This window comes from Dyadobacter sp. 22481 (genome assembly GCF_052044875.1).
Classification (GTDB): domain Bacteria; phylum Bacteroidota; class Bacteroidia; order Cytophagales; family Spirosomataceae; genus Dyadobacter; species Dyadobacter endophyticus.
In genome coordinates, this window is record NZ_JBQENV010000001.1 from 2,477,154 (window position 1) to 2,534,824 (window position 57,671).

Genomic DNA, 57,671 nt, shown 5'->3' on the forward strand with positions numbered 1-57,671 from the left:
AATCATTGGTCCGTGTGGCATTTCAAAGCGTCAACCGGAATATCAGGAAATTGGATCCCGAAACACGGCAAGCGGCTGAGGAGGTAATACAGTCCCGGGAAGAAATCCTGACAGAACTTAAAAAAGTGTATAGGCATAAGATCGACACTGCTAAAATCCGCATTCACGGCGACTACCACCTCGGACAGGTGCTGTTTACCGGGAAGGACTTCGTCCTTCTTGATTTTGAAGGTGAACCTGCGCGCAGTTATAGTGAACGAAGGTTGAAGCGATCCGCCTTGCGGGACGTGGCCGGCATGCTCCGGTCTTTCCATTATGCAGCGCACGGCAGTCTGTATCTGGACAACCAGATCAGGCCCGAGGATGTGAACAAACTACTACCCTTTGTGGAGCAATGGTATCACTACATGAGCGGTTTTTTTATGAAGGCATATTTGGAGACGGTCGGTAACAGTCCCATCATTCCGCATCAGAAAGGCGACCTGGAAACACTTTTAAGAACATACCTGCTTCAAAAAGCCATTTACGAGCTCAACTATGAAGTAAACAACAGACCATCGTGGGTACTGGTGCCTTTAAGGGGCATCCGAGCCATTCTTAACGACAAAGAGGCGGGGGTAATCGTTTAACTGATCGTATTATGATGCTACAACAGCAGAACAAACCGCAACTTACCGTCCACGACGTTGAGCTGTTCGGATCCGGCAAACACTATCATATTTACAATAAGCTCGGCGCACATATTCAGCACCAAACAGAAGGCCAAGCAACACATTTCGCTGTGTGGGCGCCCAATGCTGCCGAAGTTTCTGTGATCGGTAACTTCAACGGTTGGGACAGGGCAGCTCACTTACTTTTGGCCCGTGCAGATGGCTCTGGTATCTGGGAAGGTACTGTTCCAGACGTTGGGCAGGGAGCGCTCTACAAGTACTTCATACGCTCCAATAATGGCTATGAAGTCGAAAAAGGTGATCCTTATGCGGTTTATTGGGAAGTTCCGCCGCGCACCGCTTCGGTGGTGTGGGGGCTGGAATTTGAATGGAGTGATCAAGCCTGGCTCGAAGAACGGAAATCTCCGGCGCTGAACAAACCAATTTCAATTTACGAAGTGCATCTGGGCTCATGGCGTCGGGTGAACGACCAGGACGGACGCGAGATGACGTACCGTGAACTAGCGGCCGAGCTTCCGGAATACTGCCTGTTTTTGGGATTCACCCATGTAGAGTTTCTGCCCGTAATGGAGCACCCCTTCTATGGATCGTGGGGTTACCAGGTAGTCGGTTACTATGCACCAACAAGTCGCTACGGAACGCCTCAGGATTTTATGTTTCTTGTCAATGCGTTGCATCAGGCTGGCATTGGCGTAATTCTTGACTGGGTGCCTTCTCATTTCCCAACCGACGAGCACGGGCTGAGCTATTTTGATGGATCGCATCTATACGAGCACGCCGACCCACGGCAGGGTTTGCATCCCGATTGGAAAAGCGCCATTTTCAACCCGGGGCGTCATGAGGTTAAAAGTTTTCTAATTTCCAATGCACTTTACTGGCTGGACAAATTCCACATCGACGGCCTGCGAGTGGACGCGGTAGCCTCTATGCTTTATCTTGACTACTCACGGAAAGAAGGCGAATGGATTCCAAACCGTTATGGCGGCAGGGAGAATCTGGAAGCAATAGAATTCTTGCGGGAATTCAATGGGGCCGTTCACCAGTCTTTCCCGGATGTGATCACGATCGCTGAGGAATCCACAGCCTGGCCCGGCGTTACCCATGCGGTCAGCAGTGGTGGGCTTGGTTTCGATCTTAAATGGATGATGGGCTGGATGCATGATTCTCTCGCTTATTTAAAAAAAGACGCCGTTTACCGCAGCTATCACCACGAGCAACTTTCGTTCAGCTTGCATTACGCCTTTTCTGAACGTTTTGTGCTGCCCCTTTCGCATGATGAGGTAGTCCATGGGAAGCGTTCATTGCTTCAAAAAATGCCCGGGGACGATTGGCAACGCTTTGCCGGGCTGCGTTTGCTGTATACATACATGTACGCGCACCCGGGTGCAAAGTTGCTCTTTATGGGAGGGGAATTCGGACAGCACCACGAATGGCGGCATGATTACAGCCTCGACTGGAATGAAAACCTGCATCCGCCGCATGAAGGCATCCAAAAGCTGATTAAGGATCTTAATTCGCTTTATCGCAACGAGCCGGCGCTGTATGAAAGAAATTTCTCAGCAGAAGGATTCGAATGGATCGACCACCAGGATGCTACCAATAGTGTACTTGCATGGATCAGGAAAGGAGCCTCCTTATCAGATCAACTGCTATTTGTTGCCAATTTTACACCGGTGGTGCGGAATAATTATCGAATTGGTGTCTCGAAGCCGGGCTATTATCAAGAAGTATTCAATAGTGACAACCTGCGCTATGGTGGTGCCGATGTTATGAATTTTGAAAAAATTGAAACCTACCCTATTCCAAAACATGGACATATGCATTCCCTACCGTTGACATTGCCTCCACTCGGTGTAATAGTATTGAAATACGAAAAAGTCTTTGACTGGCTTTAACGGCATTGATAGTTTCCAGACCACTAACCACTCGAAACAAAAAATTTGGGGCCCTCAATTTGGTGCTCGGAATACGCAATAACACGCACTAATTGTCGAATTGACAAGCTACTAGGAGTACTTAATCTTGTTTTTGAGAACGATTAGATGCAACAGGTCAGTTCCTGCTGACCCGCAAAAACCGCCTACGACATTGTATTTGCAACGGCCTTCAATCAATATGTCATTCAGGCGATCCGGTTCAGCGCATTAGATTATCTGCTGAAACCGGTCGACCCGGAAGAGTTGCAAACCGCCATCAATCGCCATGTCTATAAGGTAAAGGAAAAGCCGCAACAGCAGACCCAGCAATTGTACGACAACCTGGTCCACAACATCGAAAAGAAGAACATCAGGGAATTCCGACTTGCAGTGTCTTCAAGTGAGGGCGTGTTCTTTTTCACGCTCGACGAAATTCTCCGGGTGGAAGCCGACAAACACTATACGGGTATTCACCTGATCGGCAAGCGGCCGTTTCTGGCCAGTAAAACCCTAGAATAGTTCGATGAGATGCTGGGCGAGTTCAATTTCATCCGGACACACAAATCACACCTCGTCAATCCGAAGTATATTAAGCAGGTAACGCACAATAAACATTTTTTGCTGTTGTCCGATGGTTCAAGAATCGAGATTTCACGCCGCAACAAGGAGCTTGTGCAGCAATACCTTAAACTGAAATGGCTGACTATTTTACTTGCTGCACAAAAAGCCTTTCCAATGTTTCTGCCGGGTCGGCAGAAAAACCGGGATGGACTTTGGATGTCTGCAAAACCGTGCTGCGGGTAGCTGTAAGCCACCGGAAGCGAGATGCAGCGGGCAATGCAGCAATAGGGCTTCCGCACTGCCGGTTACCTTCGCAAATTTGCCTGAATGCATGAAGATATCTTTCAACCTCGATCAGATCTATGCCACTAGCGAAAGCTGTCAGGCGATCTGGCTCGACTTCGGAAACACAAGCAAGAAATCCTCTCGCAGGACAATACAATACGACACCCACGTTCAAGAATTCTTCCCGCTCAACCCGCGGGACGATGCGCAACACCGCATATTCGTATAAAAATCTATCTGGCATCCTGGGCTCCTTTCACAAAAATTTCAGACGCTGAGAGGCGGGCCTGCAAATATGAAATGTAGGCCTGCCGGTGCTCATCGGCAGATTCAAATGGAGAATCCACCGACAACCAGTCGTTGGGAATAAGGGATACAACCGCTGGAATAACGCCATTGGCCAGCCGCTCGCGAAATTCAGCATTTACTTCTGTTAGTAGCGACGCGTTTGGCAATAAAACATGATCCTTTATCTGTATGAATGGCCGCCGAGCCTGCTCCTGCCAGTTCTGCCATGAATGATGAAAATAAAGTGCTGCCCCGTGGTCGATCAGCCACAGCTCTTTATGCCACATGAGCATGTTGGTATTGCGGGCGGTGCGGTCGACGTTGGTTAGAAAACTATCAAGCCACACGATCTCGGATGCCAGTCGAGGCCCCACCTTTGTTACAGCCGGATCAAATGTAATAGCCCCTGAGAGGTAATGCATTGCCAGGTTCAGGCCGGTGCTGGCTTTCAGTAAATCCTGGATTTCCTCATCGGGCTCCGTTCTGCCAAAACCTTCGTCGAGGTTCGCAAAGACTATCTCGGGAACCTTGAGTCCCAGAATACGGGCTAGTTCCCCTCCTATCATTTCTGAAATCAGAGCTTTTGTACCTTGCCCCGCTCCTCTGAATTTCAGCACGTAAAGAAAATCATCGTTGGCCTCGGCAATGGCCGGCAGCGAACCGCCTTCCCTAAGCGGGGTCAGGTAACGAAGCACATTGACAGTTCGCAGGCTAAAAAGTTGGTTGTCCACTTGAAACAGCTAGATCGGTTTAACAGGCCGAAGTTAGTCATTTTCATCTTTGCCGAGTAGGATTAATTGCCAAACGGAGCCTGGGAGGCACTTTGTAAAATTTCGTATAAATTATTGAAGAAAATTTGCATGTCACCCTTCCGCTCCTTACTTTGTAGAAGTAATTTTAAATGTAAACCTTCTTCTTCATTTGATAAAATTTTACCTGAAACTACTTCTGGCTTTGGCCGGCAGTGGGGGATTTGTGCAATTTTCCTTTGCTCAGCCTGCAAATGCAGTATATCCCGATAAGCAAACCAACGGTGGTAGTGCGGCGGGCGGTGGCCTCACCGGAAGCTATTCGGTGGCCAACGCCGACAATGCCAGAAACGCTACCGGGAATATCAAGCCAAACAATAACTTTGCAGTGCTTACTGCCAGCAGCACGTTGGGAACTTCCACGGCTTGGATACAGCTCGAATTTCCCGCAGAGGTAACCAGCGGTGCAGCGGCTCCGGTGACTGTGTATGTGCGTACCAACAACAACACAAATGCCTTGCTGGGTGGAGGGGTAGAGCTAACCGCGCACGACAAAAATGGGGTTCAGGTAACTGTTCAGTCTGCTAATTATAAAACCTACTACACTCCGGACGGGTCGGTATTTCTGGCCGTTACACCCACCGCCACATTTAAGTACATTAGGACTAAACTCTCGTCGCCGGTCGCATTGGGGACCAATACTTTACAGGTTTATTATGCATTTTACGGGCCAGGAGCAACGAATACGTCTAACCCCTATCCTTTCAATGTCGCCGATTGCGGCAGCCCCAACGTTTCAACCAAAGACTATTCGGGTCTGACGCTTGGAAATTTTGATGTGCTGAATGCAGGAAATGCTGTTGATAATGATTTGAATTCAAAGTCGTCCTTCGTCTCGACGGGCGTTGCTTTGCTAAGCGGACATATTAAGCAGACGTTCTTCTTCAATGGGGTTTCCAACAATGCCGATGCGGTGCGGGTCATCCTGTCGCAAAGCGGGTCGTTCCTGGCAGTGAATCTCGCATCGAGCATTACATTGCAGAGCTACAACGGCAGCACACCGATTGGTACTTCGACACTCGTCAATGCACTGCTGGACACAGACTTACTAGGGCTTTTAGCTGGGAACAATAATCAAGTGGCCTTCTATTTTGCACCAAAAGATGCCAGCGGCAACTCCGTGATATTCGATCGCATAGAGCTTGATCTGAATATTGGCCTGCTCGGTGTGGGGCTTGGCAGTAACGGTCTGAATATTCATGACGTGCGGCGCTCGCCCGATATCCCTGCTGCAACCGGCCCCAAAGCTTGCAGCAACATAGGCACTGCCGCATTATCGGCGCTAGCCCAGCAATTGGGCATCTCCGGGATTGGTAGCTTTTCCTATGCATGGTACACTACTGCGCATGGTAGCAGTGCTGTTTCAAGCGCGCAAAGCTGGACTGCGAGTGGACTTAGCACACCCGGCACGGCATCCTATTATGTTGAGACAACCAAGTCGGGTTCCGGTTGCATTGCTTCCCCCCGCAAGAAAGTGGATATCATCGTGTCAAGCCCGCCCGTATCGCCGGGCGTCGCACTGAACCCCTGATCAGTTTGAATTTAAACCGTCCTTTATAATTGTTCATCTTTATCATTTCAATCATGAAAACACTGTTTACCACCCTCCTCGCAGTTTTGTTTTTCTCTTGCCTGGCACCAGTATCGAAGGCCGCCACTTACTATGTCGTGAACGGGCAATCGTTTTCGCTATCGCCCGCCGCCGGTTCCAATTTCTTCCAGTACCTTTGGACACTAGACCCTGGTGTCGGCCAAACAATCGAAATCCTCGACCAAGCCAGCGGCGGTGTTCTCAGCCACACCTTCTCGGATGCCATCACTTCTCCGAGCATACACAAAATAACACTCGGTGTGATTGAAGTATTCGAAGGCTGTTTGTCTAATGTCGTTGAACACACCATTATTGTGCTTCCCAAGCTGACGATAAGTCTTACCGCCGATAAGGAGAATTTCTGTACTGATAAAACGGTAGCCGCAACCCTTTCAGCAACAGTTTCGGCCACAACCGGCCTCGACACATATGGTGTAACTATTTCCCCGTTCGCTTGGAGCAAGGGAGGTTCCGTGATTAGTGGACAGACCGGTTCGACCCTGAACGTGACCGAAGCCGGCACATACAGTGCCCTGGTGAATTACATACTCCCTACCGTCGGTGATTTTATTCCGACCGCTTCCAAACTGACTGGTTCAGTAATAGGCGGAACCAAAGAAATCCTGCATAACCTGCCGGTGCCAACTGTTCCGGCCATCACACTTAACTAATTTGGGTAACCCAAAAGAGCGAAATCTCACAGTTATGCGCTACTACCTGTTAATATGGATGCTTCTGGTATCGGGCTGGGCCTGTGCGCAAAGCCAGATCAGGGAAGTATTCATGTGTAAAGATGCCACATTGCGGATCAAAGCCGAATCCACCGGTGCGGTGCGTTATGAATGGTTTCTGGATAATCAGGTGATCACGGGCAGATCGGCGCCCGAATTACTCGTGAACGAAGAGGGCACCTACAAAGCATTAGGCGTGAATGCCGATGGCTGCGAATCCGGGGAGTCGGTTTACATCGTGGTTAAACACTATAAGCCATCGGCAGTTGATGACTTTATAGCGGGAAAAACAAATGCAACGGTGGTGATCGACGTGTTGAAAAACGACTTGTCCGAATGCGCCAGCCTTAACGCTGCGTCGCTCGCCGTCGTGCAAGGCCCTGTCTCAGGCAATGCGACAACTACAAATGGGAAGATAACGTATACCCCTGAACGTGATTTCCTCGGCCAGGTGACGATCAGCTACACTGTTAGCGACCAGACCGGACAGCTTTCCAACGTCGCACAGGTCAAAATCGATATCCTCACCGACCCGTTGCCGGTAGCACTAGCTTATTTCGATGTTCAGAAAACCGAGGACTTGGCATTGCTCGAATGGCGCACTACAGGGGAGACCAATAGTGCTCATTTCGATGTGCAACGACGCGATGATACCCGCGACTGGCGCCAGCTGGGTACGGTTGAGGCGGCCTTTGAAAGTAATACGGTACGCAACTACACCTTCATAGACAGCATTCCAGGGCAGGGATTGAATTACTACCGGCTGAAAATGGTAGACGCTGACGGTAGCTTCACTTATAGCCAGGTGCGTTCGATAAATTTTCCCGATTTTTCGTGGGCCGAAGTTTATCCAAACCCGGTTGAGGATCAGCTACGCATTGTGATACGTAACAAAAAAGTGAGCAACGTTAGAGTGATCAGCCATTCAGGGATTGTAAGGCTGTCACAGGCGGTCACCTCGCCCTCATTTACAATCAGTTTGAAACAATATCCAACCGGCATGTATTATATCCATTTTGAGCAGGCCGACGGAGCCGTCAAGATTTTCAAGTTGATGCATAATTAAATCAGGCCCCGGTTTGTGCCGGGGCTATGATTTTACAATGCATTGAAAACTGACTTTCCGCCAGATTGCAGGCTTACTTTCCGCACAGAGCCGGTCCCGCGGAAGCCAAATGCAATGCCGAGTATCTTAATCTGGCGGTCGGGGACCGGAAATTCAAATGCCTGTTCGTTGTTGATAGCATACCGGATTTTCCCCGCAGATGCTGTGCAAGACACACTAGCCCAGTCCAAGAAATCTACCCCAAATGCCGACAAGTCCGCCTTTTTGCCTGACACGTAATTGTCGACGCTCATCAAATTAAGCTCCGAAACACATCCTTTTGCGGACAATGGTATGACAATGGGCATATCGTCGGTGATAAGTGAAATATAAGTTAACTGGCAAGCTGCTGAACCTTCGCTATATTCATTTTTAATTTGAGTTGAAAAGGAAAAATCACCAAGCGGTACCGGTTCGAAGTTGCCGACATTAAAGAACTTGATCATAGGTGGATCAGGCTGCATTGCAATATTTTTCTTTTCAATAGTCCCGGTATTGATTTCAATGGCACCAGCGCGTAAAAATTCTTCCTTTCTTAGATAAACCGGCATTTTCGGCCGATCGATTAGCCCTGACCAACCATCAGTTCCAACAAGTAGTTTATGCTCCTGCACGATCTGATCGCCGACTAATAGTTTGGCCTGATACGTACCGGGTTCATAATACACCGAGGTATGCTTGTGCAAATTTTTGTCGACCAAAACCCTTCTGGAATCGTCCCAGGACTGCTGAATAAATACCGAATCGGTAGGTGAAGCCGATGCGTCGTAAGTAAAAATGACGGAGTTTGGAATACCCCGCGTAACCGAGCGGCTTTCGAAGGAATAGGCACTCTTTTCCAATTGCGGCTCTCCTTTATCAAATGCGAGCATACTTGCCAGAATAACAATCAAAGCGGCAGTCGCAGCCCACGCCAACTGCCTCCAGCTCCGTGGTTTTTGGGCAACGGCATCCTTCGGTGTTTCCTCGTTGTGTTCCGTTACGGCAGTTTGGTTTTGCTTTACAAACGCACGCCAGTCGCTCGAACCGGCAAACCGTGCCAGAGTATTGAGCGTAGTTCCGCTTGGCAAATGGTTGTATTCGGCCCTTCCCCAAATTCGGCGGAGCGTGCTTGTGCTGAGCGACACACCAGTTTCGTTCAGGACCAGTTCGCTCAGGTTTTCGAAATCGACCGTTTGCCAACCATCCCCCGGCCCCCAGCCTAGTTTATCCTCGATGACAGCCTTGCAACGCTGCAATTCATTTATTTCAGAAACCATTGTAAATGAGCGTGATAAAACTTGACAAAACTTGATCCGAACTTGAAAACGACATTACAGACGGCCTGATTATGTTTGAACAGACAAAGGAACCAGCCGACCGGCCGTGTAACCGAAACGACCAACAAATATTTAAAAGATGTACAAATTAAGCTATTTATTGTCCATTATCTTACTGCTCGTCGTCTGCCGGATGCAGGCGCAGACGCTTCACGTAAATGCATCCACAGGCAGCGACACAGCCAATGGCAAGGTCGAAACGCCGATAGCGACGTTGCAGCGAGCCGTTGAGCTGGCCAAGACATTTAAAACCGGCGAAAGCGTTACGATCAAAGTCGCACCGGGCCTTTACACACTGCGCGACCAGGTGGTGATCGACAAGCGCAATACCGACGAGGCGTGGCTCACGATCGAAGCAGCTACTATGCCCGATGATGCGGACTGGAAGCCCGCGCAAATGCCGGTGATCCAGTCAATATCGGCCAACAATAACAAAACGCAGTTCCAGCATGCGGTTGGGTTTCTGATAGCAGCCGATCACGTGCGTATCCGCGGACTGAAATTTATCGGCAACGGCAATCCGGAGGTGCAGTACTATTATCCTGTGAGCCGCAAAGACTCGACCCTGACCGGCCTGGATGTTTCACAATGCTATTTTATCGGCGAACGCAATTCGGCCCCCATTCAAGGGAGCATCTGGGCGCACGGCGCGGGCGTTCATGTCGACCACTGCATTTTTTACGGTACCAAGAATGCGCTGCTCCTTTTTGCAGCCATCAGGGATTTTTCACTTAAAAACTCGGTCATTGCAGGCGCCTACGAATCGGCGGTGTGGTTCGGCACTTTCCATGAGCCATTTGTATTTGAAAACAACATCGTCGCCAACTCCGAATACCTGTGGCTCCGCGCGGAAAAGACCTACCCGAAATACAAATTCAAAAACTGCCTTTTTACCGGTATGCAGCATGAAATGGGTTACTATGGTCAGAACGGCGCAGCACCGGCGGAAAAGAACGCGCATTCCGAAGAACATGTCGGGCGCTCAGGCAAGTTGCTGCTCAGCGAGGTAGCAACCAACGGCTTGCCTCGAGATTATCTCAACCCACTTCCAAATTCGGCCGGAAAAGAGCTGAACGCGGGCATTTTCAAGAAATAGTCTCACTTTAACATATTTGCATTATTAGCCATGAAAAAACTCGTATTAGTTGCGCTCAGCATCATTACTTTCACTGCATTCGGTCAGAAAAAAACAAAAACCGCAGAGAAAGACCTCAATACCTGGGTAGACCTCACAGCCGGGAGCTGGGACGCACCCGGCGCCAATGCAGAGTTTACCAACCACGATGGACGCCCGGCATTGAAAGTTCTGCCCAAACCAGGCCAGGTTATTTTGAAAAACACCACATTTTCCAATGGCACTATCGAGTTCGATTATATTCCCACCGACCAGAGGTTTGCTTCTTTCTATTTCAGGTATAAGGATAGCAAAGAAACGGAGCTATTTTATTTCCGGACCCACCGATCGGGCGACACAACCGGCATCGAAGCAGTACAATACACCCCCAATATCGATGGTGTTAACCTTTGGGATTTGCTGCCACACTATCAGGGGAAGGCCAATTTCCAGAACAAAACCTGGAACCACGTAAAATTAATCGCCTCTGGATACCAGCTGCGGGTGTTTGTCAACGATATGCAGCGGCCTACAATGGAAGTCCCAAGAATGGAAGGTAATGTCATGGAAGGCACGCTTGCGTTCGAAGGTGAGGGCATTGTGTCAAACCTTGTGATCAAACCCGGCCAAACCGAGGGGCTTCCCGCGTATGAGGGCACCGACCCGGTTGCGAATGACCCGCGCTATCTGCGAAAATGGCAGGTCTCAGAGCCAGCCGTGTTGCCCAAAAATGTGGATTTCAGCACCGATTATGCACCAAAGGCAGAAACAATGTGGGGGACAATCTGGGCGGAAAGAAGAGGGATGATCAACCTCACGCGCAAGTTCGGCATGAGCAAGGAGCGCCGGATCGTGTGGATGAAGGTTGATATTAATTCCAAAACAGACCAGAGGAAAAAGATCGCAATGGGTTTTAGCGACGATATATGGGTGTTTTTAAACGGTCGCTATCTGTATGTCGATAAAAACACATTTGGCGCGCCCATTATGAAGGAGCCCGCAGGCAGATGCTCTATTGAAAACTCTTCATTTATAATACCCTTAAAAGCCGGAAAAAATGAGCTGATGGTGGCGCTGGCTAATGACTTTTACGGCTGGGCAATCATAGCCCGCCTGGAAGATATGGACGGTATTTCGATTGAGTAATTTTTAGAAAGGGAGGAAAGGGAGGACGGAGGAAGGAGAAGAGGGACGATATGTCGGTCTGAGTGCCCAGTCCCCCTTCCTACCCTTCCTCCCCTTCCTCCCTCTACCCGTTAGTCAACACGATTTTTCCGAACTGTTTGCCCTCATGCATATAATCGAAGGCTTGCTGGGCGTCCGACAATGAGGGGTAAACTATGTCTACAATGGGTTTGATCTTGTGCTCTGCCGTAAATGCGAGCATATCTTTGAATTCCTGCAATGTCCCCATAGTCGTGCCCAGGATAGAAAGGTTCTTCCAATACACTTTGTTTGGGATGATATTGCCTATGGGTCCGTCAGTTCCGCCGAAAAATACGATTCTGCCGCCAGGCTTCGCAGTTTCGATCAGGTTGCCGAACCCTTTGCCGGATGCGCTGTCCAATACAACATCGAAGCCGCCGGTAGCTTCTTTCACTTTAAGGAACCAGTTTTCTTCCTTGTAATTGAACCCTTCTATCGCCCCGAGTGCTTTGGCCTTTTCGATCTTTTCCTCCGAACCGGAAGTAACGTACACCTTCGCGCCGGCCGCGACCGCATACTGCAGCGCCAGCAATGCAGTACCTGCACCGATACCGGTAATCAATACCTGCTCGCCCGCCTTCAATGCAGCCCGCGTAAACAACGCACGGTACGTTGTAATGCCAGCCAGCGGTAACGCCGAGGCTTCGATGTCGGTGAGATGCGCCGGTTTTTCGTGGATATATTTTACATCTACTGCAATGTATTCTGCGAAAGTACCCGGCTCAGGATTACCCAGGATCTTGAACTGATCCCCAAATGCAGCCGGGTTATCGCCCCAGTCGTGGCTCGGGTTAATGATCACCGCCTTACCGATCCATCCCGAATCGACATTCCTGCCGATTTCGACTACGCTACCAAAACCATCCGAACCCAGGATCAGTCCTGCCTTGGGACCAGCATATTGCCCTTTCTGTATCCAAACATCGCGATGGTTCAGTGAAGAATAGGCCAGTTTGACAAGAACCTGGTTATCAGTCGGCCTCGGCGTTTCCACTTCTTTGACAATGAGTGGGGTATTTGTATCTGTCAAAAATGTTGCTTTCATGAGTTAAACGATTTTGTGTTTGACAATGCAAAATTGTACCGGATTTTGATTAATTTTACGGTATAATTTTTCCAAAATCCGGTACACTTGCTTCAACCATGAAAGAAAACCTGCACGAACCCTTTGAAATAATCTACAAGGAACTCGACGAATGCCCCAAACCAACGCACCAGCATAATTTTTTCGAGCTCATCTATATTCTAAGAGGAACCGGCGTGCAGGAGATCAACCAGCATACATTCCCGTACAATGCCGGCCATATGTTCCTGCTCACCCCTGAGGACACCCACTCATTCAACATCGAAACCACCACGCAATTTGTATTCATTCGGTTCAATGATGTGTATCTCAAAAGCAATACCTCGCTTTTGAGCGCGTCACAACGGGAAGACCTGCTCCAAAGGCTGGAATTCATCTTGCAAAATGCCAGCCATCAACCCGGGTGTATTCTCAAAAACCAGGCAGACAAGAGCATAGTCAAACCGCTAATCGAGGCGATAATTCGTGAGTATGTCAACCGCGATATGTATAACAAAGAGCTCATCAGGCAGTACGTCAATACAATGATCATCCTGGTTGCCAGGAACATCGCCATGTACCTGCCCGAAAAGATCACCGAATGCAGCGAAGAAAAGGCGATCGACATTCTACAATACATCCAGGCAAATATCTACTATCCCGAAAAGATAAAAGCCGCTAACATCAGCAAACATTTCGGGATATCCGAATCGTATCTGGGGCGGTATTTCAAAAAACACACCAACGAGACAATGCAAGAATACATTATCAATTCGAGGTTAAAACTTGTCGAAACCCGGCTGCTGCACAGCAATATGCGTATGAACGAGATTGCGACCGAACTCTCATTTACCGATGAAAGTCACCTCAACCGGTTTTTCAAAAAGAGCAAGGGAATGAGCCTTGGTGAGTACCGTCGCAAACGCCGGGTGGCAGCGGCTGTATAAATGGCGCCCGAAAGCGCTGGAATTCTGGGAATTCCATTCGGGGAACGGTATTTGCTAAGGACTTAAAGCAAACTAAAAGCCATTTACCATGAAACTGCTTAAAACGCTTATTTTAGCTCTCGTACTTACTGTACCCGCCTGCGCATTCGGACAATCCAGCGACGCTTCATCGAAATCGTCCAGGCAGGAGCAAAAATACCAGCGCAAGACAAAACGACACCAGATCAAAACAGCTGACTCGTCTGACCTGAATGCTATCCTGAAAGATTCGGCCAACGCAGAAACCGGCCCCATCCTGAACGATAATGGGAATGTTAACTCAACCGGCAGTGTCGACGGAAGCCGCAGCAGCACCGGCCGACCTGACGCCGATACGACAACGTCATATACCGTTAAGCGAAAAAAGACCGTCATTAAAAAGCCGTGAGATGCCACGACGGTCGTACTGACGGTCCCAATCCACCTTGTAACTACCCTATCCGAGCCGCTTCAAAACCTTTTCCAACCGCTTCCGCTTCGATTCTTTTTCAAAATCCCCTAAACGACTGGTCAGTGTCCGGACGAATGTTGATTTGTGAGCACCTCCCATAACCGGTAATGCATTTTCTGCATACATCGGGAGCTGGTTGGGCGGGCAGCTTAGCATTTGCTCGTTGAGTAGAGGAAGGGTTTGATCAAGGCAAGCGGGAATACCGCTAAGCTTGATGAGGATCGCGACAAAATTATCGCGTGTGATTACTGAGCCTTTGTCGGCAACGGTGGCTAATCTGGGAATAAAGGCAAATACGATCTCTGGCTTTTCATGTGCAATTGCGTTCAGGGCCGTCATGCCGCCCCATTGCATACGGTTGTCTTTACTGTCAAGCAAAGCCGCAAAGTGGTCGGTATAGGCAGCTATCAGCGAGGGCACTTGCTCGCCTATTTCGTAGAGGACTTTAATGCAGTCGTGACGAATGTCCTTGCTTTGATGGTTGAGGTTTTCGACCAGTTCAGCTACTGCCTTGCCGTCGGCATTTGTAGTAATTTCAACGGCAAGCTCCTGGTTGGGCAATTCATCCCGCCGGTTCATCGACGAGGCAAGCCTGGATATTACAGTCATATCTTATTTGAATTTATAGGCCATTCATCAGCATTTCCGTTTTTGGTCGACGTAATAATCGTCGATCAACTTGATGGCCTCAACCTGGGTTAGTGCGGCAAAATTACGATAACGGTCATGCACATCGATAATTTCTGCCAGGGCCGCCTCGACGAGCGCGGGGTTTTGCCAATTTTTCAAATGCGCGAGTACTTTGATCAAACAGCCTTTTTTATAGGCTATCTGCCCAATCACGTGCACGAGCGTATTCCGTACGCGGGCGGTAGGATCATGTTGGAGCTCCTGCAATAACGGAAGAATGTCTTCGGGGTGTTTACGACCGCGCAATTCGATCCCGTGACAAATTTCACGGCGGATTTCCTTGTCCTCATGATGCAGGTACTGCTTTGCCCAGGTAAGAACTGGTCCGGGGTTAACCTCTCCCATTTTCTTCACCGAACCTATCACCGCGTTGCGTGGAGAATGATGTGGGTCTTTCAATCCTTCGTCAAAAATGGTACGAACTTCTTCGAAATACGTTTTACCAACCTCTCCCGCGGCATTTATCACAGTTTGCCTTACTTTAAAATTCGGATCAGAGAATAATTCAAAAAGCATTTCCAGTATGACTGGTCCTAGTGCAACCTCATCCGAATACAATCGGCCGGTCACCAAATAGGCCGATTTTCGTATATAAGTATCAGCATCCGCGTAGTAGGAATGTACTTTTTGAAAATTTCGACTCAATAGAGCTTTCTTAATATCACTCCGGATCGCCAGTACACGATCGACTCTTTCAGACTTCGACAAATCGTAAAATGCCACGGGACAAGGGGTAATCTGATCTCATCAAACCAAAGACTGGACTATGTCTTCACAGACAAAAAACCCCGGCGAAAGCGGGCTCGCCGGGGAATGCTGTATAAATAAACGTCGAGTAAGAGACAATGGGTGCAAAAGATGTGTAACTCAACAACTTCCAACTACTTCTATCAGACTACTAATTTACCGCAAATTTTGCATATGACGCAAAAAAACGGTTACAATCACGAAAAAATTCGTCGATTTTTGTCGACTTCGCACTTTTTACGTCGAAATCCTACCAAATCGCAACCTGAGCTTTCATTAGTTAGTAGTGAGGATTGTAAAGAAAAACAAAGCCGGCGTCGTGGTTACGAGCCGGCTTTTAGGTAGTATTATCCCTTTCTATTTCTTCTGTTGAGAAAGGAAAGTGATCAGCGACGCAAACTCTTCATAAGATAGCTCGTTGGCCAATCCAGGAGGCATCATAGATGTTTCCATCTCCTTCCGTGAGGCAATATTTGCGACCTTGATCGTATTAACCTGACCGGTAATGTCACGGATTACCAGCTTTTCAGCTGACTCCTCCGAAACAAATCCCATGTAGGTTTTGTCGCCTTTTGTGGTGATCATCACCGATGCGAAACCCTGAGAAATAGAAGCATTGGGCTTCAAAATCGATTCTGCAATTTGTTCACGGTTCATGATCGAGCCTATCTGGCCCATGAATGGCCCTTTCATCACCTCGCTACGGCTCAGGCTGTGGCAGGCAACACAGCCCTGCTTTGTAAACAGTTTTCGGCCTGCTGCTGGATCACCCTGTATTTTGGCAATGGCCAGCATTACGTCTTCGATCGACGACTCTCCTACCTGTCCCTTTTTGTTGCGGATTTTTTCAAGGTCAACTTTTATTTCCTCTTTGGCTGCCACCACTTCTTCCCCGCCGAACTCGGTAATACCCATGCGGTTGCGTCCATTCAGGTCGGCAAAAAACTCTTTATCGCTGGCATTGTTCCATTCTTTCACCAAAAAGTCTTTCACTTTTGCCGAAGACTCCCATTCAACAGCTTTATAATACGGTCCGTGCGTATCCGGGCGCGTGCTCCACCACCATGAACCATCGTAGTCGGCTTCTTTTTTATAGATTCTTCCTAATGTTGTCAATATCTGGTCTTTTAATGCCTTGTCTTTGGTCTTCCCATAAGCCGCGATAAGTCCGTCAACTGCCTTGGAATCGTGCATATAACGCAATGCCCATAATGCGATCGTCGAATTTTCGGTACCAACTGCTTTCACGCAGGCATCCACCGCATTCAACGCTACGAGTGCGCGGACGGCGATATGCGGAGTTACGATAGCCGAATTAGGCGTCGCATGAGGCCCTTCGCTTCCTTTTGGCGGCGCAACAAACGAACCGGGCACTTTCACCTTAAGCAATGCCTGTGCGCCTTCCGGTCTGCCTAAACGGCCCAAGCCGATTGCCGCTGCCAGTTTCTCACGGGCGTTGCCATTTTCCAGCGCTTTCAGGAACGGATCAACCGCCACTTTTGATACATAAGGTTTGCGATCGGCCAGCGCGCGCAATGCATATTCGCACATATCGGTTTCCGACGCCAGTTTCGCCAGGTTATCGATCCCGTCCGCCCCAGCCGCCTGCGCATAGGTGTACATACCCGCTACGCGTACATATAAGGGAGCCTTCTTGTCGTCCGCGACAGCCCAGGCCGCTTTCGCCGCATCCTTTGCCGGGCGTTTCAGCAGTTCCTGCTGTGCTGCCAAGCGCTGCACAGCGCTTTCCGACCTTAGTAATGACGCCAGCTGCTTTACCGGCGATTTGCTGATATCTTTAAAAGCCTTGTACTGCCATCCTTTCGGCACTGCGCGCGTAATGAAACCCTTGCCCGGATTACCCGAATAACCGGCACCATCCCAGGCGGCCAGGTACACGCGCCCCGAGGCGTCGATATCCAGGTCTGTCACTTGTGAAAGTTTGATAAATTCCTCCTCTTTCTGTTGGAAAGTAGGCCCATCCGGCGTTACTCGGTGCACATAGACCTGACTCCGGCCCCAATCGGCCATCATCGGAACACGGTTATACTTGGTGGGCCAGTTCGGATCGTCCATAAAAAGCGAACCCGTCCCCGAGCCTCCGCCGAGGTCGATCAATGCAGGAATGATTTCTTCCGTAAAATTCTTGAACAAGACCGGATAGCCGTATTCGCCCGACTGGATCTGGTTGCTGAAACGGATATTCCAACCGCCGCCGTCGTTGGTATTGTCGCGGGTAAAAATGTTCATATACGGGTCAATCGCCACATCATAAATGTTTCGCAATCCATGGGTATATACCTCCATTTCTGTACCGTCAGGGCGTACACGCACAATGCCGCCGCCGAGTTGGGTCATTTTTTTACCAGAGCGGTCAACCGCATCATGAAAACCGAAGTCTCCCACGGCAATATAGATCCACCCATCGATCCCCATGCGGATACCATTGGTCGCGTGGTCGGTGCCCCGGCTTTGAAGGAATTTGGGCGAGCATACATTCTGGATAAGTGGCTTGGCAGGGCCGTCGGCCACACCGTCGTGGTTCTTATCTTCTAAAACAACCAGGTCCATTCCGGAGGCCTTGCCGGTTTCTTTGGAAAAAGTGGTGTGCAAAACAAACACCTGATCTCCCTGAGAAATGATCCCGCGGGGATTGTCCAGCATCGCAAAGGTAGTATGCTGGTCTACTTTGCCATCATTATCGGTATCGACAAGCCGCACGATACTGCCTTTACCGGGCGTTTTGCCTAAAGAGCCGATCATATCGACCCCGACAAATACTTCACCAGTTGGCGCTACGGCCAGACAAGCCGGGCTTGGAGTAAGATCATGGCCAGCGAAATGCGTTAGATTCAGCTCTGCCGGCCAAGCAGACGCGTTAGGAAGGGAGTCAGCCCGGGTCAGGGTCCGGAGTTCAGACCTTTCTTCTTTTTGAAGGGTGCTGGTCGTCGTCCACAGCATGAGCAGGAACGCCGACACACTTAATGTAATTTTTAACATAAATAATTTAACAAAAATAATTCAACCCTCTCAACGAGAATTAATTGGTACAGTACACAAATTATTAAAATAGGATGCAGGTCAGAACTACTCTAAAAAAAAGCCCTATTTGCGCTGATAGAGGGCAAAACGCATGAAAAGCTCGGGTAAAGCCTCCTGCTGGCCGTGCAGCGTCGTGAAATGAAAGTGGCGGTCGATCGAGAGCCCTTCGACATCCACAATGCGGCACTCCTTACTCTGCAGTTCTTTCAGAACCGCATGGACGGAAATGAACGCCATGCTGTCGGAATGTAGAATGTACAACTTCATACTTTCACTGCTGCTGAGCTGCATTTCGACATTCAAATCGCCAAGCCCCAATCCGATCGATTTTAATGCGTGCGCGATTACTTCCAGCGTGCCCGAACCGGGCTCGCGGAGCAGCAAGGGTATCTCGCGCAATTGGGCGGCATTGATCACGCCTGTCGCGGCCAGCGGGTTTTTGCTATTGGCCACCAGCACGATCTCGTCATTCAGAAACTCGGTATATTTAATAGCCGCATTCCTGGAAAAGCCCTCGATCACACCCAGGTCGATCTCCTTTTGCTGCAATGCATGCTCGATTTCCTCGGTATTCTTGGTCGTAAGCGTGACCTCGATATTATGAAACTTGCGGTGAAATGCCGCCAGGATGGGTGGCAGAATGTACTGCGCGGCCGTAGTGCTCGCGCCCAGCCTTAATTTGCCGCTTGTCCGTTGTGAAAGGCTGTTTATTTCAAATTCAAGATTTCTGTAAATATCAAAAATCTGCTCGGCGTGATGCAGCAGGATTTCACCCGCGGCTGTCAGGCTGATCTTGGAACCACTCCGCTCAAACAACTTGGTTTTCAACTGATTTTCCAGTTCATGAATATGTTTGGTGACGGCCGGCTGGGTGATAAAAAGCTCGGATGCGGCTTTGGTAAAGCTCAGGCGGCGGGCTACGGCCTGGAAAACCTGCAAACGGAAGTCGAAAACCATGAATTAACAGTTGGGTGAATATGCTGAGGCAAAGAAAAGGCTTTCGGCACAAATGGCCGCACGCATTGTCCGGCATTTGCACGGGATGTCCGGTTTCGAACATGGTGTTTTTAAAAAAAGTGTATTAGGAGCGAACAGAGAGCATTTTCCGTCATAGGCACGCCATTTGTTATACATTTATAGAAATAATAAAACCCCTATGAAAGGAACCTATCTGGGAGAGTTTGAAGAAGTAGTGTTACTCGCCACCGCCATACTGGCCAGCGATGCTTACGGAGCTTCGATTACCAATGAGATCGAGCAGCAAATGGGGCGGTCGGTAAATCTGGGCGCGGTACACGCCGCATTGCACCGGTTGGAAGAGAAAGGCCTGCTGTCGTCACGGCTGGGCGGAGCCACCGCCGAGCGTGGCGGCAGAAGCAAGCGGTTCTTCACCGTCACGATGGCCGGTACCAAGGCTCTGGACAATATCCGCGAGATCCGCAATCGCATGTGGAGCGCCATCCCTAAACCCGCCTGAGCTATGAACACCCCTATTCAACCGCCCCGATGGGCCACCCGGCTCCTGCACTGGTTCTGCGCTTCGCACCTGGTAAACGATCTGGAAGGCGACCTGCTGGAACTCTTCGCACAGCGTGTCCGCACACACGGGCCGCGTGAGGCGCGCAGGCGTTACGTGCGGGATGTGATCTCGCTGATACGCCCGTTCACCTTGAAGGAAAAACCAGAAAAATATCCGCAACCCGCATTCATTCAATCAGCCATGATCCGCAATTTTTTCAAAATCGCTTTCCGAAACCTGGTCAAGCACAAGTTGTTCTCCTTTATTAATGTACTGGGGCTATCAGCGGGCATGACCGCCTGCTTTCTCATCGCATTATATGTACATTTTGAGCTGACTTATGATGCATTCAACAAAAAGGCCGACCGTATTTACCGGCTTTCTTCGGACATCCAATCCTCTGCGGGCACTTTGCAATACAGCATCACGTCATGGCCATTTGGTCCTGCCCTGCAAAATGACTTTCCTGAAATAGAAGCATTTACCAGGGTTAGTAAAGAGAACTACCTTTTCCGGAAAGGTGATGTCAAATTCAACGAGGAGAACACGGTGCTCGCCGATTCGTCGATTTTTCAGGTATTTGACCTGAAACTGCTTCAAGGCAATCCCAAAACCGCGTTGAAAGCACCGTTCAGCGTAGTATTGACCGAAAGTGCCGCAAAAAAATACTTCGGAGCGCATCCAGCCATGGGGCAGACGCTCCTTGTGGGCGACAATGGGGATGCTGCCCAGGTCACCGGTATCATGCAAGACCCTCCTGTGAACTCACAATTGAGGGGTGACGTGTTCCTTTCCATGACCACCCACACGCGCCATTACAACACGGCAGTGAATGACGAGTGGGGTAATTTCGGGACCACTACATACCTGCTTTTACAACCTGGAACCGACCCTGCCGCACTTTCACGAAAATTTCCGGCATTCCTGCACAACCACATGGGCCGACTGTTGCAGCAGGAAAACATCTCTATGACCCTGCTGCTGGAACCGCTTCGGGATATTTACCTGTATTCCAAACGGGAGGCCGAACAGTCGGGCAGCATAGAGAACATTTACATTTTCACGATCGTCGCCATATTCATTTTGCTCATTGCCTGTATCAACTTCATTAACCTGACCACGGCACGGTCGCTGGAACGTGCCCGGGAAGTGGGCGTGCGCAAGGCGGTTGGTGCTGGAAGGTGGCTGCTCGCGCGGCAGTTTATCGCTGAATCGCTGCTAATGTCGTTTCTGGGCTTTCTGCTTTCTGTGATACTTTCTGCGGCATTACTCCCGCTGTTTAATGAGCTTTCCGGCAAAACGATCAGTCGCGGGCTGGGTCAGGAGCCACTTTCTGTCGGCATTTTATTCCTGGCATCCATATTTATCGGGCTGGCTTCGGGCATCTATCCCGCACTGGTGCTCTCATCATTCGAACCTGTCAAAGTTTTGAAAGGTAAATTAGCGATGACCGGCAACGGCGCTATGCTGCGAAAAGGATTGGTTACCATACAGTTTGCCATTTCAATCGCCTTGATCATCGGCACGATGATCGTCTACTCCCAGCTGGACTTCATGCGCAGCCACGCGCTGGGTTTTGCCAAAGACCAGACGGTGGTCATCAAGCCGGGCACGGGAAATAGCCGCAATGCGTTGAAAACCATGCTTCAAAATGTGAACGGCGTCAAATCCGTGGCCGGCTCTTCTGCGGTTCCTGGCGGGCCAAACTCGCAGGCGCATTCGAAGCTCGAAAACGCCCGGGGCGAGATGCAAATAGCAACCCTGGATGTTTACCGCGTTGACTTTGACTTTATTCCCCAATATGGCCTGAAGGTAGTAGCAGGCAGGCCATTTTCGAGCGAATTCACTTCCGACAGCACCAAAGCGCTGGTCGTCAACGAGGCGACTGTGAAACTGCTCGGCTACCATTCTCCGCGCGAGGCAATCGGCAAAAAATTCAGTCAGTGGGACCGTGAGGGCACGATCGTCGGGGTAGTTAAAGACTTTAATTTCAAATCATTAAAGGAAAATGTAAAACCACTCACCTTCCGCATGCTCGATCCGTGGAACAGCGATCTGTTATCAGTCAAACTGGATGGCCACAATGTGAAAGCAACGTTGGAAGCCATTGAAACGCAATGGAAAACCCAATACCCCGACAGACCGTTCAGCTACTACTTCCTCGACGAGTTCTACGACCGCCAATACCGCGCCGACGAGCGCTTCGAAGCACTTTTCCTGAACTTTGCCGCCCTGGCGATCTTTATTTCCTGCATGGGCCTGCTTGGACTTGCCTCCTATGCCACCGTTCAGCGCACCAAAGAGATTGGCGTCAGGAAAGTCCTGGGCGCTTCTGTGGCGAGCATCGTTGGCTTGTTGTCTAAAGATTTCCTTCAACTGGTTGCCCTTGCATTCGTGATCGCTGCACCGCTGGCGTGGTTTGTCATGCACCGCTGGTTGGAAAGCTTTGCCTATAAAACGCCTATCCATCTCTGGATCTTTCTCGCAGCCGCATTGCTTTCAGCGTTGGTCGCCCTGGCGACAATCAGCTTCCAGAGCATTCGCGCCGCATTGATGAACCCGGTAAAGTCGCTCAGGAGCGAGTGATATTGGGTTAGGTGTGGTCATGTATTGTCAGGAATGGTCAGGTGTGGACATGGGTAGTCAGATGTGTTTATTAATTGTTTTATATTGGGAGAAATCTTGAAATAACTCTCGATAAACTATTCCTGACAACTCCTGACCACTCATGACAACACCCGCTCCAACCCGCCGCCGCTTCCTTGGCCAGGCCGCATTATCCGCCACCGCATTCACATTCCTTACGCCCGAAACACTCTTTGCGCAGGCACCGAAGGCGTATACCGTCCAGCAGATCATCGACCTGATCCTCAAAGAAGGCAACCTGAAACCGATCCCCGACACTGTCGATACCATCAAATCCGGCAGTCCCGACCAGGCCGTTACCGGCATTGTCACCACCATGTTCGCCACTGCGAGCGTCATTGAACAGGCAGCGAAACTAAAAGCCAATTTCATCATCGCCCACGAACCGACCTTCTATAATCACCGGGACGATCCGGAATGGGTAAAAGGCAACGAAATCGTTAAAAAGAAGCAGGCCTTACTCGAAAAGCACAAAATCGCCGTCTGGCGCTTCCACGATTACTGCCATTCCCTTAAACCGGACGCAATCCGCTACGGTGTAGTAAAAAAAGCCGGCTGGACGCAGTATTATAAAAACGAATCTCCTGCGCTCACCATCCCCGCCACCACATTAGGCGACCTCGTGAAGCACCTCAAAACCAAATTAGGCATCCAGAAACTCCGCGTCGTCGGCGACCTCAGCCAGCCGTGTTCCAAGCTCGCCATCATGCCCGGCGCGGCAGGCGGCCAGCGGCAAGTATCCATCGCCGAGGCCGAAAAACCGGATGTGCTTATCGTGGGTGAGACGCCCGAATGGGAAGGTGTAGAATATGCCCGGGACGGTCGCCTACTGGGTTCTAAAATGGCATTGATCGTACTCGGGCACGCCGTAAGCGAGGAACCTGGGATGGAGTATTTTGTGGAATGGTTGCAACCGAAGATTTCAGGGATTAAGGTGACGCATGTGGCGTCGGGAGACCCATTTCAGTGGGTTTGAGAAATAGCAGCGGCTCCTGAATTTTGAGGACAGGAGCCGCTTTCTGTTTTTGCACAAAGATCAAACAATCATCCCATGCGGATCAATCACGAACTTCTTCGCTGCACCCTTATCAAAATCCGCATAGCCTCGCGGCGCGTCTTGTAGGGTAATCACTTCCACATTCACAGCCTTCGCAATTTTGATTTTATCGTAAAGAATGGCGTTCATCAGGTTGCGGTGGTACTTCATCACCGGGCATTGTCCTGTGTAAAACGAGTGCGACTTGGCCCAGCCGAGGCCAATGCGGATGCTGAGGCTGCCTTCCTGGGCTGCTTTGTCTTTGGCTCCCGGGTCGCCGGTGACGTAGAGGCCCGGAATTCCGATCGCGCCGCCGGCGCGGGTGACGGCCATGGCGGTGTTCAGAACTGTGGCAGGGCGTTCTTCAACGGCATGCGCACCGTGACCGCGGGCTTCGAACCCAACGCAATCGACGAAGCAATCTACCTCAGGGACACCGATGATTTCAGCGATCGCTTGTTCCAATGGCGTGTCCTTGGTGAGGTCAATGACTTCGCAACCGAAGCTGGCCGCCTGGGCGAGACGTTCGGGAATCATGTCTCCGACGATCACCACGGCGGCCCCGAGCAAATGGCATGAGGCCGCGCACGCAAGACCAACCGGGCCCGCGCCTGCGACATACACGATCGAGCCCGGCCCTACCCCGGCAGTGACCGCGCCATGGTAGCCGGTCGGGAAGATATCGGAAAGCAGGGTGAGGTCTTCGATGTATGCCATACCCTGATCTTTGTCGGGAAATTTCAGGAGGTTAAAATCGGCGTAGGGCACCATTACGTACTCGGCTTGCCCACCTACCCAGCCACCCATGTCCACATACCCGTATGCAGCGCCCGGGCGCGCGGGGTTCACATTCAGGCAGATGCCGGTTTTCCCTTCCTTGCAATTGCGGCAGCGACCGCAGGCTATGTTGAAAGGAACGGATACCAGGTCGCCGACTTTGATGAATTCGACGTCGCGGCCGGCTTCGATAACTATCCCGGTGATCTCGTGCCCGAGCACCAGTCCGGCCGGTGCGGTCGTACGCCCGCGGACCATGTGCTGATCGCTACCACAAATGTTGGTAGAAACGATTTTCAAAATAACACCATGCTCGCATTTCCGGTTGCCGATAGCAAGCTTCGGGTACTCGATTTCCTGCACCTCGACCTCGCCGGGACGGATGTAAGCTACTCCATGATTTTGACACATAAACTAGTAATTAAGGGTTAGCACTAAATCTTTGATCATTACAAGATCATCTTACAATTATCAAAGTCAAGCCCACAAAACCCTTAATTTACTCCTACATAAACCATAAAAAATTACAAATCACCCTCCGGTTGTGCCAGAGGGCGATTTCAGGAAATGATTGGAAAGAACGGCATTGCTTACAGCTTCACCGCCAGGATAATGCCTGTCGCCCATACTTGCTTGGTAATGGCCAGGTCCTGACGGCTGTCGAGGTATTCGACGAGCTTCAATGCTTTCTGATCGTGACCTTCGGGCCAGTTGGGCTGAGGAAGCATGTCGTCGATGATATAAAATGCACCGGGATTGAGCATGTCCAGGACCTCATCCAGCAAGAGGTATTTGCCATGCCAGGTGTCGGCGAAGATGTAATCGTATTTCTCTCTCAAATGTGCATTCACCCATGCTTCGCCATCGGTATGAACGAGGGTGAGACGCGGGTCGCCACCAAGGTGGTTTTCTGCGATTTCGAGAAAGCTGGCGTCGTTATCGATTGAGACCAGCGTGGATCGCGCGTCCATACCATCGAGGATCCAGGCTGTGGAAAGACCGGTTCCCGTGCCGAGTTCGAGGAACTTGCCTCCGGGCTTGGAGGCTGCGAGGGTTTTGAGTAACGAACAGGTGTGAATGTCGGAAGCCATCGTGAAACCTGAGGCATTGGTAGCCTCGTCGATGGAAAGGTAAGCGGCCGGTAACGGCTGGCGGATGTCCTGGTTCATGAGCGGTTTGGTGGTGGATTTTGTCTTGCAAACAATCCATTTTTGGTGACATATAAAAGCATCCGGGCACAAACTTTACCGGTTAGTAAATTCGCCTGATAATGACGCATTTACACAGTAGTAGAGAAGCTCAAACCCCTACTTTTGCTCACAACTTCTACAATTGCCTTTCTACACTATTCACTCTAAACTCAACTGCGATGAAAAAGCATTTCCTCTCTTTAATTGCATTGATGGCAGCCCTGATCGCCATCGAAGCTTGTACCGACCACGGTGAGCCGGTTCCGGAACCCACCCAATTTAGCGTCAGCAATTTTACCAGTGGCCTGCGTGCACCTATCGGAATGGTTATCGATGAAAAAGGACAGTTCTGGGTTACCGAAGGCGGTACCGGACAGAACGACGGCTCATTGGTGATGATCACACCACAGGGAGTCAAGACAACGGTCGTAACTGGTTTCCAATCAATCATTAACCAGGGTAATGTCGAAGGAATCAGCCATTTGTACTATGAAAACGGCACAATATACTTGCTTCATGGTGTTGAAGGCTTCCTCTATATTATCGACGTCTCCGGTTTTAGCTCAGGAAGCCCTGCCATTGCCAAGAACACGATACCCAAGGAGAATATCCGCGCCTTCGTATCCACACTCAATCTGACGTTTGACAACAACTCGAACGCATTCAGCCTCACCAAGGGGCCGGACGGACATCTTTACATAGCGGATGCCGGTGCGAACGCGGTCATCAAGCGCGATAAGGATACCCATACGCTCAGCCTGTTCACCACCTTCCCTCCCGTGGCACCCAACAGGGACCCGGTTCCAACCGGAATTGTCTTTGATGGTAACCACTTCGTACTGAGCAGCCTTACGGGCTTTCCGTTCTCTCCGGGGGCAGCAAATATCTATAAGGTGAATACGAGCGGTGTGATGGTCCCCTATAAATCGGGCTTTACAACGCTAACGCACCTGACTTTGACAGTTAACAACAAACCGCTTCTGCTGCATTATGCCGACTTTACAATGCCTCCCGGCGGCCCGGGCAATCCTCCCGGCTTCAAGGCAAATACCGGCTCGGTGCTCAATGAGGATGGCGCGGTGCTATTCAGCGGGCTGGACCGCCCGACAGATATCAAACGCTGGGGAGACCGTACTTTCTACGTTCTCAGCCTCGGCGACGGCACGATCAAGAAGCTGGATTTTTGATTTTTGAAATACTTTAAAACCAAGGCAGGCAGGCATTCATGATCGAATGCCTGCCTGCTTGTTTTAAAGCAATGTCTGCTGCTTGTCCTCCGCCTCTTGCGGGTTTACAACCTTCGCCGGCGGGTCGTCCGGCATGGTATCCCCCAGCAATTTGCCCCATGGTTTCAGCTCGTCTATACGGTCGAAGATGATTTTTAATACCGCCACGAACGGTATCGACAAAAACATCCCGCTCACGCCCCACAGCGTCCCACCCAGTAATACTACCAATATGGAAATCAAGGCATTAACCGAAACCTTTGACGACACAACCCGTGGAACTATAATATTATTGTCCAGGAACTGGATCACTGTGTACGCACCGATGATCAGTAACGGTGTGGTATATCCGTCCTTTGTGATGAAAGAAATAAGAACGGGCAATGCGATCGCTATAATGCCTCCTATGTAAGGGATCAGATTCAGGATCGCCCCGATCACCCCCAGCAACAGCGCATACTCAACTCCAAGAATGAGCAATGCGACCGAGTTAAGGGTTGCGATGATCGTCGTTTCGATCATCAACCCTACAATGTAGCTCTGTACCGCGCCCTTGGTTTCTTGCAAGATTTCTGCCACCTGCTCGGAATTGTTTTCATCAAAAACCTCAAAAATAAAATTGAGTATCAACGGCTTGTAAAACAAAAGAAGGAATACATAGAGCGGTATCAATACAAAAAAGCTGATAATACCGAAAAGTGTATTGACCGTCTTGCCCACATACATCCGGCTGTTGTTGACTGCCTCGTCGAGCATACTCATTTGCTTCTCGGTAGAAATGCCAAAGCTGGTCGAGAGCCAAACTTGTAGATTACCAAGCAGTTTCACTGCTTTCTTTTCCAGCTGCGGCATCATATCACCGAACTGAACGATCTGCGACGACAGGAAAAACATAATACCGGCCACAACCAGTATCGCCAGAAAGATCGTGAGCACGATGGCTACGACCTTGTTGAACCTCCATTTCTGAAAACGGTTATAGACCGGGTTAAGCAGCACGGCGATCAGTCCGGCGAACGCAAATGGGACGATGATCTCCTGTAAGGTATTGAGGATATAAAAGAACAAATGGAGGCCGATAAGTACCATCGGCGCCTTGATGTAAAAAGGAAAACCGTCCCTTGCCGTGAGCCATTCGGGAAGTTCCGGTGCAGATTCGTGCTTGCGGCTTTTGAAAAATAGTCCCATAAATACGGTGTCAGTAGTGGATAGGTTAGGTTTACGTTGTAATGAAATCGCGCATGGTTGATGGTAGTTGATGTTTGTCAATTATAAAAAGAATGATGCCAGATAAAGAAGGGGAGGAAGGAGAGCCCCTTCCTCCCCTTCCCTTTGGCACATTTTTAGCATAGCGCCATAAAAACGATACGCACTATGCCCGAAGGACCGTCCATTGTTATTTTAAGAGAAGCTGTTGAAGACCTGGGGCTGAAAGGGAAGGCTGTGCGGTACGCAGAGGGTAATTCAAAGATTGATAAAGATCAACTGATTGGCCAGAAAGTGACCGATTTTAGGTCGTGGGGAAAACATTTCCTGATCTGCTTCGAGGATTTTACCGTCCGGATCCATTTTATGCTCTTCGGCTCATACCTCATCGACGAACGAAAGAGTACTCCGCCGCGGCTGAGCCTTATTTTCGACAAGAACGAGCTGAACTTTTACGCATCGGCCGTGAAACTGATCGATCAACCGGCCGATGAAATCTACGACTGGTCCTCGGACATTATGTCCAAGACCTGGAAGCCTTCATCTGCATTCAGGAAATTGAAGGAAAAGCCTAAAATGCTGGCCTGCGATGCCCTTTTGGACCAGGATATTTTCGCGGGCAGCGGCAATATCATTAAAAACGAAGTCCTTTTCCGCATCAGGCTCCACCCGCTCAGCAAGCTCGGAGAAATACCCGACGCCAAATTGAAGGAAATGGTCAAGGAAACCCGGAACTACGCCTTCGATTTTTTGGAATGGAAGAAGGAATTTACATTAAAGAAACACTGGCTGGCGCACACTAAGAAGATTTGCCCTCGATGCGACATTCCGTTCCACAAGGAGTACCTCGGGCGTACGAAACGGCGCAGCTATTTTTGCGAGAATTGCCAGCGACTGTATGAATGATATCATCTCCTGCCACTCCACGAGCAACTCGTTGACGACCTTCAACCACAGTCAGTTCCAATGACCCATGCTTTTAAGAAGTCATTCAGGGTGAGAAAGGGATAAAAATAGGCGCTGGCTGCTGGACGTGAATCCAATGCCAGCGCCCAGGAAGTCTACCATCCCGGATTCTGAGCCAGCTCCGGGTTCAATGCTATTTCGTTAATCGGAAGCGGCCACAGATAATCTTTTAAAGGATCGAATTTGCGGAAGCTGGCAGCCTGGACGAGGATAATGTTATCCGGCGTAAGGTTAACGGTAGCTGCGGCGAATTCACTCTTAAAATAGAAATTACCCAAAACTGGCTTTACCAATTCGGTTTCGGCGATTTTCCAGCGAATAATATCCCAGTAGCGGAAACCTTCCTGGGCCAGCTCGACGCGGCGCTCGCGACGGATCTCTTCGCGTAAATCGAGACCATTGGTTTTGGCAAATGCATTGGTCAATTTTGCAATCTGGCCACGCTCCCGCAGCAGATTGACCGACATATCCAGCTCCTCATCCGTAACCGCATTGTTCAGCTCGTAGGACGCTTCGGCGAAAATCAGCAACACTTCGGCGTAGCGAAGCAACGGGCGGTCAATGGTCGAGGCCTGTGTATTCCAGTCGTCCACATTGGCGAATTTGCGGAACATGTAGCCGGTTTTGTTGAATACAAGATTGGCAATGTCGAAGATCGGCTTGGTAGTCATCATCGCATCCCCACGCTTCATAAATGTGGCGCTCATGCGGGTGTCGCGGTTGCGGAATACCTTGTGGGACGAGTCGGGTAAAGTCCACAATTTCGATTTGGTTAGGGGCAGGCCATCCCTCATCAGATACGAGTCGGCCAGTGACTTGGTCGGGTTCACATTCCCGTTTTCCAGCGAACCCCGGTAATAAGTATGCGTCGCAACGCGCTCGGTGGTCGACACCCCATATTGCCGCACGATGATGTTTTCCTTGTTCTGACGGCCCTCGCCCGCGAGCTGGAAAAGATCGAAATAGTTGCCGTACAACGCATGCTCCTTGCTGTCAATCACGGCTTTGCTGGAAGCCACCGCGAGTGTCAAATGCTTCGTAGCGTCGCCTTTTGAGTGGAACTTCGCGAAGGTGCCTTCAAACAGTGCTACCCGCGCTTTGAATGCCTGCGCGGCGGTTTTGGAAATGCGGCCGTAATCGGGATTGCCAAGCGAGGTAATCGTAGGCAAATTGGCGATCGCAAAGTCGAGATCGGCATACATTTGATCTACAATCGCTTCACGCGGGCTGGCTGGTTGGCGCAGTTCAGGGCTATTTTCGTCGAGTGTTTTCAGGATCAACGGAACGCTTCCATATTTCTGCACAAGCCCAAAATAGCCCCATGCACGAAAGAAACGTGCTTCGGCCAGATAACGATCTAGCACGGCAGGCGTTACGGCAGCACGGGGCGCTTTTTCCAAAACATTATTTGCCGCCCGGATTAGGTTGTACGGGGTGTTGTAGTCTCCACCCGCCGTTGCTGGGGCGAGTCTCGACCCGTCGCTCACAGTGTTGGAGGCCAGCCCAAATGCATCGTCAGACCATACATCGTCATTATTAAACCCCGGCAGGAACGTGTAGAGGTAATTATTGGCTGCTTTGATGTCAGATTCGGAAGTCCAGAAACTGTCGTCGCTGATATTCGTTTCGGGCAGCCTGTTCACATCACACGCGGCCAGGCCGACCAGCAGCGAAAGGCCCAGCAGAGCTTTTTTCATTGTTTTTTTCATTGGTATTTTCTTAGAAACCATGATCAGTCAGAATTTTAGAACGAGACATTAATACCCACCGAAGCCGTCGCGAAGAACGGATAGTCGTTCTCCACGCCGTCGCGCGTTTCAGGATCAAAATAGCCCTGGAATTTGCCCAGTCCGGAGAACGTCAAAATATCCTGTCCGGAGAAGAAGATCCTTGCGCGCGACACTTTAATGCGCTCGGTAATGCGCGATGGCACGGTATAGCCAAACTGGATGTTTTTCAGGCGTATGTAGCTCGCATCCAGCGTCCATTTATCCGAAGCGACATAGTTGTGCGTCGCGCCGGTGTAAGGTCTGGGGAACAACGCATCCGTGTTTTCGGGTGTCCAGTAATCGCTGTGAATGCCCATGGCTTGTTTCCAGGTAACAAGCAGCGGCGCGATAGACTCGGGCGTGGAGCGGTAGCTGCGTTTGCCCACTCCCTGGAAGAATGCCGTAAAGTCAAACCCTTTCCAGCTTGCCCCCAAATTCACCCCGAACAGGTAACGCGGCGCAGTGGTACCAAGCAAAACAAGGTCGCCATGGTCGGCCACAGTTCCCTTACCTACCGAAAGGCGCTTGTCACCGTTGAGGTCAACATATTTGACATCACCAGCCCCGGCACGGTTGTCCTGGAATGCCCACTGTTTCACCTCATCGGCATTGTTAAAATAACCATTAGTCTGGTAGCCCCAAACGGTATTCAAGGCATAACCCTCGATCAAACCATTGGTACCGGCCGACACCACGGTCCTGCCCGAGAAGTTAATCAGCTTGTTGTTGTTATCCGAGAAATTGATCGCCACTGAGTAATTGAAATCCTTGCCAATTTTATCCCTGAAACGGAGCTCGGTTTCCCAACCCCACGATTTCAATTCCCCATTATTCTTTCTGGGCGTTCCTACCCCGATCACACCAGGCAGTTGCTGCGGCGTAAGCATATTCCGGTTGTATTTCACATAATAATCCCCGCTGAATTGCAGCCGGTTTTGCAGCAAACCGATATCTATACCGCCATTGGTCGTTTCAATCGTTTCCCAGGAAAGGGCAGCAGAGGGTATCGAGCCCTGCGAAATATAGGAAGTCCGCGAATCGCCCAGCACCAGGTTATTGCCACGGCTAAGCTGACTCAGGTAATCATAGTAGCCGATGTTTGTGCCCAATGCTCCTCCTAACCGTCCCCACGAGCCGCGTAGTTTAAATTCGGAGAAGAACGGCAAGGGGCTCGCAAACCAGTCTTCCTGATGCACATTCCATCCTACCGATGCGGCCGGAAATACTTTCCTTCTCAAGCCCGGCGCGAGCTTCGAGCTCTCGTCCAGACGGATCGTCGCTTCCAGCAGGTATTTGTTTTTGTAGTTATAATTAAATCTTCCGAAAACAGACTGAAACGCATAAGTCGCGATAATCTGACGGTTGCTTTTGGTTTTATCGTCGCCCAGGTTTAGCGTAGGCAAATCGTTGCTTACCAGATTAGTAGCACCGGTAGATAATGTATCCGTCCGGAAGTCTTCCCACTGGTAACCTGCAAAAAGGCCAAAGTTATGGTCTTTGCCTACCGCAAAGTCGTAATTCACTAATGCTTGCAAGTTGGTATTCTTGGTTACATCGTTGGTCACTGTGTATCCGTTGATTTGATTCACATAACTTGCAACCTTGGATTTGCTCCAAAGCGGCACGGTGCGGTTGAACTGCTGCCGGTCACCGCGGCGGTATTGCGTTCCGGCAATGGCGCGGATTTGCAGGCCTTTGACAAAGTTGGCGGCTGTCAGTGTAAATACCCCGTCGAAGTAATTTCTGCGGTTCTCATTATAGCCACCCGATTCGAGGATCGCATAAGTATTGTTCGCCGTGTTATAGCGGCCCTCAGGTGTAAAAAACGGGTTTCTGGTCCGGAAACGGTAGACCTGGTAAATCAAACCACCGCCATTCACCTCTGCCGAAGCCGTTCTTGCCTTGTCATTGGTGTAGGCCAAGCGGCTGTCGAGCGTCAGGTGTTTTGTGAGCTGCGACCCAAGATTCATCCGCACATTATAGCGGTTATAATTGTCTGGCCCCACCTTAAAAACGCCTTGTTTGTTGTAGTACCCCCCTGAAATGAGAAAGTTGAGCTTCTCAGTCCCGCCCCGCGCGGTAATGTTGTGCGTGCTCATGGAGGTGTATTTGCGCAGAATTTGGTTAGCAATCGGATCCTGGTTGTAATACAAATAGGACGAAGTATCGGCGGGATTAATCGCGTAAGGTACCCTGTCACGTATACGTTGCATTTCTTCATCGCTATATTCCGGGCTGCTTCCCGAGTTGAGTCGCGCAAGGTTCGAGAACAAAGCTTCGTCCATCAGCGACATCCGATCGGGAACGTTCAGCGACCAGTCTATACCTTGTTGTCCCAGATAATCGAATGTAACTTTACCGGATTTTCCCTTTTTTGTTGTAATCAAAATTACACCGCCGGCAGCTTGCGCACCGTAAATCGCCGCCGCAGCAGCGTCTTTGAGCACGCTGATGCTCTCAACGTCGTTAGGGTTCATGGTTTGCATCGTGCTGATGGGCACACTGACGCCATCCAGCAACACAAGCGGGTTCACATTACCATTGGCCGAAGTAGCACCACGGATCTGAATATTGACGTTTTCCCGACCGGGCTGCCCTGTTTGGCGCGTAACCACCAAACCGGGAGTGACACCCTGCATACCCGTTGCGAGGTTGCTCGATGGCCGGTTCTCAATTACCTTCGAGTCTATTGTCGACACTGCACCGGTTAGGTTCGCCTTTTTCTGCGTTCCATAACCTACCACCACCACTTCTTCCAACGCGCGGTCATCGGATAGCAATTGCACATCGATCGTGCTCTTCCCACCCACTGCGATTTCTTGTGATACATAACCCACGAAACTGAATATCATCACCGAACTACCATCCGCTACCGAGAGTTTATATTTACCCTCGGCATCCGTAGTGGTACCCGTTTGTGTGCCCTTCACGAGAATGCTCACGCCGGGCAGGCCGGTGCCGGTATTGTCCGTCACTGTCCCCGAAACGCTGATTTCTGCATTGGCCTGGGTGGCCTCAGGGGCTGTTGCTTCTCCGATCTGCGCTTGGGAAGTATGCGGCTGTCTTTTGAGAACAATTTTATCTCCGGACACCTCATATTTCAGTCCCAACGGTTGCAGAATGCTTTCCAGCACTGCCGAAAGCGGTTTATTCTCCGCTTCAAAGCTGATCTTACGCTGCGATTTAATAATTTCCCGGCTGTACAGAAAACGGACATTAGCCGATTTTTCTAGCTTCAAAATGACTGACTCGATCCGCTCATTTTCGACCGAGATCGAGATTCGCTGGTTGAGCATTTCCTGTGCGGCACCGTTTTTGGCCCAGCTGAACTGCATGAACAGCAGCATGAGCAGCGTCTGGATGCCCAGCAAACTGCGCACGGATTGTTTGGAACCTGTTGCGTTCAATTTCATTGTAAAAGAATTTTCATGATTGGTTAAAGTTTAGAAAAGCAGCGCGTCGCCGGCACTGTATCTGCCCGGCACGCATTCAGATTCGGCTATGAGCCATTAATCGCAGATGTTTTTTGCATAAAACAAAAGTTAGGTGAGAATTTTATAGGCACCCGGCCAGCGGGCATTAGGGGCAACCGGCTCCCGAAACGGCGACCGTATCGCCTTTGAGCACAAATGAGGCCTCCGTAGCCAGGCATATCAGACGGACCTTTTCCAGAAACGGTTCGTCTTTCAGCGATGCGGTAACCGTGCAATGCCTCATCTTTTCGTCATCAAAAAGAATCTTTACCGCATAATGCGTTTCCAGTGTTTTAAAAGCCTCCGATAATGGCGTGAACTGAAAATAAAATGGCTCTGTCTCGATCGGAGTAGTTGTTTCAATGTGCGCCGGCCCGGTAACAGAGCTGACCAGCCTGTCATTTTTGCGGACCAGGCTTACGCGCTGATTGGGATAAAGCATAAGCGGTTCTGCGGTACGGTCGTCATCCGCGATCACGGCTACCTTGCCTGTTTTGACAGCTACTTCGGCCTCCGCCTGGCCCGGAAAAGATCTTACGCGAAAGCTCGTACCCAATACACGCGTCGTGAGCTTGTCGGTATGCACGAGAAATGGTTTCGCAGGATTCTTGACTACTTCAAAAAAGCCCTCGCCGTCAAGGAATACATTGCGTTCGGACTCATTCATTTCCTTTCCAAAACGAATGCTGCTTCCTTTACTGAGCAATACTGACGAGCCGTCGGGCAGGTTCACCAGCATAATAGCCTGCGACTCGTTTTCATGGATAACCCACTTGCCATTCTCGCGCTTGCTAATGCCAGCAACACCCTTATCGACAAGTGCGGCCTCACGCCCTGTCTTGCTCCACCAGAACCCCAAGCCGATCACCAACACCGCAGCCGCGGACCAACGCAGCCAGCGCCACAGTGGTAATGGCTCATCACGGCCGAGCTCGGAGCGGTCGGCCTCGTCGCAGTGGGTCGCCGCATTCAGCATTTCACGAACCTTCCCTGCACCATCGCTGAGGGCGCCTGTCTCAGCCTGCTCCTTTCCAAAGATTACCAGCAGCATCGCCACAGCCCTTTCATAGGCGGGACGTTTTTCGGGGTACTGCATTAAAAATTCTTCCCAAAAAGTCCTGTCTTGTGATAACCGATGCTTTATCCAATGACGGAAGCGGTCATTTTGCAGAAAGTCTTCGGGAGTATTCAAATCGTAGTCTGCCCTGTCCATTCTTCATTTTTCAAATGATTTCTATGATATTATGAATAACAAGAACCGATATACCCTCGGATGAAGAAAAAAATTAAAAGAAGCACAGGTTAAATACCGTCGTTACAAACCACTTTGAACGAATGCGGGTGATGCCCTTTTGAAGAAAATTAGAAACCGACTGCCTATTGACTCCCATCACACCGGAAATATCCGCCACGCTCATATTCTCGTAGTAGCGCAGGAACAGCGCCTCCCGCTCGCGCTTGGGCAAAGCCTCCATTTGTGCATGCATTTGCGCTACAAGGCTATTCAAAGTCTCCTGCTCGATCAGCAGCGATTCCGCATTGAAGTTTTCGGGCATAGCACTGTCCCAATCCTGCGACTCCTCGTTGGCGAATCGCTGTTGGTAACGCATATGCCCCAGAATGCTGTGCCGAATGGCTTTGAATAGGTAAAACTTAACCGACGGCGTTTGACTAATCCGCTCACGGTTCTGCCAGAGGTCCAGGAAGAGGTCTTGAATGCAATCTTCGACAATACTTTCGTCGACGAGAAACTTCATGCCATAACGCCGCAACGCACCATAATAACGGTCGGCGAGCAGGCCCAGCGCCTCATTGTCACCGTTGCGGTAATCCAGCCAAAGCTCGCTGTCGTCAATTATTCTCTCGAAGTTCCCCAAAACTTAAAAATACGCAGTTGTTTATTAACTGGCATAGACGAGTAATTCTCTGAACCACCCGACAATGTTCCCGGAAATTTTATCAAAATCAAGTCAGGAATGGTTATATATTAGTCAGTTTGAGGCGATCGGGTGCTGATTATTAACCAGATACAAGACATTATCGCTGCTGGGATGGTAGTATGTATTCACCTGATTTCCGGCATTCAATGTGTTATACCAACCCTCGTGGATTTCCACCGGCACTACTTTCCCGCTCACGGGATGTCCGACGTATACATAAAATGCCTTCGGGGTTTTAGTTGCGCCGCGGCTCCGCGGCAGCCTTATCTCTTTTTTGGATTGAACGGTCGCATATCCACGCAAATTCATAGAAGCCTTGGGAAAAATCCAGTTCTTCCGCACGAAAAACACAAGTGTCGGCGCTACGTTAGCCAGGAATGCGAACCCGAAAATACCGATCATACGCTGCTGGGAATAGGGCTCTTCAAAAATCCATTGGGTAAATATCCCACCATAGCGATCCATTAGCGCACCGGTTTGCTCCTTTCTCAAAAACAAGCCCAGCCAAGCTGTTATAAACACGGCGGCAAATGTGAAAAAGAGTATCCTGTCCCACCATTTTTTCGCTAGGGCAAGGCGGTGCGAAAGCGCATCGGCGTAGAATTCGTTGAGGGTGTAGTGTTGGAGCATTGTTTTTTAGGATTATTTGCGAATCACTGAAACAGAGGCAGAAGCCTGCGGTTAAGTACGGGGCTCCTATGAATTAAACGCTTTCGAATGTGGCGATGGGCTGCACATTGGCAGAATGCGGAAATCAGTATTCCAGACTAGAACAAAGTAATCTGCCCGCCCGATGCATTCTGCCCCAGCAACGGAACAGTATCAATCACCTCATACTGCCGACGCTTCTCATTATACTTCCGGATCGCGAACGAGTTGCACAGAAACCCAGCCTCATATTCCATGAAAATGGTATAGCCCAATGCAATCCACTCCCGCGTAAGCCTGCGCCCGATGGACATGTGCGGGTTCTTCGACTCGTCGGCCCATTTCTGCATGTACTGCTTTTTGAACTTCTTGTCAAAAGCCTTCATGATCGCCTGCGTGCGCTCGCGAATGGCATCGCATGATGCTTCTGTGGGTTTGATGTAGAATGCGGAGAAGTTGGCGCGGTCGAAATCGGCGAAGCCGGAGAAGTTCAGCTCGAATGGGCTTAGTTGGGAAACCACCCTGGTGTATTCGGCCAGGATTAATGGATAATCAGTTTCTGCTGCATCGAAACCATCAAGGGAAATGTGGCCGTCGGCGTTGGCGCTGCCGTAGGATTTACCGATGGCGTTGCGGTAGTCTTGTTTAAAGCCGCGGACGTCTTCGGCAATTGTTGACGGGGGCATGATCGCCAGGGAGTATGAGCAAATGCCAGACATGACTTATTCTTTTAATTTTCTACGAATAAACACAGTTTTGTCCATTCGTTCGCCAGGCTTTAACATTTGATTCACTAGAAAGGTAACTGCCGCCAATCTTTCCTGTGGTGTTTTACTGAGCCAATATTCCAGGTCGTCGCTTGGCTGGCAATGCGTTTTCATGTCAACGACGCGTTTAACCATGGCAATTTTTCTTGTCATAAGCTTATGTATCAAGATTGATCTACAAAATCAGATGATCAAACTTCTTAAACTTCTTCCATTTACCGTTCGGCTGCTTTGCGTATGCGATCGTGACCGAGCCAAAGTCCCCGTACCACGCGCCGTCGATTTGGTAATGGCCACCAAAATAGATTGCAACATCAATAAACGCATAGCGTCCATCAGAAGTAAAAATAGGTTCGGTGGTGGACACACAAAAGCCCTTTACATGTTTGATTGAGGCTATCGTGCGGTAGTTGGTCCCTTTTAAGACTATTTTCTTGGCTGTCGTAGGCTTCAAAGTTCGTTTTCGAAGCGATTTGCGCTCGGTACCACTAATGGCTTTCAACATTTGCGGATCACGAAAAAGGTATTCCGGGTCATAGGATTCATGGCGACTTGTCTTCGTTTCTGTATCAATCTGGTCCTGCGTTTCGCCACCTACAAACCCATTCCAGAAAACGGTGTAATCCCATCTGTTCGTTGTATTTGAAATGAGGATGGTCTTCGGCTGTTTGTGCGACAGACTATTCATAATGTCAAAGTTAGTCGGATCGCTGAATGTGAGCCGGTAAATTTCACCGCTCTGCGCTGCCGCAACTGTCACGGTCGCAAAGATAAACAGCCATGTCAATTTGAAGATTTTCATGCATGATGAAGTGTTTTCGAAAACCCTAATATAACCAATGGGCCTGAAACTATTTTCAAAAACTCGCCCAAAACAGAGTATCGTAAGCGCCAAATCCAGTCTTTCCAAAAAGACCTTTTCAAACAATGCGCACCAGACTCTTATCACTCCTACTACTCCTCAGCCTCGCCACCGCCACCCACGCCCAGCAAACCGCCAACAAACCCGACCGCGTCAAATGGTTCCAGGACCTGGGTTTCGGGATGTTCATTCACTGGAATGTGGATGTGTCGCTCGGGACGGTGATCAGCCATTCGCTCGCCGGGGCTTCGGAGGATTATGTGAACCGATATATGAAGCAATTGCCGACGTTTTTCAACCCAAAAAAGTTCGATCCAGACGAATGGGCCGCAATGGCGCGGCTTGCCGGAATGAAATATGTCGTTTTCACAACCAAGCACCACGCCGGTTTCTGCATGTTCGATACCAAAACGACGACTTTCAATGTGATGAATACACCTTTCAAACGGGACGTGACCAGGGAGATCATCGACGCATTCCGCAAGCAGGGCATTGCCATCGGACTGTATTTTTCGCCGGAAGATTTCCTGTTTTTCCACCAGAACGGTATCCCGCTCGGCCGCTTGCAGGATAAGCGCCAGTTCCCGATGAACAATCCCAAACTGATGGAATACGACAAGGCGCAGATCAAGGAATTGCTTACCAATTACGGCAAAATCGACATTATGTTCTTCGACGGTCCCGGCGACGGCCTGCGCGAGTACGCGTGGAGCCTGCAACCCGAGCTCGTGATCACGCGCGACGCCATGAACACGCCCGAGCAGAACATCCCCGACAAAGCCTCACCGCGCCCGTGGGAAGCCTGCTACACGATGGGTACCGACTGGCAATACAAACCCACCAACGACCCGCACAAATCGGGCACCGAGATCATCAACATGCTCATCGAGATCCGCGCCAAGGGCGGCAATTTCCTCTTGAACGTCGGCCCGAAACCGAATGGCGAGATCCAGATCGAGCAGGAAGCCCTCCTCCGCGAAATCGCCCTCTGGAACTTCGCGAACGGAGAATCCATATACGCCGTCAAACCATTCCCCGTCATCCGCGACAAGGACATCTGGTTCACGCAGTCCAACGACGAAAGAACCATTTACGCCTTTATCACCAAGAAGCGCGACGACGAATGGAAATACGGTCAACGCCGAGAATTCCTGTTCCCGATAATCGAAGGCACTGCCGCCACCAAAGTCGAGGTACTGGGTTACGGCAGCGAGCTGGTGGAGTACGTGAACAATTTTGATGCTTCGATACGGTCTGTCGCTACGCCTCTTGGGCTGGCTGTGAGCGCGGTGAACGGGCAGCGGTTTTATACCAACCGAACCTGGCCTAACGCGGTGGTTTTGAAGATTTCGAATGCGAAGTTTAAGGCACCGGAAGAGAAAAAGACTTCGAAATCGGGGATTGATGGGGCGCAATAGTGCGATCTTTAAATAGAGGAACATGAGTGATTACGAATGTGACCAGAGGCTTTACCAATCATCCATTGCTCCTATGCCCACTTCGTTCTCCGAGCTTTTGGAAGAAGACCAGCTCGAGGAAAGTGCGGAATAGGTCGCTTGGGCAGGTCGTGGTTTAGCTCACTTTGGGCCACCATGAAGCCGGTGCAGCAGCACCGGTATTCCAGAATGGATTATTGGGACCTTTACCAACTCATCGAGCTGGTTGTGCTTCCGGCGCATTTTGAAAAGGCTTATCCTTCCCGCGCATTTTACCCAAAAACAATATGACGGGGAAAACAACCTTTTTCACAAACGCAGGAATGCCCAGCATATCGAACTCGGTGTGGTATTTCTTTAACAGAAACGCGGAGTCGAATGCGCCGGGGCGACCATGGCCGTTTTCGCGCGACGAGCGGTAGATTTCTCCCAGGAAATACTCGATATTATGCGGCGGCCAGATTTCACCTTTGCAGTGAAGCACCGTATCACCCGCGTTCCAGAAACGGTGCGCGATGCCCGGCTCAAAAGTCGCAGATTCTCCTTTGTGCACGAAATAGGGTTGCTTGCCGAGGACTTCGATGCCCATCTTGCCTTCCAGAATATGAAGGCTCTCGTGCTGCTGGTGATGCACGTGCATGGGTGGGCCTGCGCCGGGACTTACCTGGTTTTCGACCTGGACGTACTCAACGCCGTCGCGTAGCTCCCGACCGAGAAAAGTCAGCCGCTCACCGTGGCCATTGTCGATCGTAACAGGATAGTTTTTTTCCATTGTGAGGGTTTCCATTATTTGTTTGTCTGTTTTGTCGTTAAACCATGCAATAACACCACCGCCAGCACGAGCAACCCGCTCAAACGGACGAGGCTCAGCTTTTCCCATGTTTGGGCACGTTCGGCAAGGTCGCCGTTCACCGCGGGCGAGTAAGCTGACGTGGTGATGGCCAGCAGTTCAGGGACGAAATAGACTGCGGTAAGCCCAAGTATCACCACGTAACCGCTGACAACGATCAACAATTGCCTGCGGCTCGGCTGTCGCCAATTCGCAACCAATGCGGCCGCGAGTAATAGAATAGCAACCGGGTGTACTGGTTTCCAAAAGTTAACTGCTTGGAGACCATACTCGCCCTGGAACATGGAAAGTGAACGCGGTGGCGCAGCGCTCCACACTGGTACCACGGCGGCATGTTCATAAATAGCGGCGCCGATGATGGTAATGAAGGCGATCGACGCGAGAATTTGCAAGATGTTTGGAAATGATTTCGTCATGAGGTTGGAATGTTATATTTTTGGACAACGACCTAAAATTATAACAATTTAGGACATTGACCAAATCATCGTGAACGCAACCCAGGAAAAAATTATTAAACGGGCATTGGAGCTCTTCAATCTCAAAGGCATCGAGTATGTAGGCATGCGCGAGCTTGCCGGTGACCTCGGCATGCGCATCGGTAACCTCACCTACTACTTCCCTACCAAGGACGACCTTGTTTTCAATATCAGCCAGGCCTACACCGAGTCTAATTCAGCTATTCACAGCAACTTACCTGTGGATAGCCTGTATGACTTTCTTCAGAAGAACAAGTTGCTATTTGAAAATGGGCTGAAATACCAATGCCTTCTGCTGAGCATGGTGCATTTAATGGAACAAAACACGCGCATCGCAGCCAACTACCAGGGCAATGTGATCCAGAACAGAATATCGGGGCTGGTACACGATATCGAGCTTTTGGAAGAAAACAAATATCTGAAATTCAGCTCCGGGGATGATAAGTTGTTGATCATTTCCAGCAATAGTCTGCAAAGCCGGTTTTGGCTTTCCGAGGCCGTTCTAACCGAATCAAGACAACACCTTGCGCGGCAGCTAACACATTATCTGAGAATGAAGGCACATTTGTTTCGGCCTTATGCTACCAAGAAGGGGATTGAGGATATAGACCGGTTTGTGGGGGAATTGAATCCGTAGCAAACAAAAAAGCCCGTCACGATTACCATCGAGACGGGCCTGATTATCAGAAGGAACTTGCCAATATCCTCCCCTTTCTTCCTAAAAACCTATTTATTTCGCTCTTCAATCCATTTTCGCGCGTTCACGAATGCTTCCATCCATGGCGAAACTTCGTCCTTGCGTCCTTCCGGATAATTTGCCCAATGCCACTGAAAGAGCGACCGCTCGATATGGGGCATAGTCACCAAATGGCGGCCTGAGTTGTCGCAAAGGATGGCAGTATTATAATCCGACCCATTCGGATTAGCCGGGTAAGTCTCGTAGCCGTATTTGGAAACGATATTGTATTGATTCTCAGCTAAAGGCAATTGGAAGCGGCCTTCCCCGTGTGACACCCACACGCCCAGAGTCGCTCCCGCAAGCGAGGAAAGCATAACCGAGTTATTGGGCTGGACAGTCATTGAAGTGAAAATACTCTCGTGCTTATGACTCGCATTGTGCAGCATTTTCGGTTTTTGTTCATGATCCGGGTTGATGAGGCCGAGCTCGATAAAGAGCTGACAACCGTTACAGATGCCGACAGACAGCGTGTCATCGCGTTTGAAGAAGTTTTCGAGCGCGATTTTAGCTTTTTCGTTGTACAAAAATGCACCGGCCCAGCCTTTGGCAGAGCCCAAAACGTCAGAATTAGAGAAACCTCCTACGGCTCCGATGAACTGGATATCTTCCAGGGTCTCACGGCCGGAAATAAGATCGGTCATGTGGACGTCTTTTACATCGAAACCAGCGAGGTACATGGCGTTGGCAAGCTCACGTTCGGAATTACTGCCCTTTTCGCGGAGTACTGCGGCTTTCGGGCGTGGTTTAGAAGCGTCGATCACTGGCTTCTTGCCGTCGAACTGCGCAGGGAATTTGTAGCGCAGCACATGGTGCTTGTAGTTGTCGAAACGCTCTTTCGCGAGGCCGTTGCCTGTTTGCTTTTGGTCTAACAAATAAGAAGTTTTGAACCAAACATCGCGCAGACGGTCGATATCAAAGTCCCATTTGCCTGTCGCGTCTTTCACTGTCAGCGTCGAAGCGAGATTCACGGTCCCGATCTTGTGGAATGCAACCCCGCTTTCCGCGAGCACGGCTTCGGCCGATTCGTCAGCCTGGAATACGATACCGATGTTTTCTGAGAACAATTTCTCTATAATGTCCTGATCGCCGAGTACAGACAAATCAATGGATGCACCCAAATCACGATCCGCGAAGCACATTTCAAGCAATGTGGTGATCAAACCACCGCTGCCAATATCGTGACCCGCCTGGATTTTTCCGGCTTTGATCAATTGCTGGATCGCATTGAATGTCGTCTTGAACTGCGCGGCGTCCTGGATATCGGGCGTTTCTGAACCGATTTTGTTCAGGATTTGGGCCAGAGATGAGCCACCAAGTTTGAAACGATCACCCGACAGGTTGATATAATAAATAGAACCGCCCGATTTGCGCAGTACCGGCTCCACAACAGCTGTAATGTCGTCGCAATGGCCACCCGCCGAAATGATGACGGTACCCGGTGCGATCACGTCGCCATCTTTGTATTTCTGCTTCATCGACAGGGAGTCTTTTCCCGTCGGGATGTTGATGCCAAGGCTGATGGCAAAATCGGAGCAAGCTTGCACGGCTTTGTACAAACGCGCGTCCTCTCCTTCATTCTTGCATGCCCACATCCAGTTAGCCGAAAGCGAAACCGTTGCCAGTCCGTCTTTCAAGGGCGCCCAAACGATGTTGGAAAGTGCTTCGGCTACCGCATTGCGGCTGCCGGCCGCCGGATCGATCAATGCCGAAAGCGGTGCATGACCGATGGAAGTTGCGATACCGTCCTTTCCCTGGAAGTCGAGCGCCATTACGCCGACGTTATTCAATGGCAATTGCAGCGGTCCGGCAGTTTGCTGCTTGGCCACGTGCCCGCCTACGCAGCGATCCACCTTGTTGGTCAACCAGTCTTTCGAGGCGACTGCTTCAAGTTGCAGCAACTGTTCCAGGTATTGATGCAGTTTCGAGGTCTCGTATTGAACGGGCTCATAAGTGCGATCCACTGTTTTGTCGTGCATATAAGTCTTAGGCGAGCTACCGAACATTTCGTCCATCGCAAGGTCCATCGGCTTAGCACCAGTGGTCGAGGATTCGAATGTGAAACGGTGGTCGCCGGTCACCTCTCCCACTGTATACATCGGCGCGCGTTCGCGATCGGCGATGCGTTGCAGGAAGTCGATATCATCTTGGCTGATTACCAGGCCCATTCGTTCCTGGGATTCGTTGCCAATGATCTCTTTGGCTGAAAGCGTAGGGTCTCCTACCGGCAGCTTATCGAGGTCTATCTTGCCGCCCGTTTCCTCCACTAGCTCAGACAAACAGTTCAAATGTCCGCCCGCACCGTGGTCGTGGATCGAAATAATTGTATTGTTTCCGCTTTCAACCATCCCACGCACTGCATTGGCAACACGTTTCTGCATTTCCGGGTTGGAGCGCTGGATCGCATTCAGCTCGATTCCCGAACCGAACGCGCCGGTATCAGCAGACGAAACAGCCGCACCGCCCATGCCGATCCGGTAGTTCTCCCCACCCATTACCACCACTTTGTCGCCGGTGACAGGGGTATGTTTTTTGGCCTGTTCGGCTTTTCCGTAGCCAATACCGCCTGCTTGCATGATCACTTTGTCATAACCCAGCGTGCGACCGCCTTCCTCGTGTTCGAATGTAAGCACCGAGCCAACGATCAACGGCTGGCCAAACTTGTTACCAAAATCCGTAGCGCCGTTAGATGCCTTAATAAGAATGTCCATGGGCGTCTGGTAAAGCCATTGGCGCTCCTCAACTCCTTTTTCCCACGCCCGGTTTTCTTCCAGTCGCGAGAACGCTGTCATATATACTGCCGTACCCGCAAGCGGAATAGAACCTTGGCCGCCGGCAAGGCGGTCACGGATTTCGCCTCCCGAACCCGTTGCAGCACCATTAAAAGGCTCGACCGTGGTCGGGAAGTTATGGGTTTCCGCTTTTAGGGAAAGGACAGACTCAAAATCCTTTATTTCGTAATATTCCGGCACGTCCGGGCATTTAGGCGCAAATTGTTGTACTACCGGGCCTTTCAGAAATGCTACATTGTCTTTGTAAGCCGAGACAATCGAGTTCGGATTGGTTTCGGATGTTTTACGGATTAGCTTGAAAAGTGAAAGAGGTTGCTCCTGGCCGTCGATCACAAATACCCCGTTGAAGATCTTGTGGCGGCAGTGCTCGGAATTGACCTGTGAGAAGCCGAATACTTCAGAGTCGGTCAGCTTGCGGCCAAGCTTTTCGGAGAGACCAATGAGATAGTCGACTTCCTCTTCATTCAACGCAAGGCCTTCCTGCTTGTTATAGGCAGCAATATCGTCGATTTCCTGAACTTTTTCAGGTTTGATATTGATGGTGTAAATATCCTGGCTCAGTTGGCTGTATTTCTGCGAGAGCATCGGATCGAAGTCCTCAAAATCAGCGCCTACCTTCTTGAACTCCTCGATGCGAACAATGCCTTCCAAACCCATATTCTGGGTAATCTCGACGGCATTGGTGCTCCATGGTGTAATCATGGCAGCGCGGGGCCCAACGAAATAGTCTGTGAGAACGGTCTCCTTCCGGAGTTCTGCGCCGCCGAAAAGCCAGCTTAATTTAGAGGAATCGGAGGCAGTGAGCGTTCGCTCGGTTTGTAGTGCAAAGACGGTGTCGTCCCCGCAAGTGAAGAAGTAAATCATGATGTCCAATTAAGGCGCAAAGGTACGTCTTTTTTACTTTTTAAACCAGGCAATGAATTACCTGGTTTAAAAAACGTCCGTGCCTCTGGGCTCTTCGAACGATAAGTGCCGGAGGCACAAATGAGCAAACCGCTCGGCTCAATAAGCCAGCAACCTCCCGCAAGTCACTACCGCAACCCAAACCACAATCGAAATACCTGCGCAGAGCCGTGCCATCCCCGGCATATCACCCGAAGCACCGCGGAATTTGAACGGCTCGTAAACAAACCGGTGAAATACGAATACATTCAGCCCGGCAAACAATATCAGCCCGACCTTCGTCCAGAAAACCGGATCGGCGCCGAGCGCCTGTGCATTGGTAATGAAGAGCAGCAGGCCGGAAGGAATAATGAGTATCAGCCCCCGCTGCGACCAGGGCAACAAATGCTTCGACAAGCCGGTAACAGGCAGGTTACGCGAAAAACCCAGCAGGCGCAGATCGAAAAGGAACGCTGCGCCTACGAGTAGCACAATGCCTAATATATGTACGATCTCCAAGGCCGGGTATAACCACAGCGATTGCCTGATGCTTACAGCCCATGCGGATTTTTCCAGCCATTCGAGCCATTGATGATACGACTGCACGCCTAGCGAAGTTCGTATTTATCATTTCCCACAAAAATGCGTTCAGCGCGCATTTCGTTTTTTTCGGTTTTGTGCGGGTAGGCGACAAAACGGATCGTCGTGCCTTTTTTGATCATATCCGCATTCAATCCGCGTGATTCCATTCGGGTAACGGGTGCGAGGTACACAGTGGTGAGTTCCTTGTTGTACTTCACTTTGGCCAATACGTGCGGGTTCTCATAGGTAAGATCTTCGATTTTGGCTTTAAAATCGGTTGGTTTGGTCTGGTCGTAGTCGGCCCAGCCGTGGTGCAGGACGGTGAACGAAGCGCAGATGAGAAGCGCAATTGCAAGCGAAACATTTTTGAGCTTAGCCATAACCTGTTGAATTTAGTATAGTTAAATGTAACCAAATCATTCGTTTTAAAAAACCGGACCAAATAGAAAGCAACTGAAAGCACGACCAAAATGTTTTCCGCTATATTTGCCCGGTCACCAACTCAATACTTCATCTTGAAACATCTGCTCCTTTTCGCGCTGCTCGCTGCAACTACCCACACTTTCGCACAGGACGGCCGGTTGCCACTCGATTCCAAAAATAGCATTAACTACACCGATTCCGGCCAGCCCAAACTCGGCAAAGCCGAATTGCATCAAAAAGTCAGGGAATGGGTCGAAAAAAAGTTTGGGAACGCAGAGAATGCGATCACCAGCGACGACAAACAGGCAGGCATCATACTTATCACCAGCTACATACCGGTTATTCATTCAGATTACCAATATGTTCGTTTCGATTTGGGCGTTCAATATAAAGACAACCAATATGACGCACGCATCACCACGCTCGACGGCGTCTCTGCCGAGCATAGCCCAGTGCGCCTGAATGCAAAGGAAAACGATAATATTACAGCCAAAGAGCAAATCGCTAAAACTGAAAATAATCGTAAAAAACGCAAGGACGCCGAACTAGCTCTTCAATTAGCAAAAGCCGACAATGACGGCATCAACACATCATTGTATAACCTGTTGGCCGATCTTAAGACATACATCGTCGGCTCAAAGGCAGACTAGAACCGGGTATTATTTCAACCCCTTCCATTTCTTCATCAGCATTTGCGCGATCACCTCGTAGCCCTTGTCGGAGGGGTGTAGGCCGTCGTAAGTCATGTCGCTAGCTTCTACGGGATATGGGTATTCGTCAGATTCGGGATTAAAGGGAACATCCACGTAACTGGGGTAAACGAAGTCCTTATAGAGGCCAGTCTGGGGGTCTTTTAGTCTTTTAAAACGTACCATATTGTCCAGATTGATACCACTATCATGGTATAGATCCACAACCGGCATCCTCCCTTCTCGTCCGATCTCGAGTATTGCGTTGGCAAATTGTTCCAGCGTCTGCTCTTTTTTGGACTTATAAGAGCCAAATGCGTTGTTTTTATAGCTATTGATATACACGAAATCCCCACGTTGCATCGGCGTAATGAGTATAATTTTCGCCTTTTTGTTGAGCTGGCTCAGTTTATCGGTAATAACCCTGAACGCGCCGTAGACCGTACCATTGCCTTTTGCTTCCTTATAGTCGGTGAGTGTGCCGAGCGGCTTTCCCTGCCACCAGTCGTTGGTACCGAGGAAAACTGTGTACACATCGGCCTGTACAAGCCCGAGCGATTCGATCTTGTCGGCGATATTTACTGAGGTCCAGCCGTTATGCCCCTGGTTGATATAGGTAATCTGCGGAAATTTCTCAGAGATCAGGGTAAGATACCCTTTCGTGACCCGATTCCCGGTTTCGTTTTGATGATCGTTCAGGTAGGTAATCGAATCACCGATGGCGACCCAGGTAATTTTTCGCGGTTTTGATGCCGCAACAATAAATAAAAGCAGCAGAAGTAGCAGAGATCTTTTCATCAACTCCAAATATTAGAATTTTCTGAAAGTTAACTGAACCATCGTTCCATTGCAAATCAAACCCTTCTCAATCCTCACGAGGGAGACCAGAGATCTGTGGCATGATTACTAAAATGGAGTCAAATTTAATTCATATGCAATGAATTTATTCTACACAAATACTACACTATTCGACAACCCTTTTTAGCCGGCCAAAAGCCAACCGCTACTATTAAATGGTTACAATAGACCCATAATAGGCATATTATTGACAAATCAAATTGTAGAAATCTATGTCTCGTTTCGGATTTGACCCTGACTAATAAGTTAGGCTTTACCGGCCAATGCAATGAACAAGCATCGATTATAGAATTTGTTTTCTATTTAATGTCGCACTAATATTACAACATCTTGCAAGGTGTGGGACAGCCGAAAACCACTTGAAACGAGTAGGCAACAAAACACAAACCTCATCAATATCATGGTAGGAATTGGACTTTCTCTTACTCAGCTTCTTTTATGGCTTGATTCTGTACTTCCTAATGTTTCTGTTATCCTTACCTGGTAATAGCCAAAGACATTAAAAACGAGGCCGTACTCTTGTGAGACGGCCTCGTTGCTTTTTATACGGCACAGCGGGTTACTTTTCGGTTCAGGCGAAAAAGCTAGGACGTTGCAAATATTCCGGATGCCAGCTTGCGTCGCGGCGACGCAGTGCACGTGCGACAGTCAGGATAGCTTCTTCACGGTTACGCTGGTGCTCGTCGGAGCCCTGGCCGCCGAGATATTCTCCCACGATCTCCCATTCAAACGAATCGGTGCGGGAATCGTAAATACCCACAGGCACGCGGTTCTCATCAGTGAGCATCAAACTCTGAACCAGTTGCGCCTCTTCTTGCGTCGGACAACCCACATGCTGGTATTGATCGTTCAACGTATATAGGACCGAATACCGGTTTGCTGAATATTCCTCCTCTTTCACTTGTGTGCGGTCGTTGAAAAACTGACCCAGAAATGCCCGGAAACCTACCGGTGCATGAGTACTTCTACGCTTATTTACTTGTTTCATGGTATTGAATTTTACTAAATGCCCATCGGGCGATATTTTCAGGAGGTTTTTAGTGAATCTGATAATGGCTCATAAAACAACGGTAAAATACTAAATTATATTTATCAGTCACAATGCATTTTTTAAAACAACTTCTCCGCTACATCTATTAACTATTATTGTATATCAATAGTTTACAAAACTACTAATTCTTCCCTGATTTGCTCAAAATTCTTCATATACCCGTTTCTATTTATTAAAATAATACAATTTTTAAGCAACCTTAACCTCCCAGGAAATTACTACCGCATAAAAAAATCGCCGACAGGGATGCTTCCCCATCAGCGATCACTTGCCGTTTGGTACTGGGTCAATGCTGCATGCCTGATGCAGCCTGCGGCCTACGCCACCTGCATATATGCTTCCTCAATGAGCCTCTTAATGTCTTCCTCGCATTCTTTCACGCGAATGGAAATACTGGTGCCGAGAAAAATTGTGCACCCATGGCTATACCCCATGTAGTATAGAATTTTCTCAACGCTTACATTCAGGCTTTCGTCGAATTCTCCGGTAACTTTTATGAAAGGCATCATGGTCTGAGTAATTTTTTGATTTACTGAATATAGTCAATTTGCTTTGATTATACATGTTTTTTATCAAATAATTCATATAAAACTTTTGATCTGGGCGTGGTGTGATTTTTTAAGGGCGCACTGCATCAGCAAACCGAACTTCCGATGGAAACCATCACAGACAACAATCCGGCAGACATCGATCACCTCTGGTGGCAAACCTGCGTAATCTACCAGATTTACCCCCGCTCGTTTCAGGATGCGAACGGCGATGGCATCGGCGACCTCAAAGGCATCGTCCAACGGCTCGACTACCTGCAATGGCTGGGGGTGGATTGCGTATGGCTGTCGCCCATCTACCCCTCGCCAATGGCCGATTTCGGATATGACATCTCCGACTACCAGGGCGTTCACCCGCTGTTTGGCACGATGGAAGATTTCGACGAGTTATTGGAGCAGGTCCACCGCCGGGGCATGAAACTGATCCTGGATCTTGTCCCGAATCACACGTCCGACCAACACCCGTGGTTTCTCGAATCACGCTCGTCGAGGGACAGCCCCAAGCGCGACTGGTACATCTGGCAAGAACCTGGCGAGAATGGCGCATTGCCCAATAACTGGCTCAGCGTTTTCGGCGGCCACGCCTGGGAATTGGACCCAGCGACCCGACAATACTATTATCACGCCTTCCTGAAACAGCAGCCCGACCTCAACTGGCGCAATCCCGAGGTTCACGAGGCGATGACGGACGTCATGCACTTTTGGCTCCTGAAGGGCGTCGACGGTTTTCGCGTGGATGTAATGTGGCACATAATCAAGGATGCGCAGCTACGCAACAATCCGGTGGTAGCCAATTCTCCATTTGATGAAAACGACTTGATCTACGAATACCACGATCCGGCATATTCCACCGACCAGCCGGAAGTCCATGAGATCGTGCGGATGATGCGGCGGACAACAAACCAGTACGACGACCGTGTACTGATCGGAGAGATATACCTGCCCATTCACAAGCTGATCACTTACTACGGCGCCGACAAATCGGAGGCACACCTTCCATTCAATTTCCAGCTGCTTGCATTACCCTGGGATTCGGAACAAATTGCCCGGGCCGTCGAGGAATACGAAGGTGCATTACCGATGGACGGCTGGCCCAACTGGGTGCTCGGCAACCATGATCGGCCGCGCATAGCCAGCCGCGTGGGTCGCTCCCAGGCGCGTGTGGCCGCAATGCTCCTGCTCACGCTGCGCGGGACGCCTACCTTATATTATGGTGATGAGATCGGTATGCGCGATGTGCCGATCCCGCAAGACGAGCTCGTGGATCCACAGGGCCTCTATATGCCAGACCGTAACGTAAGCCGCGACCCTGCACGTACGCCTATGCAATGGAACACGGATGAGTTTGCAGGGTTTTCGGGGAGTAAGCCCTGGCTGCGCCTTCCTCGTAGCTTCCGCCGGGTAAATGTAGAATTACAAAAAGAGGATCCGGACTCGATGCTGTCCTTCTACCACAGCCTTATTACGCTTCGCAAAAGGCAACCTGCTTTTCAAACAGGCAAATATACCCCAGTCTATTCGGATAAACAGCTGCTCGCCTTTATTCGCGAAAACGACACCGACCGTTTCCTGGTGGTGCTCAACCTCAGCCATAGGCCCGGCTATTTACTGCCTAAAAATGAAACTTTTGATGGAGAAATCATCATCAGCACCGAGGCGGAGCGGATCGGGTTACGCACTGAAAACAATCTGCTTTTGAGTGGAGATGAGGGATTGATCGTAAAATTGGAACGTTGAGTGCGGCTACTATGCTTTTTCCAGCAGCTCTTTCAAAACCAGCGCCTGGTTACGGTCTTCTGTTTTGGCCGAAAAAAGCAAGGTAACAACCTGATTTTCTACAACCAGCGAGCGCAATGCATTCAATGCGTCCGAACCTTTCAGTTCCTCCCGGTAACGGGCGCCGAACTCGTCCCATTGTTCCATGTTGGCATGAAACCAGGTTCGCAGCTCGTTGGAGGGCGCTACTTCTTTCATCCAGCGGTCGATACGGGCCGCTTCCTTGGTGAGGCCCCGCGGCCACAGGCGGTCTACCAATACACGGTAGCCGTCGGTGGCCGCTGCGGGTTCATAAATGCGTTTTGTTTGGACTGCCATACGTTATTGATTTAAAGGTTTTACATCCCTTTAAAGTTAGCCATGGGAGCCGGTTCGCGGCCAGTTTTGAAAATATTTTTTATCCTGAATTCACCCTCGGTGGGAGACGAGCGCAATACCACCGGACAACCTTCCGTACGCATATTTCGACTGATTTGATCAAACAAAATAAGCCGGTCGCGATCCCAGACCAGTTAATATTTCCCGCCAGGTTTGTAGCATTTCACGCCAACCGTTAGTTCAAGTTCCTGAATGCGCTCGGCGATTTGCCGGTTTTGGTTTTGAATATTTTGGTAAAATGAGAAGGGTGCTCAAAACCGAGATCGTAAGCTATTTCGCTGATCGACTGCTCTGTCCCCCAGAGTAGCGATTTGGCTTTGTCGATCATCCTCAGGTGAATGTGCTCTTGGGTGGTTTTACCGGTGAATCGGTTGAGCAGATCAGAAAGGTAATTCGGCGAGAGGTTCAGCTCGGAAGCGAAGTATTTGACACCCGGCAGGCCGATATCAACCAACGTGTCCTTGGCAAAGTAATCGTTCAGCAGCCTTTCGAAATGCTGCACGAGGTCGTTACTAACCTTGGCGCGGGTGTAGAACTGGCGGTCGTAGAACCGATCGCAGTAGTTGAGCAGCAGCTCGATGTTGCCGGAAATGAGCCTGAGCGTATGCTTGTCGATATTCTGGGAATACTCCCGCTCGATCTTGGCCACACAATCGCGGATCAGTTGCTTTTCGTCGTCGGAAATGTGCAATGCTTCATTTACATCATAGTTAAAAAACGAGTATTGATGCATCTTTTGTCCAAGTTCGGTGGCATTGAGTAGGTCCGGATGGATGAACAGCGCCCATCCTTCCTCTACGCCTCCTTCCTCGATGCTGCCTGTTATGACCTGCCATGGCGCTGTGAACATGAGCGACCCTTCGCTGAAATCGTAATGTCCTTTGCCGTATTTCAATACACCGTGAATGCGCTTGCAGGAGATCGTGTAAAAACCAAACCGGAAGGCCGTAAGCTGCCGCGGACACTGCGCGTAGAAACGGGTATTGTCGATCAGGCTGATCAGCGGATGCTTGGGACTGGGGGCGCCTACGTATTTGTGCAGGCCGCTAATAGACTCGATATCAAGATACTGGCTGGTCATAACAGTGAAACGGCTGAATAATAACTGCTAAATGTGGGCGGCAATGAGGTTTTTGATCGCGAGATCATCCATTTCCTTTCTGGCTTGGAGCAACTGCACTGCATCGGCGCCCACCGGATAACGCAACTGCTCGGAGTGGTCGTTGGCCGCCTGATATATTGCTTCGGCTACCTCCCAAATTCGATCCGACATCGGCCAATTGTCCACTTGTGCTGCGAAGGCATCGTAAGCAGGCATATAGTCCAACAAATCACCGGCGCCAAAAGTTGCCAGCGACCTGCCTGCAAAATCCGTTCTATAACCGCCCGGTTCCACAATCTTTACCCTAATACCCAGCGGTTCGAGCTCGTATTGCAGAGATTCCGAAATCCCTTCCACCGCATATTTGGTAGCATGGTAAAGCGTCGAGAACGGAAAGGCAATCCGTCCACCCATCGACGACACATTGATGATCACCCCGCTCCTGTTGCTGCGCATATGCGGCAAGACCGCCTTGATCACCTCGATCACTCCAAACACATTCACATCGAACTGCTGGCGCACCACCTCTTCTGGGGCTGCTTCCAGCACACCCAGTGACCCGTATCCCGCATTATTGACCAATGCATCGATACCGCCAAAGCGCGCAACCCCTTCTCCAACTGCATGCTGAATGCTCTCGCTATCGGTAACGTCCAAACGTACGAGCATCACTTGATCGAGCCCGGCCAGTTCCGTTTCCTTCTCCGGCGAGCGCATCGAGGCGATCACATTCCACCCATTTTTTTGAAATAACCGCACCGCATCCTTCCCAAATCCCGAAGAAGCACCTGTAATCAAAACTGTCTTTGTCATCATTTTGGTTGTTTATTTGAATGATGCAAAGGTGGTTGGTCCAGAAGCGTCGGGCTTATAGATTTCTCGGGAAGACTTATACTTTTCAATAGAGACTTACCCGTCAGCCAAGCTATATTTTCCCTGCGTAAAGCACTGCTTGAAATCCTGGGCCGAGGGAAGTAAAAAGCCCCTCAAACGTGTGTTTGAAGGGCTTTTGCAAAGCTCTATATAAACCCTAATACCCCGGATTCTGTTTGAGATTGTTGTTAACGGCTATTTGTGGGCTTGGGATTGCGTACACAAGCGTTTTCGGGTCCGGATCGGCGGGTTTGATTTGCCCTGCGAGCAGGAACTTACCGTAACGGATCAGATCCTGTCTTCTCCAACCTTCCCAGTACAATTCTCTTGCGCGTTCATCAAGCAGGTTATCAAGGCTTAAGGTCGCCAACTTGGCTGCGCCACGGTTGGTCCGGATTGAGTTTACAATAGTGAGGGCGTCGGCAGCACCGCCCGGTGTTCCCCCGCGCAAAATCGCTTCCGCTTTCATCAATAGCACATCCGAATAACGGTAAACCACCCAGTCGTTGTTTCGCTGGCCTTTTGAAGCATAATCGAATGGATATTTAATAACCCGAATCCCCGCCGTTTCCAATGTAGCACCGCTGGTACGGATCGTAATGTCCCTTGTGAAAACCAGCGGTTGCGTGGCAGGGTTTCTGGCCATCAACGGCTTGTTTGTCACCCAGCTGGTCTGCTGCCCTTCCAGAAAACCAACGTTCTGGATCTTGTAGTTTTTGCTGCGGTTCGAAGTGGTATCGGCCGGATAGTTGTAATAAATACCTCTTCTTTCATCGCCAGCCGCGAATTTGTCGTAATAGTTAGAAAGCGTTGCCCAACCGTTCCATCCGCCCGGGGTCATGTTGTAATGTGAGACCGTCCAATAGGCCCTGTCCACACCGCCGCCCCGGACGCCTTCTTCATTGTATAGGGTGAAGATATTTTCAGTGGATTTGGTATTATTATCCGGAGCAAAATTGTCAAAATACTTGCCTGGAGCAGAGATTGTGTAGTCCTTAATCTCGTCGGCGAGCGCGACCACCTTACTCATATCAGCAGCATCGAATTTAGGATTTTGCCTATCCAGAAATGCTCCTTTGTTCAGATACACTTTCATCAGCAACACCCGCGCAGCATTTTTATTGGCAACATATGCCTGGCCGGTCGAAGGCAGATCTTTCATGATCGTATTTATTTCTGATATGATAAAGTCGATCGCTTCCTGTGGACCAAGCGTTTTGGGGAGCTCGCGAAAATCTTCCAGACTCTCACGATAAGGCACCACGCCCCACAAATCCAGTACGTCGAACATAGCCAGTGCCCGGATGAAGCGAGCTTCCGCTGCCTGCTGGGCCGAGGGTGCATAGCGCAACACATTGGAAGCTTGATAAATAGCTGTTAGCAATCCACCGAATGTATTACTCATATACGAATTATCGGCATTCCACGTATGCAGGTGAATGGCCCTGTGGGTTCCATTGTCATCCCAGTCGCCACCGCGAGTGGGTGCCACAGCCGCATCCGTAGAAAGCTCCTGCAAACACCACCGGTTGTCTTGCTGGTAAGGGCCGTTCAGTGACGAATAGGCGCTTATCAGCAGCTCAGCCGGATTAATGTTTCCTGTGGTACCCTTTTCTAATGCACTGCCGAGTTTCTCGTCGAGATCGGTGCAGGAAAGTAGCATTGAGCAACTTAAAATTGCCGCACAATATGATTTAAGTTTCATAAAATCTTTGTTTTTGATGAATTACAACGAGAAGTTTACGCCCAACAGGAATGTTCTTGCCGATGGGTAAGGAATGTATTCTATCCCAAGAGACGGAATTCCGCCGTTGGAACCATCGGTGTTTACTTCCGGGTCGAAACCTTTGTAGCCGGTCAGGACAAACAAATTCTGGCCGGTCAATGAAATGTTCAGGTTTTTGAAAACTTTCCCAATATTACCAACGCGGTAACTGAGCGTAACGTTAGACATTTTCATGTAATCACCTTTTTCAAGGTACCTGGTCGAAGGCGCCGCCGAGTTGGAAGTGGCTTCCTTGATATCCTTGTTGAAGAAATCCTTCGCAATGTTTTTGGTAGACAGGTTATTGATGCCCAGCACCGTTGCGAAGGTGTTATTAAACAGATAGTGCCCAAACGCGCCGTTCATATTGACCACTGCCGAGAACTTCCTGTAAGTCACGTCTGTGGAGAAGCCCAGCAGATATTTGGGGTTGGGGCTATGTACATAGAATTTGTTCTGTGCAGGGTCCACGGAAGTGCTTACGTTACCATCCGCTCCCTCGTACATACTGGTTCCGGTAGCCGGATCGAGGCCCGCATATTTGGCCAGGTACCAGACGTTGAGCGGCTGGCCGCTTACCATTCTTTGTCCTAAAACGCCCGAGAAGCCTTGTCCTCTCAACGCGGCGGTTTCATAGAAGCCAGGTAGGCCTGAAACGCTGTTTTTCAGGTAGGTTGCATTTGCAGAGACGTTCCAGGTCCAGTCTTTTGTTTCCAGTACCGTACCAGTCAACGCCAATTCCACTCCTTTGTTTACCACTTCTCCATCCAGATTGACCCAGATCTTACCACTTGGCGCAGGCTGGGCGAGTGTCCTTTCGAACAATCCGTCGGTCGTCTTTTTGTTGAAGAAATCGATCGAACCTACGATTTTGGATTGGAACAAACCAAAGTCAATTCCGCCGTTAAATGTCTCGGACGTTTCCCATTTAAGGTCCGGGTTTCCGAAATTGGCCTGACTGATGCTCTGCGTGCCAAACACGTAACGATCACGCGACGCGCCCGAATCAAACTCCCGGTTACCGGTTTTACCCCATCCCAGGCGCAGCTTCAAGCTATTGACCACGCTGTTGCCTTTCAGAAAAGACTCATTCGAGACGTTCCAGGCCAGTGCCAGCGCCGGGAAATTGGCGTACTTGTTGTTTTCTCCAAACTTGGTTGAGCCATCCCTGCGGATAGTACCGGTGAGCAGATACTTGTCCTGGTAGTTCAATCCAACACGCAAGAACAACGATTGCAACTGGTTGGTAGGTGATTTGTACGAATTGATTCCGCGGTTGCTGGCTACGGAGTAGTTCAGGTAATCGTAAAAATCCAGGCCGACATCAGTAAATCCGCTGCCGCTCAGGGAATTCCAGCTATTAGCATAATCCAAAAACTCGTAACCGGCCACCGCATTGATATTCAAATCTTTACTAATGTCCTTGTTGTAGCTCAGTGTCTGCGTTAGTTGCTGGTTGGTTTCCGAGTTATTCCCGATAAAAGCGAAACCGTTTCTTACCTGCGCCGGGTCAACCATTCCTGCTATGTACCTGCCTTTTCTGTTACCTGTCTGACGGGTAACGCTGTAAATAAGCTTGTATTCCAGATCGTCTGTGATCTTATAGGAAGGTGCGATACTGGCTACGGTCGTGTTGACAACGGCAATATCCTTATAAGCTTTCAGGGAGGTCAGCGGGTTGATCGTCGTTGGGCTCACATAGGTAAGCGAATCGGCGTTCACACGCAATGGACGGGTTGGGTTCCAGGTCAACGCCTGTGAGATTACATTACCGGTAAAACCTACGCCCACATCTATCGGTGCGAGGTTTTCGTTTGTTTGGGTGAACAACACGTTGAAATCAAGGCCGAGTTT

52 protein-coding genes (2 of these 52 cut by a window edge) are annotated in these 57,671 nt (G+C 49.9%); 20 read left to right on the plus strand and 32 right to left on the minus strand.

What is annotated here, in order from left to right; genetic code table 11:
- The 4 genes from treS to ACTJJJ_RS09730 form a co-directional block, all read left to right on the plus strand.
- Positions 1-629: the 3' end of a maltose alpha-D-glucosyltransferase gene (gene treS / locus ACTJJJ_RS09715; protein WP_426293962.1), read on the plus strand. It extends 2,713 nt beyond the left edge of the window; 629 of the gene's 3,342 nt are visible here — the last part of the coding sequence; the start codon falls outside the window, past its left edge; the stop codon is at positions 627-629.
- Positions 630-640: 11 nt separating this feature from the next.
- A complete protein-coding gene (gene glgB / locus ACTJJJ_RS09720) occupies positions 641-2,566 on the plus strand; it encodes a 1,4-alpha-glucan branching protein GlgB (protein ID WP_426293961.1) in 1,926 nt (641 codons plus the stop codon).
- 285 nt (positions 2,567-2,851) lie between these two features.
- Positions 2,852-3,106 (plus strand): hypothetical protein, encoded by a 255-nt coding sequence (locus ACTJJJ_RS09725; RefSeq protein WP_426293960.1) that lies wholly within the window; start codon positions 2,852-2,854, stop codon positions 3,104-3,106.
- Positions 3,107-3,115: 9 nt separating this feature from the next.
- On the plus strand, positions 3,116-3,391 hold the full coding sequence (locus tag ACTJJJ_RS09730) for a LytTR family DNA-binding domain-containing protein (RefSeq protein ID WP_229221221.1): 276 nt from the start codon (positions 3,116-3,118) through the stop codon (positions 3,389-3,391).
- Here ACTJJJ_RS09730 and ACTJJJ_RS09735 read toward each other — a convergent pair.
- Both ACTJJJ_RS09735 and ACTJJJ_RS09740 read right to left on the minus strand, forming a co-directional pair.
- Entirely contained in the window at positions 3,291-3,677 is a 387-nt protein-coding gene (locus tag ACTJJJ_RS09735) for a DUF3037 domain-containing protein (RefSeq protein WP_188928168.1), read from the minus strand. The two genes, ACTJJJ_RS09730 and ACTJJJ_RS09735, sit on opposite strands and share 101 nt — an antisense overlap.
- Positions 3,667-4,452, minus strand: a complete 786-nt coding sequence (locus tag ACTJJJ_RS09740; protein WP_188928166.1) for a HipA family kinase — start codon at positions 4,450-4,452, stop codon at positions 3,667-3,669. Before ACTJJJ_RS09740 ends, ACTJJJ_RS09735 begins: the two co-directional genes overlap by 11 nt.
- 190 nt (positions 4,453-4,642) lie before the next feature.
- On the opposite strand from ACTJJJ_RS09740, the gene ACTJJJ_RS09745 reads away from it, so the two are divergent.
- From ACTJJJ_RS09745 to ACTJJJ_RS09755, 3 genes are read left to right on the plus strand one after another with little or no spacing between them, the layout of a single operon-like run.
- Entirely contained in the window at positions 4,643-6,061 is a 1,419-nt protein-coding gene (locus ACTJJJ_RS09745; RefSeq protein WP_188928164.1) for an immunoglobulin domain-containing protein, read from the plus strand.
- Between the two features lie 53 nt (positions 6,062-6,114).
- Positions 6,115-6,792: a hypothetical protein gene (locus tag ACTJJJ_RS09750; RefSeq protein WP_426293959.1), complete on the plus strand. Its 678-nt coding sequence runs from the start codon at positions 6,115-6,117 to the stop codon at positions 6,790-6,792.
- 34 nt (positions 6,793-6,826) lie between these two features.
- Positions 6,827-7,918, plus strand: a complete 1,092-nt coding sequence (locus ACTJJJ_RS09755) for an Ig-like domain-containing protein (protein WP_426293958.1) — start codon at positions 6,827-6,829, stop codon at positions 7,916-7,918.
- A 32-nt stretch (positions 7,919-7,950) separates the two neighbouring features.
- Here the strand turns inward: ACTJJJ_RS09755 and ACTJJJ_RS09760 are convergent, their stop codons facing one another.
- Complete coding sequence (locus tag ACTJJJ_RS09760; protein ID WP_188928158.1) at positions 7,951-9,216, minus strand: hypothetical protein; 1,266 nt, start codon at positions 9,214-9,216, stop codon at positions 7,951-7,953.
- Between the two features lie 160 nt (positions 9,217-9,376).
- Between ACTJJJ_RS09760 and ACTJJJ_RS09765 the strand changes: the two genes are divergently transcribed.
- Together ACTJJJ_RS09765 and ACTJJJ_RS09770 are read left to right on the plus strand one after the other, a co-directional pair.
- Positions 9,377-10,372: a hypothetical protein gene (locus ACTJJJ_RS09765; RefSeq protein WP_440701707.1), complete on the plus strand. Its 996-nt coding sequence runs from the start codon at positions 9,377-9,379 to the stop codon at positions 10,370-10,372.
- A gap of 30 nt (positions 10,373-10,402) precedes the next feature.
- Positions 10,403-11,536, plus strand: coding sequence for a family 16 glycoside hydrolase (locus ACTJJJ_RS09770; protein ID WP_426293956.1), 1,134 nt, complete (start codon positions 10,403-10,405; stop codon positions 11,534-11,536).
- Between the two features lie 103 nt (positions 11,537-11,639).
- On the opposite strand, the gene ACTJJJ_RS09775 is transcribed toward ACTJJJ_RS09770, so the two are convergent.
- On the minus strand, positions 11,640-12,641 hold the full coding sequence (locus ACTJJJ_RS09775; RefSeq protein WP_188928152.1) for a zinc-binding dehydrogenase: 1,002 nt from the start codon (positions 12,639-12,641) through the stop codon (positions 11,640-11,642).
- Positions 12,642-12,739: 98 nt separating this feature from the next.
- On the opposite strand from ACTJJJ_RS09775, the gene ACTJJJ_RS09780 reads away from it, so the two are divergent.
- The gene (locus ACTJJJ_RS09780; protein WP_426293955.1) at positions 12,740-13,606 is read left to right on the plus strand and encodes an AraC family transcriptional regulator; all 867 of its coding nucleotides are present in this window, start codon (positions 12,740-12,742) and stop codon (positions 13,604-13,606) included.
- Between the two features lie 88 nt (positions 13,607-13,694).
- A complete protein-coding gene (locus ACTJJJ_RS09785) occupies positions 13,695-14,033 on the plus strand; it encodes a hypothetical protein (RefSeq protein WP_188928148.1) in 339 nt (112 codons plus the stop codon).
- Positions 14,034-14,081: 48 nt separating this feature from the next.
- On the opposite strand, the gene ACTJJJ_RS09790 is transcribed toward ACTJJJ_RS09785, so the two are convergent.
- The 4 genes from ACTJJJ_RS09790 to ACTJJJ_RS09805 all read right to left on the minus strand — a co-directional run bounded on the left by ACTJJJ_RS09790 (position 14,082) and on the right by ACTJJJ_RS09805 (position 19,532).
- Positions 14,082-14,705 carry a hypothetical protein gene (locus tag ACTJJJ_RS09790; RefSeq protein WP_426293954.1) on the minus strand — a complete coding sequence of 208 codons (624 nt, stop codon included), beginning with the start codon at positions 14,703-14,705 and terminating at the stop codon, positions 14,082-14,084.
- Between the two features lie 27 nt (positions 14,706-14,732).
- Entirely contained in the window at positions 14,733-15,302 is a 570-nt protein-coding gene (locus tag ACTJJJ_RS09795) for a HEAT repeat domain-containing protein (protein WP_426293953.1), read from the minus strand.
- 588 nt (positions 15,303-15,890) lie between these two features.
- Positions 15,891-18,533: a DUF7133 domain-containing protein gene (locus tag ACTJJJ_RS09800; protein ID WP_426293952.1), complete on the minus strand. Its 2,643-nt coding sequence runs from the start codon at positions 18,531-18,533 to the stop codon at positions 15,891-15,893.
- 105 nt (positions 18,534-18,638) lie between these two features.
- Complete coding sequence (locus tag ACTJJJ_RS09805) at positions 18,639-19,532, minus strand: LysR substrate-binding domain-containing protein (RefSeq protein WP_188928140.1); 894 nt, start codon at positions 19,530-19,532, stop codon at positions 18,639-18,641.
- Positions 19,533-19,731: 199 nt separating this feature from the next.
- Between ACTJJJ_RS09805 and ACTJJJ_RS09810 the strand changes: the two genes are divergently transcribed.
- The 3 genes from ACTJJJ_RS09810 to ACTJJJ_RS09820 all read left to right on the plus strand — a co-directional run bounded on the left by ACTJJJ_RS09810 (position 19,732) and on the right by ACTJJJ_RS09820 (position 23,716).
- The gene (locus ACTJJJ_RS09810) at positions 19,732-20,052 is read left to right on the plus strand and encodes a PadR family transcriptional regulator (RefSeq protein ID WP_188928137.1); all 321 of its coding nucleotides are present in this window, start codon (positions 19,732-19,734) and stop codon (positions 20,050-20,052) included.
- Positions 20,053-20,055: 3 nt separating this feature from the next.
- Positions 20,056-22,680, plus strand: coding sequence for an ABC transporter permease (locus ACTJJJ_RS09815; protein ID WP_426293951.1), 2,625 nt, complete (start codon positions 20,056-20,058; stop codon positions 22,678-22,680).
- Between the two features lie 142 nt (positions 22,681-22,822).
- Positions 22,823-23,716, plus strand: a complete 894-nt coding sequence (locus ACTJJJ_RS09820) for a Nif3-like dinuclear metal center hexameric protein (RefSeq protein ID WP_188928135.1) — start codon at positions 22,823-22,825, stop codon at positions 23,714-23,716.
- 60 nt (positions 23,717-23,776) lie between these two features.
- On the opposite strand, the gene fdhA is transcribed toward ACTJJJ_RS09820, so the two are convergent.
- Positions 23,777-24,964 (minus strand): formaldehyde dehydrogenase, glutathione-independent, encoded by a 1,188-nt coding sequence (gene fdhA, locus ACTJJJ_RS09825; RefSeq protein WP_426293950.1) that lies wholly within the window; start codon positions 24,962-24,964, stop codon positions 23,777-23,779.
- 179 nt (positions 24,965-25,143) lie between these two features.
- Entirely contained in the window at positions 25,144-25,722 is a 579-nt protein-coding gene (locus ACTJJJ_RS09830; RefSeq protein WP_440701708.1) for an O-methyltransferase, read from the minus strand.
- Positions 25,723-25,922: 200 nt separating this feature from the next.
- Here ACTJJJ_RS09830 and ACTJJJ_RS09835 point away from each other — a divergent pair, with 200 nt between their 5' ends.
- Positions 25,923-26,930 (plus strand): ScyD/ScyE family protein, encoded by a 1,008-nt coding sequence (locus tag ACTJJJ_RS09835; protein WP_426293948.1) that lies wholly within the window; start codon positions 25,923-25,925, stop codon positions 26,928-26,930.
- A gap of 63 nt (positions 26,931-26,993) precedes the next feature.
- Here the strand turns inward: ACTJJJ_RS09835 and ACTJJJ_RS09840 are convergent, their stop codons facing one another.
- Positions 26,994-28,157 carry an AI-2E family transporter gene (locus ACTJJJ_RS09840; protein ID WP_188928127.1) on the minus strand — a complete coding sequence of 388 codons (1,164 nt, stop codon included), beginning with the start codon at positions 28,155-28,157 and terminating at the stop codon, positions 26,994-26,996.
- A 186-nt stretch (positions 28,158-28,343) separates the two neighbouring features.
- Between ACTJJJ_RS09840 and ACTJJJ_RS09845 the strand changes: the two genes are divergently transcribed.
- Entirely contained in the window at positions 28,344-29,081 is a 738-nt protein-coding gene (locus tag ACTJJJ_RS09845; RefSeq protein ID WP_426293947.1) for a DNA-formamidopyrimidine glycosylase family protein, read from the plus strand.
- A 155-nt stretch (positions 29,082-29,236) separates the two neighbouring features.
- Here the strand turns inward: ACTJJJ_RS09845 and ACTJJJ_RS09850 are convergent, their stop codons facing one another.
- The 8 genes from ACTJJJ_RS09850 to ACTJJJ_RS09885 form a co-directional block, all read right to left on the minus strand.
- Positions 29,237-30,850, minus strand: a complete 1,614-nt coding sequence (locus ACTJJJ_RS09850) for a RagB/SusD family nutrient uptake outer membrane protein (RefSeq protein ID WP_426293946.1) — start codon at positions 30,848-30,850, stop codon at positions 29,237-29,239.
- Positions 30,851-30,885: 35 nt separating this feature from the next.
- Positions 30,886-34,323: a TonB-dependent receptor gene (locus tag ACTJJJ_RS09855; protein ID WP_426293945.1), complete on the minus strand. Its 3,438-nt coding sequence runs from the start codon at positions 34,321-34,323 to the stop codon at positions 30,886-30,888.
- Positions 34,324-34,489: 166 nt separating this feature from the next.
- Complete coding sequence (locus ACTJJJ_RS09860; protein WP_426293944.1) at positions 34,490-35,596, minus strand: FecR family protein; 1,107 nt, start codon at positions 35,594-35,596, stop codon at positions 34,490-34,492.
- A 73-nt stretch (positions 35,597-35,669) separates the two neighbouring features.
- Positions 35,670-36,260 carry an RNA polymerase sigma factor gene (locus ACTJJJ_RS09865; RefSeq protein ID WP_426293943.1) on the minus strand — a complete coding sequence of 197 codons (591 nt, stop codon included), beginning with the start codon at positions 36,258-36,260 and terminating at the stop codon, positions 35,670-35,672.
- 114 nt (positions 36,261-36,374) lie between these two features.
- A complete protein-coding gene (locus ACTJJJ_RS09870) occupies positions 36,375-36,953 on the minus strand; it encodes a hypothetical protein (RefSeq protein WP_426293942.1) in 579 nt (192 codons plus the stop codon).
- A gap of 137 nt (positions 36,954-37,090) precedes the next feature.
- On the minus strand, positions 37,091-37,657 hold the full coding sequence (locus ACTJJJ_RS09875; protein WP_426293941.1) for a 2'-5' RNA ligase family protein: 567 nt from the start codon (positions 37,655-37,657) through the stop codon (positions 37,091-37,093).
- Between the two features lie 36 nt (positions 37,658-37,693).
- On the minus strand, positions 37,694-37,891 hold the full coding sequence (locus tag ACTJJJ_RS09880) for a hypothetical protein (RefSeq protein WP_188928114.1): 198 nt from the start codon (positions 37,889-37,891) through the stop codon (positions 37,694-37,696).
- Positions 37,892-37,913: 22 nt separating this feature from the next.
- Positions 37,914-38,540, minus strand: a complete 627-nt coding sequence (locus tag ACTJJJ_RS09885) for a hypothetical protein (RefSeq protein WP_426293940.1) — start codon at positions 38,538-38,540, stop codon at positions 37,914-37,916.
- 125 nt (positions 38,541-38,665) lie between these two features.
- Here ACTJJJ_RS09885 and ACTJJJ_RS09890 point away from each other — a divergent pair, with 125 nt between their 5' ends.
- A complete protein-coding gene (locus ACTJJJ_RS09890; protein ID WP_426293939.1) occupies positions 38,666-40,018 on the plus strand; it encodes an alpha-L-fucosidase in 1,353 nt (450 codons plus the stop codon).
- A gap of 232 nt (positions 40,019-40,250) precedes the next feature.
- On the opposite strand, the gene ACTJJJ_RS09895 is transcribed toward ACTJJJ_RS09890, so the two are convergent.
- Positions 40,251-40,823: a cupin domain-containing protein gene (locus tag ACTJJJ_RS09895; RefSeq protein WP_426293938.1), complete on the minus strand. Its 573-nt coding sequence runs from the start codon at positions 40,821-40,823 to the stop codon at positions 40,251-40,253.
- On the minus strand, positions 40,823-41,302 hold the full coding sequence (locus tag ACTJJJ_RS09900) for a hypothetical protein (RefSeq protein WP_426293937.1): 480 nt from the start codon (positions 41,300-41,302) through the stop codon (positions 40,823-40,825). The genes ACTJJJ_RS09895 and ACTJJJ_RS09900 overlap by 1 nt, the downstream gene beginning before the upstream one ends.
- Positions 41,303-41,372: 70 nt before the next feature.
- Here ACTJJJ_RS09900 and ACTJJJ_RS09905 point away from each other — a divergent pair, with 70 nt between their 5' ends.
- Positions 41,373-41,999, plus strand: coding sequence for a TetR/AcrR family transcriptional regulator (locus ACTJJJ_RS09905; protein ID WP_426293936.1), 627 nt, complete (start codon positions 41,373-41,375; stop codon positions 41,997-41,999).
- A gap of 89 nt (positions 42,000-42,088) precedes the next feature.
- On the opposite strand, the gene purL is transcribed toward ACTJJJ_RS09905, so the two are convergent.
- The 3 genes from purL to ACTJJJ_RS09920 all read right to left on the minus strand — a co-directional run bounded on the left by purL (position 42,089) and on the right by ACTJJJ_RS09920 (position 46,734).
- Entirely contained in the window at positions 42,089-45,754 is a 3,666-nt protein-coding gene (gene purL, locus ACTJJJ_RS09910; RefSeq protein ID WP_440701709.1) for a phosphoribosylformylglycinamidine synthase, read from the minus strand.
- 138 nt (positions 45,755-45,892) lie between these two features.
- Positions 45,893-46,378 carry a DUF6644 family protein gene (locus ACTJJJ_RS09915; RefSeq protein ID WP_188928107.1) on the minus strand — a complete coding sequence of 162 codons (486 nt, stop codon included), beginning with the start codon at positions 46,376-46,378 and terminating at the stop codon, positions 45,893-45,895.
- 2 nt (positions 46,379-46,380) lie between these two features.
- Positions 46,381-46,734: a DUF6152 family protein gene (locus tag ACTJJJ_RS09920; protein WP_188928106.1), complete on the minus strand. Its 354-nt coding sequence runs from the start codon at positions 46,732-46,734 to the stop codon at positions 46,381-46,383.
- A 135-nt stretch (positions 46,735-46,869) separates the two neighbouring features.
- Between ACTJJJ_RS09920 and ACTJJJ_RS09925 the strand changes: the two genes are divergently transcribed.
- A complete protein-coding gene (locus tag ACTJJJ_RS09925) occupies positions 46,870-47,427 on the plus strand; it encodes a DUF4468 domain-containing protein (protein ID WP_229221209.1) in 558 nt (185 codons plus the stop codon).
- 9 nt (positions 47,428-47,436) lie between these two features.
- On the opposite strand, the gene ACTJJJ_RS09930 is transcribed toward ACTJJJ_RS09925, so the two are convergent.
- From ACTJJJ_RS09930 to ACTJJJ_RS09940, 3 genes are all read right to left on the minus strand, one after another.
- On the minus strand, positions 47,437-48,264 hold the full coding sequence (locus tag ACTJJJ_RS09930) for an SGNH/GDSL hydrolase family protein (RefSeq protein WP_426293934.1): 828 nt from the start codon (positions 48,262-48,264) through the stop codon (positions 47,437-47,439).
- A 631-nt stretch (positions 48,265-48,895) separates the two neighbouring features.
- The gene (locus tag ACTJJJ_RS09935; RefSeq protein ID WP_426293933.1) at positions 48,896-49,312 is read right to left on the minus strand and encodes a hypothetical protein; all 417 of its coding nucleotides are present in this window, start codon (positions 49,310-49,312) and stop codon (positions 48,896-48,898) included.
- A gap of 380 nt (positions 49,313-49,692) precedes the next feature.
- Positions 49,693-49,884 carry a hypothetical protein gene (locus ACTJJJ_RS09940; protein WP_012779727.1) on the minus strand — a complete coding sequence of 64 codons (192 nt, stop codon included), beginning with the start codon at positions 49,882-49,884 and terminating at the stop codon, positions 49,693-49,695.
- Positions 49,885-50,028: 144 nt separating this feature from the next.
- Here ACTJJJ_RS09940 and ACTJJJ_RS09945 point away from each other — a divergent pair, with 144 nt between their 5' ends.
- A complete protein-coding gene (locus ACTJJJ_RS09945) occupies positions 50,029-51,660 on the plus strand; it encodes an alpha-amylase family glycosyl hydrolase (protein ID WP_426293932.1) in 1,632 nt (543 codons plus the stop codon).
- A gap of 9 nt (positions 51,661-51,669) precedes the next feature.
- On the opposite strand, the gene ACTJJJ_RS09950 is transcribed toward ACTJJJ_RS09945, so the two are convergent.
- From ACTJJJ_RS09950 to ACTJJJ_RS09970, 5 genes are all read right to left on the minus strand, one after another.
- The gene (locus ACTJJJ_RS09950) at positions 51,670-52,017 is read right to left on the minus strand and encodes a DUF488 domain-containing protein (protein ID WP_188928098.1); all 348 of its coding nucleotides are present in this window, start codon (positions 52,015-52,017) and stop codon (positions 51,670-51,672) included.
- Between the two features lie 235 nt (positions 52,018-52,252).
- On the minus strand, positions 52,253-53,158 hold the full coding sequence (locus ACTJJJ_RS09955; protein WP_188928096.1) for a helix-turn-helix domain-containing protein: 906 nt from the start codon (positions 53,156-53,158) through the stop codon (positions 52,253-52,255).
- A 27-nt stretch (positions 53,159-53,185) separates the two neighbouring features.
- Positions 53,186-53,995 (minus strand): SDR family oxidoreductase, encoded by an 810-nt coding sequence (locus ACTJJJ_RS09960; RefSeq protein ID WP_426293931.1) that lies wholly within the window; start codon positions 53,993-53,995, stop codon positions 53,186-53,188.
- Positions 53,996-54,209: 214 nt separating this feature from the next.
- Positions 54,210-55,715, minus strand: a complete 1,506-nt coding sequence (locus ACTJJJ_RS09965; RefSeq protein WP_229221201.1) for a RagB/SusD family nutrient uptake outer membrane protein — start codon at positions 55,713-55,715, stop codon at positions 54,210-54,212.
- 63 nt (positions 55,716-55,778) lie between these two features.
- On the minus strand, positions 55,779-57,671 hold the 3' portion of the coding sequence (locus ACTJJJ_RS09970) for a SusC/RagA family TonB-linked outer membrane protein (RefSeq protein ID WP_426293930.1). Its footprint extends 1,146 nt past the window's final position; 1,893 of the gene's 3,039 nt are visible here — the last part of the coding sequence; the start codon falls outside the window, past its right edge — the gene reads right to left on this strand; its stop codon occupies positions 55,779-55,781.

Excerpts from the sequence above, each read along its gene's own strand:
- ACTJJJ_RS09955 (WP_188928096.1), bottom strand. The coding sequence starts at position 53,158 with ATGACCAGCCAGTATCTTGATATCGAGTCTATTAGCGGCCTGCACAAA.
- ACTJJJ_RS09790 (WP_426293954.1), bottom strand. The coding sequence starts at position 14,705 with ATGACTGTAATATCCAGGCTTGCCTCGTCGATGAACCGGCGGGATGAA.
- ACTJJJ_RS09760 (WP_188928158.1), bottom strand. The coding sequence starts at position 9,216 with ATGGTTTCTGAAATAAATGAATTGCAGCGTTGCAAGGCTGTCATCGAG.
- ACTJJJ_RS09785 (WP_188928148.1), top strand. The coding sequence starts at position 13,695 with ATGAAACTGCTTAAAACGCTTATTTTAGCTCTCGTACTTACTGTACCC.
- ACTJJJ_RS09855 (WP_426293945.1), bottom strand. The coding sequence starts at position 34,323 with ATGAAATTGAACGCAACAGGTTCCAAACAATCCGTGCGCAGTTTGCTG.
- ACTJJJ_RS09770 (WP_426293956.1), top strand. The coding sequence starts at position 10,403 with ATGAAAAAACTCGTATTAGTTGCGCTCAGCATCATTACTTTCACTGCA.
- ACTJJJ_RS09735 (WP_188928168.1), bottom strand. The coding sequence starts at position 3,677 with ATGCCAGATAGATTTTTATACGAATATGCGGTGTTGCGCATCGTCCCG.
- ACTJJJ_RS09815 (WP_426293951.1), top strand. The coding sequence starts at position 20,056 with ATGAACACCCCTATTCAACCGCCCCGATGGGCCACCCGGCTCCTGCAC.
- ACTJJJ_RS09730 (WP_229221221.1), top strand. The coding sequence starts at position 3,116 with ATGCTGGGCGAGTTCAATTTCATCCGGACACACAAATCACACCTCGTC.
- ACTJJJ_RS09800 (WP_426293952.1), bottom strand. The coding sequence starts at position 18,533 with ATGTTAAAAATTACATTAAGTGTGTCGGCGTTCCTGCTCATGCTGTGG.
- ACTJJJ_RS09795 (WP_426293953.1), bottom strand. The coding sequence starts at position 15,302 with ATGCTTTTTGAATTATTCTCTGATCCGAATTTTAAAGTAAGGCAAACT.
- ACTJJJ_RS09775 (WP_188928152.1), bottom strand. The coding sequence starts at position 12,641 with ATGAAAGCAACATTTTTGACAGATACAAATACCCCACTCATTGTCAAA.
- ACTJJJ_RS09965 (WP_229221201.1), bottom strand. The coding sequence starts at position 55,715 with ATGCTACTTTCCTGCACCGATCTCGACGAGAAACTCGGCAGTGCATTA.
- ACTJJJ_RS09835 (WP_426293948.1), top strand. The coding sequence starts at position 25,923 with ATGAAAAAGCATTTCCTCTCTTTAATTGCATTGATGGCAGCCCTGATC.
- fdhA (WP_426293950.1), bottom strand. The coding sequence starts at position 24,964 with ATGTGTCAAAATCATGGAGTAGCTTACATCCGTCCCGGCGAGGTCGAG.
- ACTJJJ_RS09880 (WP_188928114.1), bottom strand. The coding sequence starts at position 37,891 with ATGACAAGAAAAATTGCCATGGTTAAACGCGTCGTTGACATGAAAACG.
- ACTJJJ_RS09755 (WP_426293958.1), top strand. The coding sequence starts at position 6,827 with ATGCGCTACTACCTGTTAATATGGATGCTTCTGGTATCGGGCTGGGCC.
- ACTJJJ_RS09940 (WP_012779727.1), bottom strand. The coding sequence starts at position 49,884 with ATGATGCCTTTCATAAAAGTTACCGGAGAATTCGACGAAAGCCTGAAT.
- ACTJJJ_RS09750 (WP_426293959.1), top strand. The coding sequence starts at position 6,115 with ATGAAAACACTGTTTACCACCCTCCTCGCAGTTTTGTTTTTCTCTTGC.
- ACTJJJ_RS09805 (WP_188928140.1), bottom strand. The coding sequence starts at position 19,532 with ATGGTTTTCGACTTCCGTTTGCAGGTTTTCCAGGCCGTAGCCCGCCGC.
- ACTJJJ_RS09950 (WP_188928098.1), bottom strand. The coding sequence starts at position 52,017 with ATGGCAGTCCAAACAAAACGCATTTATGAACCCGCAGCGGCCACCGAC.
- ACTJJJ_RS09820 (WP_188928135.1), top strand. The coding sequence starts at position 22,823 with ATGACAACACCCGCTCCAACCCGCCGCCGCTTCCTTGGCCAGGCCGCA.
- ACTJJJ_RS09920 (WP_188928106.1), bottom strand. The coding sequence starts at position 46,734 with ATGGCTAAGCTCAAAAATGTTTCGCTTGCAATTGCGCTTCTCATCTGC.
- ACTJJJ_RS09870 (WP_426293942.1), bottom strand. The coding sequence starts at position 36,953 with ATGCTCCAACACTACACCCTCAACGAATTCTACGCCGATGCGCTTTCG.
- ACTJJJ_RS09960 (WP_426293931.1), bottom strand. The coding sequence starts at position 53,995 with ATGATGACAAAGACAGTTTTGATTACAGGTGCTTCTTCGGGATTTGGG.
- ACTJJJ_RS09875 (WP_426293941.1), bottom strand. The coding sequence starts at position 37,657 with ATGCCCCCGTCAACAATTGCCGAAGACGTCCGCGGCTTTAAACAAGAC.
- ACTJJJ_RS09810 (WP_188928137.1), top strand. The coding sequence starts at position 19,732 with ATGAAAGGAACCTATCTGGGAGAGTTTGAAGAAGTAGTGTTACTCGCC.
- ACTJJJ_RS09850 (WP_426293946.1), bottom strand. The coding sequence starts at position 30,850 with ATGAAAAAAACAATGAAAAAAGCTCTGCTGGGCCTTTCGCTGCTGGTC.
- purL (WP_440701709.1), bottom strand. The coding sequence starts at position 45,754 with ATGATTTACTTCTTCACTTGCGGGGACGACACCGTCTTTGCACTACAA.
- ACTJJJ_RS09840 (WP_188928127.1), bottom strand. The coding sequence starts at position 28,157 with ATGGGACTATTTTTCAAAAGCCGCAAGCACGAATCTGCACCGGAACTT.
- ACTJJJ_RS09845 (WP_426293947.1), top strand. The coding sequence starts at position 28,344 with ATGCCCGAAGGACCGTCCATTGTTATTTTAAGAGAAGCTGTTGAAGAC.
- ACTJJJ_RS09930 (WP_426293934.1), bottom strand. The coding sequence starts at position 48,264 with ATGAAAAGATCTCTGCTACTTCTGCTGCTTTTATTTATTGTTGCGGCA.
- ACTJJJ_RS09780 (WP_426293955.1), top strand. The coding sequence starts at position 12,740 with ATGAAAGAAAACCTGCACGAACCCTTTGAAATAATCTACAAGGAACTC.
- ACTJJJ_RS09895 (WP_426293938.1), bottom strand. The coding sequence starts at position 40,823 with ATGGAAACCCTCACAATGGAAAAAAACTATCCTGTTACGATCGACAAT.
- ACTJJJ_RS09830 (WP_440701708.1), bottom strand. The coding sequence starts at position 25,722 with ATGAACCAGGACATCCGCCAGCCGTTACCGGCCGCTTACCTTTCCATC.
- glgB (WP_426293961.1), top strand. The coding sequence starts at position 641 with ATGATGCTACAACAGCAGAACAAACCGCAACTTACCGTCCACGACGTT.
- ACTJJJ_RS09860 (WP_426293944.1), bottom strand. The coding sequence starts at position 35,596 with ATGGACAGGGCAGACTACGATTTGAATACTCCCGAAGACTTTCTGCAA.
- ACTJJJ_RS09900 (WP_426293937.1), bottom strand. The coding sequence starts at position 41,302 with ATGACGAAATCATTTCCAAACATCTTGCAAATTCTCGCGTCGATCGCC.
- ACTJJJ_RS09945 (WP_426293932.1), top strand. The coding sequence starts at position 50,029 with ATGGAAACCATCACAGACAACAATCCGGCAGACATCGATCACCTCTGG.
- ACTJJJ_RS09885 (WP_426293940.1), bottom strand. The coding sequence starts at position 38,540 with ATGAAAATCTTCAAATTGACATGGCTGTTTATCTTTGCGACCGTGACA.
- ACTJJJ_RS09890 (WP_426293939.1), top strand. The coding sequence starts at position 38,666 with ATGCGCACCAGACTCTTATCACTCCTACTACTCCTCAGCCTCGCCACC.
- ACTJJJ_RS09935 (WP_426293933.1), bottom strand. The coding sequence starts at position 49,312 with ATGAAACAAGTAAATAAGCGTAGAAGTACTCATGCACCGGTAGGTTTC.